This is a genomic window from Streptomyces sp. NPDC006207, assembly GCF_040613835.1.
GTDB lineage: Bacteria > Actinomycetota > Actinomycetes > Streptomycetales > Streptomycetaceae > Actinacidiphila.
In genome coordinates this window covers 57,419-112,004 of the sequence record NZ_JBEXSX010000023.1, presented here as the reverse complement: position 1 = coordinate 112,004, position 54,586 = coordinate 57,419, and the positions used below count along the sequence as shown (strand labels likewise).

Sequence of the window (54,586 nt, the reverse complement as noted above, 5' to 3'; positions counted from 1 at the left end):
TGAACGACGAGCGATCCCGCGGGCTCCTCGTACGGGGTCGCCATCGCCGTCGGGCATGTTCCCGGCGCCGACGCGGTGCCTGCCGGTCGCCGGGCACGCCGACACGCGCAGGAGGGCCTCCTCGCGTCACCCGGATGGGCTAATCGCACGGCGCCCGCGGACGTCTCGTGCTGGCCTGGAGGGGGTGTACGAGCGAGGCGACACCATGTGCGACCTGCGGCAACACTATGTCGGCCCCACCCCATCGCCGACCGGCGCAGCATCCGAAATCGCCGCGTGTCGCCCGCACAGACCACAACCACGGGAGTAACCCATGGCTGACCCCACGAAGAGCAGCGGCGGCGGCATGATGGACGAGCTGCAGGCACTGCTCGAGGGTGCGACGAAGCTCCTGAGCGACAGCGGCCTGAAGGGCGTCGTCGACTCATGGCTCGGCAACGGTCCCAACGAACCGGTCACGACGAGGCAGATCGAGGACGCGTTCGGCGCCGACAAGGTGGCCGAGGCCAGCAAGCAGGCCGGCGTGAAGCCCGACGCCCTCGCCGCCGAACTGCCCGAGGTCATCGACAAGGCATCTCCCGACGGCAAGATCGACATACGCAGTAGCAGCATCGAGCCGTCCTCCATCGACGCCCGCAGGGAATCGGTCATCGACGTGCTGGGCCACACGATCGAGCGCCGCGGGTGACCACCTGCGACGACCGTCCCAGGGCCGGCGCTCACCCGTAGCGCCGGCCCTGTCCGTTCCGGATCACGGTGCCGGAGCAGCCCTTTCCGCACCCGCGGCAACTCGTACGCGTTGAAGGCGGTAGAAGAGGTGGTCGTCGTGGAGTGAGGGGGCGGGAAGACGTGGACGTGTACGAAGCCGTGGACAGTCGCCGGGCGGTGCGGGCGTTCAGCGACGCGCCGGTGTCCAAGGAGACGCTGGAGAGAGTGCTGGCCGCGGCGACGCGGGCTCCGTCGAGCGGCAACCTCCAGCCCTGGCATGTGTACGTCGTGACCGGCGAGCCCTTGGCCGACCTGAAGCGGCGCGCGACGGGCAGGGCGCTGGCGGGAGACCCGGGTGACGATCGGGAGTACCCCATGTACCCGGCCGAACTGGCCTCTCCCTATCTGGACCGCTTCTCCGCCGCGGCCGCCCAGCGGTACCAAGCACTGGGGATCGAGCGCGACGACCCCGACAGGCCCAGGAAGATCGCGGCCTTGAACTCGGAGGCGTTCGGGGCGCCGGTCGTCCTGTTCTGCTACCTCGACCGGACGATGGGGCTCGGACAGTGGGCCGACGCGGGGATGTACCTGCAGACGGTCATGCTGTTGCTGAGGGCGGAAGGCCTGCACAGTTGCCCCCAGGTGATGTGGACCATGTACCGCAGGACCGTCAGCCAGGCCGTCGGGGCAAGCGACGGCCTCGTGCTGTTCTGCGGCGTCGCGGTGGGCTTCGAGAAGGAAGGCGTGCCTCGACTGCGCACGGGCCGCGCGGACATCACGGAGACGGTGAGCTTCGTCGGGACGTGACCGCCGGGCCCAGCGGAGCCTTCGCCCCGCTGCTTGTCAGTAGCGGTGGCCGGGCCAGTGCGGATCCGTCCAGCGGTCCTCGCCCGTGAGTCCGAGCAACCGTATGCGGTGCTGCAGCCCGGTCGACGCGCCCGACTCACGGAGCCGGGCGGCACCGTGACCGAGGAGCCAGGCGACCAGTTCGGCGCGCATCTCCTCTTCGTCGTGCTCGTACCACCCGATGTACCACGGCAGGCCGTCCCCCAGGAGTTGGTACTCCCAATCCGCCGCCGCGTCAGCGAGGCGCCGGTCGCTGAGGTGCCCGGTCTGTTGCTGCCATGCGGCAAGCCAGGGGCGGAGTGTTCCTGATGCCTCCGCGCACATCACCAGGACCTGGTGCGCCGGGACGGCCGCGTCCGGGTCGGTAAGGCTCTGCGCCCACCAGGCGTGCAGGAACTCGTGTACCGGAGCGGCGTGGTCGTCGGGCCACTGCTGCCAGTGGCCGCGGGCGAAGGACGTCCCGGCCTCTTCCAGCCGGAACATGGGGTCCGCGCCGTCGGCGACAAGGGCCCGGGAGAACTGCGGCAGGATACGGCGCGCCACAGCCGCGTGGTCGGTCCAGTCGACGGCCTGCCAGGTCCGGCGCAGGAGGTCCGGCTCGAGCATCACCTCCGGCGTCTTCAGGAGGGCGAGCTCCTCCGGACTTCCCCAGTGACATTCGCAGTTGTGCTCGTCCGGATGTGCGGTCATGCCCCGGACGGTGACGGCGAGGTCGTCCAGGGCTGCGTCGAGTCGGCGACGTGCGGGATGGTCGGCGAGATGCATGATGTGCCCGGCCTTCGAGGGACTCCGCGCGGCTTCCGCCGGGCGAAGATCACTACGTTGGTCGATCGGGCTCCTTGCGCACGAACGGGGCGGCGTACTCCGACGGCTGTCGGTGTACGCCGCCCTGGGGTGCGGCACGTTGCGGGAGACGGCCCGCGTCGCCATGGCGGTTGCTTCGCGTCCTGGTTGGAAGCGACTACAGGCTGCGGGCGGTGATGTCGCCGTAGGAGGTGGTCGCGTGGATGTCCAGGTCGGCGGCGTCACCGTCGGTGTTCTTGAGGGCGTTGTGGATCCGGCCGTAGGCGGTGCCGGCGTCCAGTGAGGCGGAGGCTCCGCGGGCGGCGCCCACCGAGATCCCGCCGTGCTCGGTCCGCAGTGTGACGGTGCCGCGTACGGCTTCGGTGATGAGGAGGTCGCCCTTCTGGGTGCTGATCTCGGCGGGGCCGCCCAGGCGTCCGACGGCGATGTCGCCGGCGAGGACGGAGATGCGGGCGCTCTCGGCCTCGTCGAGCTTGACCGTGGCCTGCTGGCCCTCGAAGACGACGTCGCCGAGCCGTCCCACGCCGCGGAGTTCGGCGGCGGCCGCCTTCGCCTCGATGCGGGAGCCGGTGGGCAGTTGGACCGTCACGTCGACGGACCCGGATGCGCCGAGGATCCGGCTCTTCGCCGCCGGGGGCTCGATCCGCAGCACGCCGTCACGGTAGGCGACCTCGGCCTGCTCCGCCGCCTTCACGTCGCGGCTCTTCGCGGCGTCCGCGGGCAGGACCTCGACGGTGGCGTCGGCCCGGTCGGCGGCGATGAACCGGATGCGCCCGGCGGGGACGTCGAGGACGGCCAGGATCGGGGCGGGGGTGTCGAACTTCTGCATCGTGCTCTCCTTCGTCTCCATCGGGCGCCGGTGCGTCCCGGTGTTTCTGACAACAGAAACGCTACGTTGCGTTCGCTGATACGGCAACAGACTTGTTGCACAACTAGCGCAGCATTGCAGGTCATTGCTGAGAATTCATGCAATGGTTGTGGACGCAATGCAACGCCTTACCCTCAGGGCATTGCAATGGATGAAAGGTGAACGCTACAGAGAAGACCCTGCGACAGCTGCTACGCGGAGCAGCCCGCGACACTTTCGGGCGGCACCTGAGAGCCAGGCCCACATCCCCGATGGACGGCGGGCCTCGATGGGCACACGGCCCACCCGTCGCTACGACCTCAGCCCGTCGCGGCCCGGCGCCAGGCGGAGGCGAGAGCGATGCGCTGGAGTTGCCGCGTGGTCAGGACGGGTTCGGCCCGGGACGCGGGCAGTTGGTAGGCGGGCGCGTTGACCGCGGTGATCACCACGCGCAGGCCGTCGGTGCGCAGCGCCGGGGGCAGCAGGTCGGCGATGGTGTCGGTGATCTGACGGCCGGTCATCCTGGGGACGAGCGACGTTCCGGGTAGAGCGGTCCGCGGGACGGGCGTGGCGGACAGGACGGGCTTCCAGGCGGGTGAACCGGCGATGGCCGCGAGGGCCTTCGCCGTCAGGGGAAGCGGGGACTCCCCGGTCGTCGGGCTCCCTGTGGCACCAGGGGCCTGTGAGACGAACACCTGGGTGCCGTCCTTGTGGGTGAGCAGCGTGGTCAGCACTGCCGCCCCCGACGGTCGCTTCTCGTCCGCCGGGGACCGGTCCTGCGTGAGCAGGGCTCCGTCGGACAGCCGGGCCCGCGTGCAGCGGCTGTACGGGTGATAGGCCGAGTCGGGACACGTCGAGAACTGCTCGGGTATTGGAAGCGAGTACCGGTTCACGGTGACCGTGAGCCGTGCATCACGATCGCCCGACGACGACCGGCTGCTGCTGAACGTCGCCGCTCCGCGGGGCTTTTGCCCGTGTCGTGGCGCCATGTACGCGACCCGCGACGGCCGTACGGGGGCCGGCGTTTGACCTTACGATTGCCCTTACGTGCGGGCGCTGATACGTCACCTCGCCAACGTGGCGATAGGGGCTGTCCCGGTGATCGCCATCGCGAACGGCGGGTGGACGGAAGAGGGATGTGATGACGTCACCCGGATTCCCAAGGCTGCAGGAACGCGTCAGGGAGTTGTCGGACGAGCAGCGGTACGCGGACGCGTACCGCCTCGTCACCGACGAGGGGCCGCAGTTCACAGAGAACGAATCGGACGTCTACTACCTGCGGTCGTGTGCGGCCGCACGGATGGGTGATGCCGACCTCGCCGTGGCACTCTTGCGAGAGGCCCTGGCGCGGGGCCACTGGTACGGCGAAGTGTTACTGCGTCAGTCGCCGTCCTGGGACTTCTTGCAAGGCACGGCCGACTTCGAGGAGGCGGCGCGTGAAAGCACGGCTCGCCAGCGAGCCGCCTCCGGCCCGTCGCGCTACCTCGCCATGGGCCACGAAGCCGGGGCGGAGCAGTACCGCGCTGTCGTCGCCCTGCATGGCAACGGCGGGAACGCCCACGAATCGATGAGCGGCTGGCGAGGGGTCGTGGGCGAAGGCCGACTGCTCGTGGCCTTCCAGTCCTCGCAGTGGATCGCACGCAATCGCGCTGTCTGGGACGACGAGGCCGTGGCCCTGCGGGACGTCCGCGCACAGTACGCGGCGCTGACGGCGGATCGCCGGTTGGACCCGGGTCACCTGGTCGTCGCGGGCTTCTCCATGGGCGCCGAGACCGCCTTGCGCACGGCGCTCGAAGGGAGTGTCCCGGCGCGTGGCTTCGTCCTGCTGGGGATGGCGGGGCCGCGTACTGCCCACCCTGCGTCCTGGATGCCGTTCATCGAGAGGCGGCGCCGGAGCGGCCTTCCGTTGCGCGGCTTCTTCTTGGTGGGCGCCGACGACGACGGCGGCGTGCGGTACGAGAAGCTGTCCGCACTCGCCGGTTTTCTCGCCTCGCAGGGAGTCCCCTGCGAGGTGGAGGTGCTGCCGGGACTCGGGCACGAGTATCCGGGCGACCTTCTCCCCCACATCAGGCGGGCACTCGCCTTCATCGACTCGGACGACCGGGGACACGCCGTCGCCGACGGTCCTTCGTCTGCTTCGTAGGGCGCAGCGGGACGCCCAGGGGTACCAGGCGTCACGGCCGGCCGGGCGCTGTTCCCCCACGCGGCGCGCCCGGCCTGCCCTTGCGGGCGTGCGCCCGCACTCAGCCTTCCGTGACCCGGATGATCGTCTTGCCGGGGGTGCGGCGCCCCTTGTGGGTGAAGGCTGCAGGTGCCTCGGACAGGGGCAGCACATCCCCGACGATCGGCTTGAGTCGGCCGTCCCGGACCCGCTGGACGAGGTCCGCGAGACGTGCCCGGTCGGCCTCGACGACGAAGAAGACGGCCCGCCCGTCGTCGGGCTGGACGGTTGGTGGCTCCGCGATGGTGACGAGCGTGCCGCCGGCGCGGACCAGCGCCGTCGAGCGTTCGAGGATGTCGCCGCCGAACACATCGAGTACCAGGTCGACCTTGCCGACGTCTTCGAGCCGGTCGTTCTGCAGGTCCACGAACGCGTCCGCGCCGAGATCGAGCGCGGTGCTCCTGCCCGCGGCCCGGCCGGTGCCGATCACCCTGGCGCCCGCCTCGCGTGCCAGCTGCACGGCGATCGACCCGACCCCTCCCGTGGCACCGTGGATCAAGACGGTCCGGCCCGTGGTGAGGTGCCCGTGGTCGAAGAGGCCCTGCCATGCGGTCAGCCCGGAGATCGGCAGCGCGGCGGCCACCGTGTGGTCGACGTCCACCGGGAGCGGAGCGAGATTGCGGGCCTCCACCGCGACGTACTCGGCCAGTGAGCCGTTCCGGGTCCAGTCGGCCAGTCCGAACACCCGCTGGCCCACGGTCAGGCCCGTGGTTCCGTAGCCCAGTTCGGCCACGACGCCCGACAGTTCGTGCCCGGGTACGCTCGGCGTCCGGTCACGGCCGGCCCGGTCGGACCAGGTTCCCGGCCACTCGAGCTCCCCCGGCGTGAAGCCCGCGGCGTGCACCCGTACGATGACGTCGTTCTCGGCGGCGTGCGGGTGGGGCATGTCGGTGAGCGAGAGCCCATCGGCTCCGGCGTTCCGGTCCCGAGCGGTGACGGCTTGCATGACAAGTCCTCTCTTAAGCAAATTTACCCATCAGAATTTCGCCGACGCGGAAAGACCATTCACTGTTCGGCGCGCACGAGAATCCATGACCACACCAAGATATCCGCACCATCGCAGAGAATCGTTCTGCGCTTTGTCATGAATTCCCTCTGCCATCAACAAGCGCTCGGTGAGCGATCCCTTCGCTATGAGGTCGGCTCCGACCCTCGGTCTGCGAGTCCGCGCGCATCCTGCCCCCGAGAGGCCCGAGAGCACGTGACCGGCCGGCGTGGAGGGCGGCACCCATGGAGAGCACCCCGACGAACCCGACGTACAGGTAGCCCGTGGTCTCCAGTCCCCACACGGGAGCCGCGAACCCCGCCGCGAGGGCGGGGAGGCTCAGCGCCGCGTAGCTGATCACGTAGACGGCGGAGAAGACCTCCGACCGCGACTTCGCGCTCGTGACCTCACTGATCACGCGGAGGCTGCCGTTGAAGGTCAGGCCGACCCCCAGCCCCGCGACGACCGCCCCGCCCGCAGAGACGAGCGGTGACGCGAGAGCCATGGCGACCGCCAGTCCGGCCGCGCCCAGGGCCAGGAGCACCGCTCCCAGCAGGGTGGCGAGCCGAGCCGTGTGCCGCACGGACCACAAGCCGCCCACGCTGTTGGCCAGGAACAGCACTGCGATGCCGAGTCCGCCCGCGGCGCCGGACCGCACGTGCAGGACGTCTCTCACCAGCGATGGGGTGAGCGCGAGGAACAGCCCCGTGACGGACCACCCTGCGACGAGGGCGGGGACGGACGCGAGAAACGCCGGCCGGGCATCCCGGGGGACCCGGACCCTGAGACGCAGCAACGCCAGTCCACCGGCGCGTGGGGCGCGCGTCTCGGGCATCGCGAGGACGACCGCGGCCAGAACCACGAACGTGCAGGTGAGGACGGGAAAGACGTACGCGTCGGGACGCGGGGTGAACCGGACCAGCAACCCCACCGTCCCGGCGCCGGCGGCCATGCCGAAACTCGTGCCCACCGCCGTCATCGTCGGCCCCAGATGCGGACGCCCCTGGGGCGAGAGCTCGACCAGACCGGCGGCGAGACCGCCCGTGGCCGCCCCGGTGGCGATGCCCTGCACCACCCGCGCGACCAGGAGGGACACGACTCCCTCGGCCGTCCAGAAGATCGCCGTGCTGGCCGCCGCCACCAGGAGGGCGGCGGCCAGCACCGGGCGGCGACCCACGTGGTCGCTCAGCGATCCGACCGTGAGCAGGGCACCGAGCAGACCCACGACGTACACCGCGAAGACCACCGTCAGCATCGTGACCGACAATCCCCAACGCGCCCGGTACAGGGGGTAGATCGGTGAGGGTGCGCTCGCCGTGGCCATCATCACCACGTTCGCGGAGACGAGCACGGTGAAGGCGGCGCCTCGTCCGAGACGGACGCCGGCGCGACGCCGGTTCACATGTTTCATCACGTCGTCCACTACGGCTGTCTGATCAGCTCGGCCAGGGCGCGCCCATGATGCGCTCGACCGTGGTCGTACGACGGAACCCGGGGATGAAGTGCTCCAGCACGTCCGCGTTCACGGTCCCGTTCGTGGTCTCCGGGCGGTGCTGGAGTCCGTCGACGAAGGCCTGCAGGAACTCGTTCTTGAAGTCGCCCCGCGGATGGAGGGCGATCACCTCTTCCACCTGGGCGCGATCCAGCTCGTCCAGGCCCAGGCCGAGCACGTCGGTCAGGACGCCGAGATTCGTGATGGCGATCTCCGGGCCCATCCGGTCGGGAATTCCCGGTGTCGTGTGCAGCGCGATGGCCGTCCAGACGACGTCGGCGGCCGTGGCCGGGAAACCGCGCTCCAGCATGAACTTGCGCGCGTGGTCGGCTCCGTCGACCTCGAACCGCTGCTCCACGTCGGAAAAGGGCGTCATGAGGCCGGTGTCGTGGAACATGGAGGCCAGGTAGAGCAGCTCCGGGTCGGGGTCGAGACCGAGCCTGCGGGCATGAATGGCGCCGAAGACGAAAACGCGCCGGGAGTGATGGTAGATGAGGGGGCTGGTCGTCTCCTGGACGAGTCGGGTGGCTTCGGCGACCGCGGCTGTTTCGGGAATCTCTACACCGGCGATGATCTCGGTCATGACCTCTGCGCTTTCTTATTTCGGTGTGTTATGAAGGAACGGTGCCTCCGACTTCCACACTGCCGACCACCGGGCGTTCGGCGCCACCGCAGTCCCGCCACGAGTCACCCGAATCCGGACGGGCGGAGAATGGCGGTGTGAACCCTGCTGCGCATCAGGTCGTGATCCTCGTCTATGACGGGGTCACGCTGCTGGACGTCGCCGGCCCCGCGGAGGTGTTCGCGGAAGCGAACCGGTTCGGGGCCGACTACCAGGTCGTGCTGGTCTCACCGACCGGGGACGACGTCGCCTCGTCCATCGGGGTCCGGATCGCCGTCTCCGGCGCCGCCACGGAGCTCGCCCCTCATACGTTCCTGGTGGCCGGCTCGGACCTCTACCCGCGCAACGCCGTAGCCCGTGACCTGCTCGAAGCGGCGCAGACGCTGGCCGTCAAGGCCGACCGGGTCGCGTCGATCTGCACCGGGGCATTCGTCCTCGGCGCCGCCGGTCTCCTGGACGGCAAGCGCGCGACCACGCACTGGAAGGTCACGGACCAACTCGCGGCACGGCACCGGGCCAGCCGCGTCGAGCCCGACGCGATCTACGTCCGTGACGGCACCACGTACACCTCGGCGGGCGTGACCGCCGGCATCGACCTCGCGCTGGCACTCGTCGAGGAGGACTACGGCCCTGATCTGACCCGCGACGTCGCCCGTTCCCTGGTGGTGTATCTGCAGCGTTCGGGCGGCCAGTCGCAGTTCTCCGCCCCGCTGCAGGGACCACCGCCCCGCTCCCCGGCCATCCGCAGGATCACCGACCTGGTGACGGCCGATCCCGCGGGCAACTACTCGGTCGGCGAGCTCGCCAAGCACCTCAATTTGAGCCCCCGGCACCTCACCCGGCTCTTCCGCGACGAACTTTCCACCACGCCGGCCCGGTACGTGGAGTCGGTCCGGTTCGACATGGCGAAAGCCCTGCTCGACCAAGGGCACACCGCGACCCAGGTGGCGTCCCTCGCCGGATTCCCGAGTTACGAGAGCATGCGGAGGGTTTTCGTGAGGCGAATGGCGATAAGCCCCGCCGCGTATCAACGCCGCTTCAGGACCGCGCACCGCGCCGGAACCGGGCAGCAGTGAGCACGCATCGCATTCGCTGAACTTGATATGTCGGATCCGCACAAGCGGCACAGCAGCGACCCACGGGGGCGACAGCCGTGCCCCTCAGCGGCACGGTCAGGTCGGCGGGGGCGACCATCATGCGTCACGGTGAACCTCGCCGGGACCGGGAAGCGGCTCCTCGGCGTCAATGAGCTCGATGACGTCGGGCCCGCCGTAGCGGCTGATGGACGTGGCCTTCATCAGGGACTCCTCATGTGCAGCCCGTTCGCCGGAACCGACGCTCGGACCATGTCCGTACCGCTGCCCGAAGCAGACAGCGGACGGCCTCGGTCACCGCCGACCGGCGGGACATGGGACCCATCCCCACAGGCTCAGGAAGCAGGCGTCTCCAGCCGCCGGCAACCCGCCGGCTCCGGACCATCCCCGCAAGGTGCGGGCACTGGGAGCAGGGGGCGATCGGCCGCCTCGCATTCGCCGGTCCCGTGCGGGTCATGCCCTCGATCAGTGGTGCTCCCACGAAACCGTGAAGCGGCCGGCATGGGGAAGTGTCGGTTCTGAAGGCAGGCGTTCGTCGTAGGGTGAGGGGCGGCCGAAGGAGGCCAACGGCCAAGGGAGGCACGTATGACGCGGTACCTGATCTCGTTCGATGACGGCGCGATGACCTTCCCCGAGGAGGAGTTGCCCGAGGTGGCCGAGGCCTCGCACGAGGTGGTGCGCAAAGCTCAGGACGCCGGTGTGTGGGTCTTCGGCGGTGGACTGGAAAGGCAGCAGGCGAGCGTCGTGGCCACCGACGGGTCCGTCACGGATGGCCCGTACCCGGAGACCAAGGCGGTGCTCGGCGGGTTCTCGATCATCGATGTGCCCTCACGTGAGGACGCGCTGGAGTGGGCTGCCAAGATCGCTGCCGCATGCCGCTGTGCGCAGGAGGTCCGGGAGATCATGCCCGACTCGACCGTCTGATCGAAGACGACCCGCGGCGGCTGGGGCCTGGTTCGGCAGTGCCTTGTGACCTATGGGCGCGATCGGCATGCCAGCCCTGCAGAACGCTCAGTGCAACGACCGGACAGTACCGGCGTTGCCGTGCCGTCGGTCAGGTAGTCGGCGGCACGATGTCAGAGGGGCTGCTTAAGGGTGACGTGCAAGACCAAGGGTAAGTGTGCCGGGGTGTTCGAGTCGTCGGTGGGGTTGTCGTGGCCTGGTGGAACGGGGAGCCGGAAGATCGGCCGCAATGGGTGCTCGATCCGCTGGCGGGGGTGGGCCCGTTGCGCTTCGGGATGGACTCCGATGAGGTCGAGGCGGCGCTGGGAGGAGTACCCCGCAGTGGCTCGCAGGTCGCCCGGAACGGTCTCCTTCGACGGCATCGACCTGATCGGCAAAATGAGCCTGGTCGTCAGGTGCTCGGGCGATCTCGGTCCGAACGGGCTCAACATGTACGTCCGGTCCGCCCGAGCGGGTGACGTCATGGTCAGCGAGGCGAGGTTGTGCGCCGCCGGCTGGGAAGACCATGGCTGACACCACCAGAGGGCTCGATCGCGCATGTCCGAGGCCTATCCGATCCGGCAGTTGAAGGAGCCCGCATGACACAGGCTGAGCAGAACAACCGTCGGCCACGGCGCATCGACGAACTTCAGGACGTCTACGACTTTCTGGACGAGGTACGCCTTCGCCCTAGCATGTTCGTCCGCGGGGGCTCCCTGCAGCACCTCAACTCGACGCTGTACGGGTATCGCCTGGCCATGGGCATCCACGGCATCGAGGAAGACTTCCCCTTCTGCACCCCGGGTGCGGAACCGCCCTTCAGCCGGTGGCTTTGCCAGCGCAACGGCGAGGAAAGCTCGCTGGGCTGGTCGACGCAGATCGAGCGCGAGGCCGAGGCCACCGGAACACCAGCGATCGAGCTGTTCTTCAGCCTGCTCGACCAGTTCCGAGCCGAGCACGATCAAGCGGGGCGATAGCCCTCTCCAGGCTAGCGTCGCTCCGCCGGCCGCCGGCGCCACGCGGGGTCAGTCGTCGGCTTCGGCCACTGCCTTCTGCCATGGCCACCGCCCGGTGATCTCGAGCTCGAGAGAAAAGCTGAGGAAGGTCCGGATGCCCACGATCACGGCCAGTACTCCGACGCTTGCGTACGTCGGTGCGACGGCGACCGTGCGGATGATGTCGCCGGCTACGAGGAACTCCAGCCCCAGCAGGATCGACCGCCCGACGCGACGGCGGTAGTCGCGGTACACGCCTGCCTGTCGGCGACCGAGCCGCACGGCCGCGAGGACGGTCGCCAAGAGCGTCCCCACGACGATGACGGCTACGCCCGCGGCGTCAACGGCTCGACCGGCCAGCTCCACGACGTGTTGGAGCTCCACAGAATCCCCTCTCGCACCGACCCGGGTCCGCTCGTCCATGGTCCGCAAGCTCTGTTACCACCGCACCCTCGCGCAGTGGACCGGCGACCGTCGACGGCGCCCGTTGAAAACGTAATCATCGGGCGGACGCGAGCGCCATTCCCCCGCTGCGAGTTCTTCAGCGCATTCCGTCGAGTACTTCGTCAGTCGACAGCAAGGCATGGGCGAAGAAGCGGTAGTTGATGATCGCCGCCTGATAGCCGTCGCCCCATTCCGGGTGCCGGGGTCCGGCTGTCGCATCCCTGACCACGGCTACCTCGAATCCCTCCTCGATGAGGTGACGCATGTGGGACTCGACGCACATGTTCGCCAGCATCCCGCCGAGAACAATCCTTTGCATTCCCCGCTTGCGCAGTTGCAGCACCAAGTCGTTGGATTCCGGACCGAACACCTTGTGCGGGCTGGCGACCACCGTTCTGCCGTCTTCGATATAAGGCTTGAAGCGGTCCAGCCAGTCCGCCCCGGAGTTTCGGAACCCGGTCAGATCGAGCTGTCCCGCCCGTGCGAACGTGTGGGTTTCCAGCTCGCTCGTCTCGAGCGGCCCGTTCATTCGCCATCCGTTGTCGGTCGGGTAGAAGTAATGGGGCGAGATGAAGACCTCATATCCGCCCGCCTTGGCCGCCTCGAAGATTCTCTCCATGTTCTCGACGGTTCTGTTCTCCGTGACGCTCGCCCCCACCGCGTCCCAGTTCGCTCCGCTCTCGCTCAGCACGTCGTTCTGTGGGTCAATGAAAACGACCGCCGTGTCGGTATTCCTGATTTCCACCTGGTGCTCCTCACGCGACAACGAACCACTGGCGGGACAATTACCGGTACAGCGGATGTCCTTCCGAAGCACATTCCGATCCGGAGACGCGAGGTACCTTCCCGCGGAGGCGCTGTCCCGGTCATTCGGCCCTCCGTTCCACTTTGCCCCATCGCGGGGCGTTCTGCATCGGTGTATTGCTGCACCTCGGTCCTCGTCCCTGCCCTCCCCGGCGAAGCGCGGGCGGCCGTGAATCCTGACATCACTTGATCAGCGGCTGGTCACATGTGACGGCCGCCGGTCACCTCGATGACCGTCCCCGTGAGGTACGACGCGAGGTCCGATGCGAGGAAGAGCGCCACCGAGGCCACCTCCGGCGCCTCGCCGGGGCGTCGCATCGGGATCTCGGCGAGTTTCGCGTCCCGGATGTGGGCCGGCATCGCCTCGGTCATCGGCGAGCGGATCAGACCCGGGGCGACGGCGTTCACCCGCACGCCGTGGTGGGCCGTCTCCTTGGCCGCGGCCTTGGTGAGCCCGATGATTCCGGCCTTCGCCGCCGAGTAGTTGGTCTGGCCGACGAAGCCGACCTTGCCGGAGATGGAGGAGAGGTTCACGATCGCGCCGGAGCGCTGTTCGCGCATGACGGCGGCGGCCAGTCGGGTGCCGTTCCAGCAGCCCTTGAGGTGTACGGCGACGACCTGCTCGAACTGCTCCTCGGTCATCGTCCGCATGGTCGCGTCACGGGTGATGCCTGCGTTGTTGACCATCACATCGAGCCTGCCGAACGTCGAGACGCACAGGTCCACGGCGCTCTGGACGTCCGCCGCGGCGGTGACGTCGCACGCCGCCGTCACGACCCGGTCGCCCGCCAGCAGATGGGCGAGGTGGTCGACGTCGAACCGCAGTGACGCGAGGTCGGGTTCGGTCAGTTCGTGGGCGCCGGAGCGGCGGTGGGCCGCTCGCGATCCGGCGCCGTACGACGGTTGCAGGGCCTGCCCCGGGCCGGCCGTGAGCAAGGTGGTGCCGCGGCACTCCGCGTCGGCGACGAACGCCCCGTCGCGGGTGCGGGCGTATGCGAGGGCACGCCCGAGGACGGCCGGTTCGAGGAAGGGAAGGTCCGCGGGGAGTGAGGCCACGGCGCATCGGGGGTGGATCGCCCGGGCCGTCTGCTCGCCCTGCCGGAGGGCCTCGTTGAGGCCGGGGCCGTCGGTCAGGACGGGGCGCACGTCGAGGTCGTCGACGGCGTCGAAGTCCTGGAGGCGGTCGAGTACGACGATGACCTCGCCGACCCCGGGTGCCGCCCGTGCGGCCGTCACGGTGTCGCGGAGCAGGGCGCGGGCGACGCTCCGACGGTCCCGCGGGACCAGTTCGAGGCGGCTCTTGGCCAGTCGCAGGTCCTTCTGCGGGATGACGATCACCCAGTCCGACCGTCTCATCGCAGGAACCCGACGCTCAACGGCAGGGCGCGGTGCACCTCGGTGTCGAACCCGAGCGCGGCCCGCGCGCGCTCGGCGGTGACGTCGTCGTAGGTGGTGGTGCGCTGTCGGGTGGTCCTGCCCGCCGCGGTCGCCAGGTCCTTGATACCGGCGATCGTCCACATCGACCCGTTGGTCGATCCGGCCATGCGGCTGATGGTCTCCTCCATCAGCGTGCCGCCGAGGTCGCTGGCTCCGCCGCGCAGCATGTCGACGCAACTCTCCGGACCGAGCTTCACCCAGGAGCAGGCGATGTTGTCGATGTGGCCGTGCATGAGGAGCCGTGCCAGTGCGTGGACGGCACGGTTGTCGCGGCGCGACGGGCCCGGACGGGCGATGCCGGCCAGGTAGATGGGCGAGCTCTGGTGCACGAAGGGCAGCGGCACGAACTCGGTGAATCCGCCGGTCTCCTGCTGCAGCCGGACCAACGTCCGCATGTGGTCGACCCAGTGGCGCGGCTCTTCGACATGGCCGTAACCCGACGGGTACGTCGGGACGTCGTTCCCGCCCGACGGCGAACCCCCGCCTTTCCGGCTGGGAAGGACGGGGGTTCGCCGTCGGGAGGTCACGTACGCGGGTCGCGCGTGCTCCACGTGCCGTGTCACGGGCCGGTGGTGCCGGGCGTTCTCACGCCCGGCCCGGGGCACTTCATGCGCCCGCGGCGTCCTCGGCCTCCCAACGCAGCAGGTCGCCCGGCTGGCACTCCAGCACCTCGCAGAGCGCGGCGAGCGTCGCGAAGCGCACCGCCTTGGCACGGCCGTTCTTGAGCACGGCGAGGTTGGCGGGCGTGATCCCCACGCGGTCCGCGAGCTCGCCCACGGACATCTTCCGCCTGGCCAGCATCACGTCGATGTCGACGGAGATCGGCATCAGATCACCTCGTCCAACTCGGCCCGCATCTGCGTCGCCTCGACGTCGCGCGCGACGGCCTGGGCGAGCAGCATCCGCAGCACGAGCACCATCAGCGCGACCCCCAGGATGGCCACGCCGACCCCGCCCATGATGACGGTGACGCCCGGGTCCTCCCGCTGGCCCGGAGCATTGATGGCCGTGACCGCGAACCACACGAGGGCGGCCGCCACGATCGCGCCGATCATGACGTCCACGTACCGGAAGGCGGCGTGGGAGAACACGGTTCCGCGTTGCACCATCCCCACAAGCCGCCAGACGCAGACCAGGGCAACCTGGGCCGACAGCATCCCCAGGATCGTGATCAGGCGCAGCGGGGTCAGCGGGAGCGACCCGTCCTCCGGGTCGTTGCCCGACACCAACGCCCACACCATCCCCGCCTGTACGAACACGGTGCCGGCAAACACCACCACCAGCACGGCGCGCAGCGCACGCACGGTCAGCTTTCCCATGACCTACCCTTCCATCGAGTTACGATGGAAACCTATCGAATCTCGATAGGTGAAGCAAGGGCGGGGACGGAGGGTGGGCGGCGCCACGCACCGTTGCGGAACGCTGTGGCGGTTCCCCGAACCCGGAAGAACCGGCCGAGTGCCTACGCACGCGTGTCACGCCGGTAGGTGTAGAGGATGAAGCCCTCGTGGAACCTGCCCACCTTGTCGTACAGCGCGCGAGCCGGGGCGTCTTCCAGGGTGTTCCAGTAGAGGCCAGGGGCGCCGTGTTCCTCCGCGTCGCGTGCGACCCATTCGATCAGCGCGGTCGCGACACCCTGCCGCCGGACCTCCGCGTCCACGAACAGGTCCGCCAGGTAGCACTTCCCTGCGTACCAGACGCTGGCGTGGAACAGGTAGTGCGCGATGCCGACCATCCTGCCGTCCAGCCGGGCGGCGATCCCGCGTATCCGCTCGTCGTCGAGCAGGCGTCGCCAGGTCCGTTCGTAGCTGTCGTCGTGGCGTTCGACGTCGAAGTACGTGTCCTTGCCGCGGGCCAGCACTTCCCAGCAGGCGCGGTCGGACTCGGTCAGGAAGCTGATCTCCACCATGGTGCCCATCCTGCCGCGCCGCCGGACCGGCGGTGGACGTCCGGCGGCAAGCCGGCGTCCGGCCGTCACGGGGGCGGGACGTGCCCCGGGGTGCGACGCCGGAAGTGGCGTCGGAAGTGGCGTCGGCTGATCGCTTGCCGCTGTCCGGGGACGGTGAGATCATCTGGCGCACACGTCGAAAGCGGGGTGCTGTGATGGGGGACGACGTCAGCGACCTGCACGGCGACGGTCCGGGTCCGGACCGCCGGGTATCTGCTCCTGTGCGCCGCCCTGCTCACCGCAGGCGATACCGGATCCTCCGGAGACGGTGAGCGCGAAACAGGCGGTCCCGCCCGCCGAGATACCCGTTCCAACCGGCCGCATCGTATCGCGCCGGCTGGGACTTCTCACCCTGCCCGAGAGACTCGGATCCTCCTCGGCGGACCGTCGAGGCCGGTCGGGCCGCGGTGCGCAGGCTGGACCGCACCGGCGTGTGCGGGTGGATCGTCGACCTGCACGGAAACAACGGCGGCAGCATGGACCCCATGATCCGCGGACGCCCGCACGCCCGGTCCTTCGGCTCCCCCACCTACGGAACACCCTCGGGCTCGCGCTGAGCGACGACGCCCAACTGGTGATCGCCAGCGTCGCCGAGGCCGACCGCACCGGTCACCGCCACAACCCCGACTCCCCGCTGGCACCTGACCAACCGACCCGGCCCGGCCAGGCCGAAGCCGCGGCAAGAACATGGCTTCAACAGCAACCCGGGTGTGTACCGGTGGGCTGAGCCAGGGCCGCCGGAGGCCTTGAGCCCCCGTCGCATCCACCCCCGCCGGCGTCGCGAAAACAACGCGACAGCCTCCGGCCGGAGTCCGTACCGTCGCCCCCATGAACGCAGAATCCACCACCCTGACGTGGCGACCGCTCACCACAGGCGACGCGAAGACGTCGGCCGACCTCCTCAACGCCATGGAGGCCGAGGACAAGATCGGCGAGAACTACGAGGAGGCGGACACCCTCCAGGAACTGGTGGATCCCTACGCGGACTTGGAGCGCGCGAGCCTCGCCGCCTTCGACGGCGACGTGATGGTCGGCTACATGAAGGCCACCTACAAGCCGACCGCCGAGGACGTGCACCGGATCATGGTCGACGGCGGCGTGCACCCGCACTACCGTCGCCAGGGTGTAGGCACCGTGCTGCTGAAGGCCGGGATAGCGGGCGCGAAGGCGTTGCACGCACTGCACCAGCCGACCCTGAAGCTCGAGGTCCAGGTCCAGAACTGCGAGCGCATCGCCGGTGCGGCCGAGCTCTTCCGCTCCCAGGGTTTCGCACCCGCCCGCTACTACCACTTCATGGAGCATCCGCTCGGTGACGCGATCCCGGACGCGGTGATCCCCGACGGGCTGCGGATCGAGCCGTGGTCGGAGCAGAACGACGAGGAGTTCCGGATGATCCGGAACGAGGCGTTCAAGGACCATTGGGGTACCGTGCCGGTGCCCGTGGACGCCTGGAGGAACAAGATCACCAATCACACCTTCCGGCCCGAGGTGAGCTTCCTGCTCCGGGACGCCGCGAACGGGGCCCCGGCGGGCATGCTGGTGACCATGTCGTGGGAGGCCGACACGGTGGCCACCGGCGTGCGCGAGGCACACTTCATGCTCATCGGGACGCTCCGCGACTACCGCAAGCGCGGCGTCGCCGGCGGCCTGATCCGGCACGCGCTGCGCAGCGCCGCCGACCAGGGCTACGGGAAGGCCAGCCTGAGCGTGGACTCGACCAATCCCAGTGGGGCGTTCGGGATCTACGAGAAGGCCGGGTTCGCGCCCAAGGAGCGGTACGTCCGCTGGGCGCTCGACGTCTGACGGCTTCGGTCCCCGGGGGCTCGGTCGGGTGAGTGCCTTGAGCCGGTAGGGCGTCGACCACTCCGAAAACCGATGGACACGCTCCAGGGCGCTCCGCGATCATCCAGCGCTGTGACAGATGAACCCGCCCGCCCGTCCCCGGCCCCGAGCGGCCTGAGGTCAGTGAGATTCGTCGATCTCACGAGCACGGCCATGACCGCCTTGCTGGACGACGACCTCGCCCGGGCCAGTGCCGAAGCAGGGGTCGAGTTCACGGACTACTTCCTCACCGACCAGGCGAAGTGGGTTTGGCGGTACCGGGTCAACCAGCTGGCCTCGGACGCGGGCAGCGCGGGGTGGCTCACCCGAGCCGTGGTGGCCGAGCCCGAAGGCGTCGTCGTGGGGTACGCCGGGTTCCACGGACCGCCCGATGGGGCGGGCATGGTGGAGATCGGCTATTCGGTGGCCCCCGGCCACCGTCGCCAGGGGTACGCCAGGACGATGTTGACCGAGTTGCTGCGTCGCGCCGCCGCCGAATCCGGAGTCAAGACCGCGCGGGTGACGATCAGTCCCGAGAACACCGCATCCCTGGCCACGATTTCCGGCTTCGGCTTCGTGGAGGTCGGAGAGCAGTGGGACGAGGTGGACGGCCTCGAGCTCGTCTTCGAAGTCCCGGTCTGAACAGGCTGGTGCCAGAAGGCGGCTCTCCGTCCCGAAGAGCCCTACGCGCCAACCCGGTCATGCCGATGACTGCTTGCGTTCCAGCAGGGTGACCGTGACGCCGGGCGCGACATGGCGCTCACCGACAGGTGTGAATCCGCGCCGACGGTAGAGCGCGAGCGCAGGCAGGTTGGCGGTCGCCGTGGAGACGACGGTCAGCTCCGCGGGCTCGACCGAATCCAGTGCGCCGAGTAGTGCCGTTGCGACGCCGAGGCGATGCGCGTCGGGATGGACCACGAGGCGGCAGATGTCCAGAGCACCGTTCGGCAAGCGGGTCCAGGCGACCGCTCCGACGAGCCTCGACCCGTCGCGGACCCCGAGGAAGGACTCGTCGCACGTGCGCAGTTGGTCAAGGGACTCGTGCAGGGGCGGGATGCCGTCGAACCCGATGAGACGGGCTTCCACGGCGTAGGAGATCCGCTGAAGGTCCCACAGCTGACGCAGGGTGCCGGGATCGGCGAGGTCGAGCCGGACCGGTGCCGCGAATGGCCGGTGGAATGCGGTGGCGGGGTGGGGGTTGCCGGTCATGCTCCGATCCTTTCAGAATGCCCGGCCGGGGACGCCGCTCTCGCACCGCGTGGAGGCCCCAATGAGGCACCGCCGAATTGGTCCGCCGACACATCCGCGAAATGGATCCGGCTCCGGTACCACTCACCGCCTAGCGTTGCAGGTACGACCAGGGACCGTCCGCCCCGATGGGACGGTTCCGTCTGATCACAGGAGAGTGGACCATGCATGTCTTCGTTGCCGGTGCCACCGGCGCTGTCGGCCGTCAGCTCGTTCCGCTGCTGCTGGCCGAGGGCCACCACGTCACGGGAATCTCGCGTGGCTCGGCGGGTGTCGAGCGCATTCGGCAGCAGGGGGCGACAGCCGTCCAGGCGGACGTGTTCGACCGGGAGGCGCTGCACCGGGTCCTGGCGAGCGCCGCGCCGGACGCGGTGATCCATCAGCTCACCGACCTGTCGGACGCGGACGGGGAGGCGACCAACCGGCTGCGGCGCGAGGGGACGGGCAACCTGGTGGACGCGGCGGTGTCCGCCGGCGTGACCAGGATCGTCGCCCAGTCCATCTCATGGGCGTACGCGCCCGGGGAGGGGCCGGCCGACGAGAGCACACCGCTGGACGTCGGGGCGGCACCGCCGCGCGGGGGGATGGTGGAGGGCGTCCGGGCGCTGGAGGAGAAGGCCGCCGAAGTGGAGACGGCGGTGCAGCTGCGGTACGGCATCCTGTACGGCCCGGGCACCTGGTACGCACCCGGAGGGCCCGTCGCCGCGGCGCTGGCCGGGGATCCGTCCGCCCGGTTCCTCGGGAGCACCGAGGCGGACCTTTCGGTGATGTCGTTCCTCCACGTCGCCGACGCCGCCCGGGCCGCCGTCGCCGCGCTCGCCTGGCCCTCGGGTCCCGTCAACATCGTCGACGACGAACCCGCGCAGGCCCGCGAGTGGCTGCCGGCGCTGGCCCGCGCCTTGGGCGTTCCGGCCCCCGGGCCCGTACCCGGTCGCCTGGACTGGGCGCGGGGTGCGTCCAACGGGCTGGCCCGGTCGCGCGGGTGGCGACCCGGGTATCCCTCGTGGCGCTCCGGCTTCGCGGCGCAGATGGCCTGACGCGGGCCGGCGGGCCGCCACAGGTCGCGGCCCGCCACGGGTCGCGGGCGACGGAATTGGTCCCGTGTTCCGCGCGGGGAATGGTCCGCGTGTGAGGGTGCAGGCCCACGTACGTTCGGGCCATGACCGCTGCAGCGCCCGCGCCCATGAAGATCTGTGTCTTCCTCTCCGCCGCCGACCTCGATGAGCGCTACACGCGGCCGGCCCGCGCATTCGGGGAACTCGTCGGCGCAGGGGGCCACACCCTGGTGTGGGGCGGGTCGGACACCGGGCTGATGAAGGTCGTCGCCGACGCCGTACGGGAGTCGGGCGGGCGGCTCGCCGGGGTATCGGTCGGCTTCCTACGGGAGTGGGCCAGGCAGGACGCCGACGCGATGGTCTTCGCCGAGGACCTCGCCTCGCGGAAGGCCCAGCTGCTCGCCACGTCCGACGCGGTCGTGGTGATGGCCGGCGGCTTGGGAACCCTGGACGAGGCGACCGAGGTCCTGGAACTGAGGAAGCACGGTCTGCACGCCAAGCCCGTCGTGCTGCTGAACACGGCGGGCTTCTACGACGGGTTGGTCCTCCAGCTCCGGCGGATGGACGAGGAGGGGTTCCTGCCGGTGCCCCTGGCGGAACTGCTCCTCGTCGCCGACACCGGTGCCGCCGCGTTCGCGGAGCTGGAGGCCTCCCTTGGGGCCGCCCGGCAGGTCCCCCTCGTGGGGCGCCCCCTCAACTGAGGACCTGGGGCAGCACGCCGCACAGGGTGTCGAGTGCGCCCTTCCACGCGCTGTCCGAGGGGGCCGCGTAGTTGACCACCAAGGCGTCGCGCTCGGGCAGCTGCCAGCCGGAGTCCTGCGCTTCGTGGCCGAATTCCCGGAGCCCGCTCACCACGAGACCCTCCCGGGCCGCCGCCTGGACGACCGAGTTCTCCGTCCCCGCGGGGAGTTCGAGGACGACCTGAAGCCCCGCCTCCATGCCGGCCGCCCGGACGCCGGGCGCCCGCTCCGCCAGGGCTGCGACCAGTTGGTCACGGCGGCGCCGGTAGCGCTGTCGCATCGACCGCACATGCCGGTCGTAGGCGCCCGAGGTGATGAACTCGGCCAGCGTGAGCTGCTCCAGGGTGCTGGACATGTAGTCGCCGTACCCCTTGGCCTCCACGACCTCGGGGACCAGCTCGTCCGGGAGCACCATCCAGCCGAGCCGTACCCCCGGGGCGAGTGACTTGCTCGCCGAGCCGAAGTACACCACGCGCTGGGGGTCGAGGCCCTGCAGGGCGCCCACGGGCTGGCGGTCGTACCGGAACTCCCCGTCGTAGTCGTCCTCCAGGATCAGGCCGCCCGTGTCCCGCGCCCAGGCGACGGCCGCGGTGCGCCGCTCCGGGCACAGGGCGACTCCCGTCGGGTACTGGTGCGCCGGGGTCATCAGTACCGCTCCCACTCCCCGCAGGCGGGCCAGGTCGTCGGTGCGTGCGCCGTGCTCGTCGACGTACAGGGGCGGGGTCCGCAGGCCGGCGTTGGTCAGCAGGTCGCGGTAGAGGTCCAGGCCGTACGCCTCGACGGCGACCGCTCGCGCCTTGCGGACCCTGAGGACCTGGGCCATCAGTGCCAGTCCGTGGTGGAAGCCGGAGCAGACGACGATCCGCTCCGGCTCGGCGTACACCCCGCGGGCCCGTGCCAGGTAGTCCGCGAGCGCGGCGCGCAGCTCCGGACGGCCGCGGGGGTCGCCGTAGCCCAGGGCGTCGTTCGGCGCGGCGGTCAGGGCGCGGCGTGCGGCGGCGAGCCACTGGGTGCGGGGGAACCTCGCGAGGTCCGGCGAACCCGGCTGCATGGCGTACCTGGGGCGGGTCCGGACGGGCCTGGCGCGGGGAGCGCCGGTCGGAGGGCTGTGCGGCTCGGCCCTGGGTGCCACCCGGGTGCCGGAGCCCTGCTGGGCGGTGAGCCAGCCCTCGGCGACCAGCTCCGCGTACGCCTCGACGACGGTGTTGCGGGAGACGCCCAGGTCCGCGGCGAGCGAGCGGGACGGCGGCAGCCGGGTACCGGGCGCGAGGCGCCCCGTGCGTACGGCTTCCCGCAGCGCGTCGGTGAGCCCGGTGCGCAGCTTGGTCCCGCGCAGTTCCAGATGCAGGTCGGCGCCGATCGCGGACGCAGGCGGTTCGGCGGCGGAATTGGTCCGGGAATCCCTCATGTAATTGGACCATACTCCAGTACCACCCGATCCGTAGCGTTGCCGGCATGACGATGAACGAAGCACATGAGCACACCACCCGACTTCCGGAGCACACGGCACGCATGGACTGGGCGAAGCTCGCCCCTGAGGCCTTCAAGGCGCTGGTCCGACTGGACTCGGCCGCGGGCCGCGGTGTCGACGCCGCCCTGCTGCACCTGGTGAAGGTCCGCGCGTCGCAGATCAACCACTGCGCCTTCTGCCTGGACATGCACAGCAAGGACGCCATGGCCGCCGGCGAGTCCGCGGAGCGCGTGATCCAGCTCGGCGCCTGGACGGAGGCGAGGCACTTCTACACGGCACGGGAGATCGCGGCCATCGAGCTCACCGAGGCGATCACCGTCGTGACGGACGGATTCGTCCCGGACGAGGTGTACGCCAGGACCGCCGCGCAGTTCGACGCGACCGAACTCGCCCACCTCATCGCCGCGATCGTGGCGATCAACGCCTTCAACCGCATCGGCGTCTCGACCCGCATGGTCCCCGGCCACTACACGCCGAACGCCTGACACGCCCGTCCGGCCGGGTCCCTGCCCGGCCGGGCCGGCCCGGCGGCCGACGCGTCCCCCGGCCGCTTCCCCCGCTCGTGGCTCCTCCCCCGGCAGCAGACGTCAGGGGTGCCCCGCCGGCGACCACCCCGACCAGGAGATCCACGTGGGTACCGCTTCCCCTCCGCCACGCCGACCGGCCCTGGCCCGTGCCGCCGACGAGTTCGTCCTCACGACCTTCCTGCTGTTCCTCGCGGTGACGGTCGTGCGATGGCTGCGTGACCCGCAATCGTCCCTCTACATCGCCGACCTGCGCATCGCCCTCGTCGTGATCGGCGCCGTCAGCGGGGCCATCCTCACCGGCCTGATCCTCAGCCCTCCCGGACGGCGCAGCGGCGGCCACACCAACCCCGCCGTCACCGTGGGCCTGTGGCTGATGGGCGCCTTCCCCGGACGGCACGTCCTGCCGTACGTGCTGGCCCAGCTCGCCGGTTCCGCCGCCGGTACGGGCCTGGCTCGCCTCGCCTGGGGTCCGGCGGTGGCGCTCCCGTCGGTCTCGCACGCCGCGATCCGGCCCGCCCCGACCTGGCAGCCCGTGCCGGTCCTCCTCGGAGAGGTCGGGGGAATGCTGGCACTGACCCTCGTCGTCGCGTTCTTCGTCGCCCGCCCCCGGTTCATCCGCGGTCTGGCGCCCGTCATCGGGCTGTCCGTGGGGGTGGTGATCGCCACCCTCGGCCCGCTCAGCGGGGGCTCGGTCAACCCGGCCCGCCAGTTCGGTCCTGCGGTCTTCTCCGGGCAGACCACCGACCTCGCGATCTACCTGGTCGGGCCCATCATCGGGGCGGCACTCGGGGCCGGGCTCTACCGGTTGCGGGTCCGGGCGCGCCGCACCCGCGTCACCGCGGCGGCCACCGCCGCACCCGCCGCGCCCGCCACGCCCGGCCCGCGGCGTGTCCAACTGCTCGTCGGCGGCGCTTTGTTCGTATCGGCGTTCAGCCTCAGGCCCGCGATCACCAGCCTCGGCCCCCTGCTGGAGGAGGTCCGTACCTCCCTCGGCATGAGCGGCACGGTGGCGGGCCTGCTCATCTCCCTGCCGGCCCTGTCGTTCGCCGTGTTCGGCGCCGCGGCGCCCCGGTTGTCGCGCCGGTACGGTCCGGCGGCCGTGATCTGCACGGGCATGGCACTGGTCGCCACCGGCCTTTTCCTGCGCCCCTTCACCGGGCACACCGTGCCGTTCCTCGCCGCCGGCGCGCTCGCCCTGAGCGGCATAGCCGTCGGCAACGTCCTGATGCCCGTCGTCGTCAAACGCTGGTTCCCGCGCCGCGTCGGCACCATGACCGGCCTGTACGCGATGGCCCTCTCCTGCGGTACGGCCCTGGCCGCCGCGCTCAGCGTCCCGGTGACCGGCGCCCTGGGCGGCGACTGGAGGCTCGGTCTGGCCGCCTGGGGCGCGGTCGGCGCCGTCGCCGTGCTGCCCTGGCTGCCCCTGGTACGGGACCGGTCCCGGCACGCCTCGGCCGCCGCCGGTGCGTTCGCCGGGACTCCGGCCACGCCGACGGGCCGCATCACGGGCAGTCCGACGGCCTGGGCGCTCACCGTCTACTTCGGCCTCCAGTCGGCCGCCGCCTTCGTCGCCATGGGCTGGCTGCCGCAGATCCTCCGCGACGCGGGTGTGCCGGCCTCCGCCGCCGGCCTGATGCTCGGGGTGTCGATGGCGGTGGGCGTACCCATGTCCTTCGTCCTGCCCGCGATCGGCGGACGGCTGCCCGGTCAGGGACCTCTCGTCGTCGTCCTGGGCCTGTTCGGGGTCGTCGGCTACACGGGGCTGTGGGCGGCGCCCGGTGCCGCGCCGTGGGTGTGGACCGTGCTCATCGGGGTCTCCAACTGCGCCTTCTCACTGGCCCTCACCATGATCGGGATGCGCGCGCGCACCGGCCCCGGCGTCGTACGGCTCTCCGCCTTCGTGCAGTGCACCGGTTACCTGCTCTCCGTCCCCGCGCCGATCCTCATCGGAGCCCTCTACCAGCACACCGGCGGGTGGGACCTGCCCGTCGCCGCGATGCTCCTGCTGCTCGTGCCGCAGATCGCCGCGGGCGTGCTGGCCGGCCGGGACCGGACGGTGGAGGACGAACTCCGGCACGGCGCGAAGGCCCCCGCCCCTGCGCAACCGGTGCGCGGTCCCCAAGGCGCCCGGCTCAGGGCCCGCGACGAGTAGCCGCGCCCCAGAGCGACGAACCGCGGGGGCTGACCATGCGCCGTCTGCCCGTCGAGGTCTCGCTCGGCCCGGGACCCGGCAGGGGCCGGACCGTCGTCGACCGCCGCCTGCGCGTCGGCGAGTCCGAGATCCACGAGGGGGCCAGCGAGCGTCCGCTGGTGGACGTGGCGCTCGGGGTCGACGGCGCCCTGTTCGTGGAGCTGTACCTGGAGGCCGTGGAGCGTGAGGGGCGGGGCCCGTCCGGTCATGCGCCGCACGGACCGGTGAGGGAAATAGTGGGACAGTTTCCCATACCATGAAAAATCGACCGATTCCCCTGAACTTCTTCGGCATGCCCTTCGGTCTCGTCGGCCTGGCGGACGCCTGGCTGACCGCCGCCGGGGCCGGTCGCGTGCCACGGGGCGTCGGGGATGCGCTGCTGGTCCTGGCGGCCGCCGTGTGGTTGCTGGTGACGGCCGTCTATCTCCATCACGCGGTGCGGGCACGGTCCCTGGCGCGGGACCTGACCGACGCCGCGGCCGGACCCTTCGCGTCGCTGTGCGTGATCGTCCCCATGGTGATCGCCGCGAACGGCCTCTACGGCCGGGCGCCCACGGCCGGGCGGCTGCTGGTGGACGTGTTCCTCGTCCTCACCGTGCTGCTCGGCGCCTGGTTCACCGGTCAGTGGATCTACGGGCGGATCGACGTCGACACCTTCCATCCCGGCTACTTCCTGCCCACGGTCGCCGGTGGTCTGCTGGCCGCGGCGTCGGCCCGGGCAGTTGGGCAGCAGCGGCTGGGTCAGGTGATGTTCGGTCTCGGCGTGGTCTGCTGGATGATCCTCGGCTCGGTGATCATGGGACGGTTGTTCTTCCGCCCCCTGCCGCCCCCGCCGCTGCTGCCGACCCTGGCGATCGAGGTCGCCCCCGCGGCCGTGGCCAGCACCGCCTACTTCGCGCTGTTCACCGAGTCCATCGACGGGGTAGCGGCCTTCCTCGGCGGTTACGGACTGCTGATGGTGCTGGCCCAGCTGCGGTTGCTCCCCGCCTACCTGAAGCTCCCCTTCATGCCCAGCACATGGGCGTTCACCTTCAGCTGGGCCGCGGTCGCCGCCGTCGCGATCCACTGGGTGGAGCGCCAGCGTCCGCCCGGGGCCGGGACGTACACCTACGTGTTCCTCGCCGCCATCACCGTGTTCATCGGCGGCATCGCCCTGCGGACCCTGGTCGCCCTGGCGCGCCGCGAACTGCTGCCCTCCGCACCGGCTCCGCAGCCGGCCGAGCGGCAGAGCGGCGGCGCCTGAGGTGCCGTGCGCACCGTCACGGTTGCCGCGAGGACCGCCGTTCGCGGCGGAACCTACTTCTGCAGGAAGGACTGCAGCAGGTTCGTCACTTCCTGGGGCTTCTCCTCGGTCACCCAGTGACCCGACCCCTTGATGACCCGGCCCTCGACGTTCACGGCGTAGTCACGCCACTGGTCGGCGATCTTGCCGCTGAACGACGCCTGGCCGCCGATCGCCAGGACCGGCATCCGCAGCTTGCCTTCCGCCAGGAACTTCTTGTTCTGGTCCACGTCCCCGCGGAGCTCGCGGTACATCTTCATCCAGGCCACCGTGCGGCCCGGCTCCTTCAGGTAATGGGCGTAGAAGTCGTAGTCGTCCTTCGAGAACGCCGATTGGTCGGCCAGGAGCTCCTCGATGAAGCCCTGGACGAAGACGCGCTCGTGACCGGAGATGAGCTGCTCGGCGAGCGGCAGCTGGAACAGGCCGAAGTGCCACATCGAGGGGGTCTTCGGGTTGGCCTCCAGCGCCGGGAAGCGGTACAGGCTGTCGTCCGGGATGGGAGCCTCCATCACGGCCAGGCGGCGCACCTCCTTCGGCCACTGGGCCGCGTAGGCGTAGCTGACCCACAGACCGACGTCGTGCCCGACCACCTGGACACCGTTGTTCAGCTTCAACTGCTTCAGCAGCTCATGCACGTCCTTGGCCATCTGTGCCTTCGTGTAACCGCCCCTGGTGACCTCGGAGTTGCCGGCGCCGCGAAGGTCGACCGCGATCACGGTGTGGTTCTTGGACAGCGGGCCCATCTGGTCCCGCCACTCGGCCCACGACTGGGGGAAGCCGTGGATCAGCACGACCGGTGGACCCTTGCCGCCTCGCAGGTAGTGCATGCGGAAGCCGTTCACTTCCGCGTACTTGGACGTGAAACCGGGGGGAGGTTTCGCCTGCGGGAAGGACGACGGGGAGGGAGACTCTCCCACCGCCGTGTCCTGCCCGCGGCTGTCGCCCCACGCTCCGGCGCTCGCGCTCGGGCAGACCAGCAGGACGGCAGCGAGCACTGCGATGAGCGCGATGAACCTGCCGGTTTTCCTGGTTGGTGTATCCACGATTCACCCACCTGAAGTGATTCGTACGAGGGAAGTCGAGGTGTTGCCGCAGGCCACCGGTGCGCGTGACCAGGGCGAGACGAAAGCAGTGGACGCTGTCGCACCGGCGACGCCGCGCACGACCCAGGGGCCGTGGGTTCTCCCGCAGCGGTGAGGCGTGTGGGCAAAGGGCAGATGGCCTGCCCTCCAGGCTGTACACGCCGGCGGGGGCAGAGCTGAAGGTCGGGCCCTACGCGACCATCATGAGCACAGCACGCGGGGATACGCCATTGGGGGGACGGCCGCCCACCACTGACAGCCCGGTCGCCGACGTCACGCGGGGCGCCGCCCTCCGGCGGAGGTCAGCGCACCCGGATGCCGGCGCGGAAGACGGCCCGCACGTCGAGGAGCGCTGCGGGGTCCTTGACGGGATCGCCGTCGACGGCCAGCAGGTCGGCGTCGGCACCGGCGGTGATCCGTCCCTTGCGGCCCTCCACACGGCACAGCCGGGCGGCCAGGCTGGTCACGGAGATCAGGGCGTCGGCGGGGGCCACGCCCAGGCGGACGAGGGCGCCGACGCCGTGCGGGAGGACGTCGTGGGGCTTGTCGGGCCCGATGCCCGCGTCCGAGCCGATGACCACGGCGGCGCCCGCGGCGTGCAGGTTGCCGAAGGTGTTCAGGATGGTCCGGACGTGCGCGGCCAGGGCCGGGGGCGGGTTGAACGCCGCGCCGGGGACCATGCCCAGGGTGAGGCTGGCGAACGTGCCGCTGTCCACGATGGCCGCGGCGAGGTCGGGGTCGTACGTGGCGCCGTCGGCGCCGAGGAAGGTGACGTGCTCCAGGCTGTCGACGCCCGCGTCGAGGGCGTCCCTGATGGCCTGGACGCCGTGTGCGTGGGCGGCCGCCGGCAGGCCGAGACGGTGTGCCTCGTGCACGACCGCGCGCAGGTCCTCCGGGCCGTACTGGGAGACGTGCGGGGGCACGGAACCGGGCGTCATGTTGCCGCCACTGGCCATGATCTTGATGACGGCGCAGCCGCGGGCGTGGCGCTCGCGCACCGCGGCGCGCAGTGCCTCGGTGCCCTCGGTCTCGCCGCCGAAGAAGTGGCAGTGCCCGCCGGGCGTGGTGAGCGGGGGGCCTGCGGCGAGGATCTCCGGCCCGTGCTCCGGGGCCCGGGCGAACTCCTCGACGAGGGTCAGCGAGAGGTAGTCGCGGTCACCGAGGTCGCGGACGGTGGTGATGCCGGCCCGGAGCGCCGCCTGGGCCGCGGCCCGCATCTGCGCCAGCAGGTCCGGGTCGCCGGTCGCGGTCAGGGAGGTCACCGGGTCGGGGCTCGCGTCGAACGCGAGGTGGGTGTGGGTGTCGATGAGGCCGGGCAGCAGGCATGTCCGCGGGCCGAGGTCGACGACCGGGGTGCCGTCGGTCGGCAGCGCGCCGGTGCGGTCCACGCGGAGGATGCGGTCACCTCTGACATGGACCGTGGCAGGTCCTGAGCGGGTGAACCCGTCGAACATCGAACCGGCGTGTATGGCAGTGGTGTTGAGCAAGGTGGTTCCCCTTGAAGAGCAGTGCCGGCCCGCGGGACGGCATGCGTCGTCACGGAGACGGCGAGGATCGGGCGGCGGCCCGGGGCCGGCCGGGATCAGGCCAGCGTGCCCATCCGGCGGACGGCTTCGGTGAGGATCTCCGGCGACGTGGCGAAGTTGAGGCGTACGTGCCCCGCGCCGCCCGTGCCGAACTCCAGGCCCGGGGAGAGGGCGACCCGGCCGCGTTCCAGGAAGGCGGCCGCGGGATCGTCGCCGAGGCCGAGGGCGCGGCAGTCCAGCCACGCCAGGTACGTCCCCTCGGGCCGGCGGTACCGGACGCCGGGAAGGTGCCGCTCGAGCAGTTCGCCGAGGAGGCGGCGGTTGTCGTCGAGGCCGGCGAGCAGCGCGTCCAGCCAGCCGCCGCCGAGCCGCAGGGCGGCGGTCTGGGCGATGACGCCGATGCCGCTCAGCTCATGGGCGACGCTCAGGGGGATGCGTCGCAGGACGTCGTCCGCCTCCTGCGCCCAGGCGAGCATTCCGGCGCGGAAGCCCGACAGGTGCCACCCCTTGGAGGCGGAGTAGACGGCGACGGCGTCCTCGGTGCCGGGGACCGAGAGGTACGGCACATGGTGCGCGCCGGCCGGGACGAGCGGCGCGTGGATCTCGTTGGAGACGACCCGCACCCCGGACTGCCGCGCCAGTCCCGCCACCGCGGCCAGTTCCTGCGCCGTATGGACCGTCCCGGTCGGGTTGTGGGGGCTGCACAGCAGGAAGACCGTGGGGCGGCCGCCGTCGGCCGTCCGGCCGAACGCGGCCCGCAGCGCCTCGAGGTCGATGCGGTGGTCGGGTCCCAGCGGGGCCTCCACGACGCGGCGGCCCAGTCCCTCCGCGATGTGCCGGTGGAGCCCGTACCCCGGGGAGTTGACGACGACCACGTCCCCGGGCTCCGTCGTCACCTTGAGCGTCTCGGCGATGCCCGTCAGGGCGGAGGGGACGACCATCGTCCGCTCCGTCGCCATGCGCCATCCCCAGCGTTTGGCGGCGAATTGGTCCCAGGCCTCCGCCATCGTCGCGTCGAAGGGCGGGTAGCCGGTGTCCCCGCGTTCGAAGGCCAGGGACACCGCGTCCACGACCGCGGGGGCCGGGGTCGCGTCCATGTCGGCGATCCACAGCGGCAGGACGTCCGCCGGATGGTGACGCCACTTGATGCCCTTGCGGCGCCGCAGTTCGTCGATCGTGAGCCGCCGCAGCGGATTGCCCGCCCGCCGTGCCGTGTCGTCGGCCGTCTCGAATCCTGCGGGTGCCATGACCTTCCTCCGGTGGACGTGCGACACGGTCACGCGCCGGGTCCGCCGGGACGGACCATCGCCGGAGAGCGTGAGCGCGCCTTCCGGACTGCCGTCCTCACCCTAACAGAGTGCTTGACGCGTCAAGCACGCGGGGTCGCACCATGCCTGGCCGTACGGCACCCCGGAACGCCGCTCCCCGGCTCGGTGCGGAAAAAATGCGATGATCGGCCTTCTCACCCCCCCAACGGCGCTCGCCGGGGACCGTGGCGGCGTTCGACTTCTCCACCGGTGACGCGCCGGAGAACATCACCGTCGACCGGACGGGTCGCTGACCCTCTCGATGCGGGGAAGCTTCGCCGGCAAGCCCCCCCGGAACTGGTGCGCCTCGGCGCCTCCGGCAGGCACCGGACGGTGCTGGTGACCGGCGTCCTGGGCGACACCTTCACCGGCAACACCCGCGGCGCCGACGGGACGGTCCACTACACCCTCTGGTCGAGCGACCCCGCGCGCGCCGGCGTCCGGAAGCTCGCCCCGGACAGCCGCACCGCCCGCCGCATCCGCACTGCCGGCCGACGGCCTGCCCAACGGACTGGCCGTCGAACCCGGCGGGCGCACCCTCTACGTCGCGGACAGCCGCAAGGGCACCATCCGGGCCGTACCCACGGCAGGCGGGAAGGCGCTCCCCTGGCTCACCGACCAGGCCCTCGGGCCGCTCCCGGCACCCTCCACCAGGTGGCCGGGGGCGCGGCCGGCATGGACGATGGACGATTTCAGCTTCCTCGGCGACCGGTCCGACCGGTCCGACCGGTCCGACGTGGTGCTGGCCGCGGTCAACGCCGCGAACCGCGTCGACGTGATCTACCCGGACGGCACCCGGGCGACGGTGCTCACGGCGGCGCACGGGCTCGCCTCGCCCACGGCCACCGCGGTGCGCGGCACCATCCTCCACGTCACCGAGGCCGGCGTGCAGGAACCCCATCACGCGCAGGTGCAGCGTGCGAGGATCCACCCCCGCGCCCCGCGTCCCACCACGGGCTGAGGCGACGCACGGGGGTGTTCACGTCCGGGCTTCCCTGCGGGCGCCCCGCGGGGCGACGTGGCCGGCGGCGTGGTGCAGCGAGCGCCAGGCCACCACCGCCCAGGCCGCGACGAGCAGGACGTAGAGCACGACGGCGGTCCACACGAAGGGCTCTGATCCGGTGCGGGTGGCGAGGGCACCCGTGCCGGTGACGCAGGCGCCGAGCGGGAAGATGAAGGACCACCAGCTGGGCGCGAAGGGGAGTCCCGCGCGCAGCTGCCGTACGGTCAGCGCCGCGGCGAGCACCAGCCACAGCATCGCGAAGCCCCACAGCCCGATTCCGCCCAGCAGCGCGAACGCCGCCGCGGCCCGGGCGTACGGAGCGGGCAGCGCGCTGGGCGCCGCCGTGGCCAGCGAGCCCATCGCCGTGACCGCCTGGTCGACGGCGCCCAGGCCGATCCACACCGTGGGCACCACCGCTCCCGTGGGTGCGTCGTGGTGGACCAGCCGGCTGAAGACCATCGCCAGTACCAGCAGGACCGCCACCAGGCCGAGCCCGAGCATCGCGTAGCAGCCGAGCAGCAGGGCCAGCCGCGGCTGCCCTGCCGGTGTGTGCGGGACCAGCAGGGCGCCCGTCGCCGCGGAGACCAGCGGCGGCACCACCGGCAGCAGCCAGCCGCCGAACGCCGCGTCCGGAGCGAAGCGGTGCCGGGTGACCATCACGTACGGCACCGCGCAGGCCGCCGCCAGGCCGAGTACGGTGCCCAGTGACCACAGCGCCCAGTCCACGTTCAGGGCCGTATGCGCTCCGAGCACCTGCCGGCCGAGCAGCTGCGCGCCCGCCCCCACCGTGAGCAGTGCCATCGGAGGGGCCCCGAGGAACGGCGCCAGCATCGGATCGCCGGCGTGCACCCGCAGCGTCCGCTGCCTGAGGTAGCCGGCCGCAAGGACGACCAGGAGCAGTGCGGCACCCGCCCAGACCACCGTGGCCGCGTCGCGCAGCCAGGCGGAGCTCCGCGGCAGGGTGACCGCCGCGTTGGCGACGATGCCGGTGCCCATGACCGCCGCGAACCAGCTGGGGCCCAGGTGCGGACGTCGCGTCCCGGTCAAGGCCGGCAGCCGAGGGCGTGCATGGGTGGCGTGCCGGGGCCCCGCGTCGCTCCGGGGCGGGAGGGACCGGGTATCGCTGGGGTCGGATGTCACGGCGGAGAACGCTTCTTTCCTCGCATCGGGAATCGCCGTCGGCAATCGGCACACCGCCCCCAGGCCCAACAGCTCACGGGCCGCGGCCGCAGCCGTCGGCTCGTTGGCCCTACGACGTTACGGTAACGTTCGGCTCCCTCCGCATCACTGCGCGTGCCATGACACCCTCACATCAGGACGTCCGGCCGGCGGAACCCAGCGGGCGCCGTACGCACCGGCGCTGCACGGCGCGGGGGAACGTCCTGATGTGACGCCTCCCCGGCACCTTCGGCCCTCGGCGTCGGCCCGGCACCGTCCTAAGGTCGGTGGTGCCACACGGTCAGCGATGCGCGCACCCCGCCGGCACGGGACGGGGCCGCTCCCCCACCGGGAGCCCTGCGCGGATGACGGGGCCCTTGCGACTGCGCCCGCCATCGGCTGTCCCGAATGAGGAAAGAAGGCGATCCACCCAGTGGCGTCGACATCCAGCGCCGAAGAACCGGCACTCCAAGGACCGGAATTCGGCCTCAACGAATGGCTCGTGGACGAACTGTACGAGCGCTACCTGCGCGATCCCGGATCGGTCGACGAGCAGTGGAGGGACTTCTTCGTCTCCCCCGCCGCCACCGCCGGACGTCAGGAGCGTGCCGGCACGCCGTCCCCGCACGAGGACGCGCGAGAAGCGGCTGCCAAGGCCGTGCGCGTCGCCGCGCTCATCCACGCCTACCGCGTACGCGGACACCTGGTGGCCGACACCAACCCCCTGGCGGCGGGTCGGGTGGCCACGCACCCGGAGCTCGACATCGCGGCCTTCGGGCTGCGCGACGAGGACCTGGAGGCGGAGTTCGTCGTCGACGGCTTCGCCGGGCGCGACACCATGACGTTGCGCGGTGTGCTGGACGTCCTGCGCAGGTCCTACTGCGGGACGGTGGGCGCCGAGTACATGCACATCCAGGCCTTCGAGGAGCGCCGCTGGGTGCAGGAGCGGATCGAGGCGCCTTCGCCCCGGCCGGACCGTGCCGACCAGTTGCAGGTCCTCTACCGGCTCGGTGCCGCGGAGGCCTTCGAGACCTTCCTGCAGACCAAGTACGTCGGCCAGAAGCGGTACTCGCTCGAAGGCGGCGAGTCGGCAATCGTGCTGCTCGACGCCCTGCTGCTCCGCAGCATCCGGCACGGGATGCGGGAGGCGGTCATCGGGATGGCCCACCGGGGCCGGCTCAACGTCCTGGCCAACATCATCGGCAAGTCGTACGGGAACATCTTCCACGAGTTCGAGGACGCGGTGGACATCCTGTCGGTCCAGGGGACCGGCGACGTGAAGTACCACCTCGGCGCGGAAGGGACCTACCACGCCCTGGACGGGGGCGCGATCGCCGTCTCCGTCGTGGCGAACCCCTCCCACCTGGAGATCGTCGGGCCGGTGGCCGAGGGGGTCGTGCGCGCCAAGCAGGACCTGGCCGACGGCGACGGCGGGGCGTTCCCCGTCCTGCCGGTCGTCGTCCACGGCGATGCCGCGTTCGCCGGGCAGGGCGTGGTCTCCGAGACGCTGAACATGTCGCAGCTGCCCGGCTACCGCACCGGCGGGACGGTGCACGTCGTCATCAACAACCAGCTCGGTTTCACGACCTCGCCCGCCAGCGGCCGCTCCAGCACCTACGCCACCGCCGTCGCGCGCACGGTCGAGGCCCCGATCTTCCACGTCAACGCGGACGACCCCGAGGCCGTCGTACGGATCGCACGCCTGGCCTTCGACTACCGCCAGGCGTTCCACAAGGACGTCGTGATCGACCTGATCTGCTACCGGCGCCACGGGCACAGCGAGGTCGACGACCCGTCCATCACCCAGCCGGCCATGTACGACCGCATCGACGCCACGCCTTCGGTGCGCAAGCTGTACGCCCAGGCCCTGGTCGACCGGGGGGCCATCGACGAGCGGCAGGCCGAAGGCGCCCTGCGGGACTACCGGGAGCGCCTGGAGCAGGCCTTCGCCGAGACGCGGGCCCTGACGGCGGCCGGTTCCCCGAAGCCGGCCACCCCCGCGGACCACCGGGACGACACCGCGGTGCCGGTGCCGACCGCGATCACGGAGGCGGCCGCCCGGCACGTGATCGCCTCCCAGACCGGGCAGCCCGCCGACTTCACCGTGCACCCGCGCGTCCTGCCGCAGCTCCACCGGCGCGCCACGATGCTGGACGCCGGCACGATCGACTGGGCCACCGCCGAGACCCTGGCGATCGGCTCCCTGCTCATGGAGGGGGTGCCGGTGCGGCTGTCCGGACAGGACTCCCGCCGCGGCACGTTCGGCCAGCGTCACGCGGTGCTCACCGACCGGCGCACCGGGGCGGAGCACACCCCGCTGAACGGCCTCGGCGCGGGCAGCGCGGGCTTCTCCCCCTACGACTCGATGCTGTCCGAGATGGCGGCCCTGGCCTTCGAATACGGCTACTCGCTGGAGCGGCCCGACGCGCTGGTGCTGTGGGAAGCCCAGTTCGGCGACTTCGCCAACGGCGCGCAGAGCGTCGTCGACGAGTACATCGCGTCGTCGGAACAGAAGTGGGGCGAACGCTCCGGGGTGACGCTGCTGCTGCCCCACGGACTGGAGGGTCAGGGTCCTGACCACTCCTCCGGCAGGATCGAGCGGTTCCTCCAGCTGTGCGCGCAGGGGAACATGACCGTCGCCGTCCCGACGCTGCCCGCGAACTACTTCCACCTGCTCAGGCAGCAGGCGCTCGGTGAGCGCAGGAGGCCCCTGGTGGTGTTCACCCCCAAGTCGATGCTGCGGCTGAAGGAGGCCACCTCGGGGCTGGCGGACTTCACCACGGGCTCCTTCCGACCGGTCGTACCGGACCGGGACGTCGACGGCGCACAGGCCCGGCGCGTGCTGCTGTGCTCGGGGAAGGTCTTCTACGACCTGGACGCGTACCGGCGGAACGCCGGCCTGCGGGACACCGCGATCATCCGGCTGGAGCGTCCCTACCCCTTCCCGGACGAGGAACTCGGCGCGGAGCTCGCCCGCTTGCCCCGTGACGCCGAGGTGCGGTGGGTGCAGGAGGAGCCGGAGAACCAAGGGGCCTGGTCCTTCGTCAGGCCGCACGTGGAACGGCTGGCGGGCCGCCCCCTCGGATGCGTCAGCCGGCCGTCCGCCTCGGCCCCCGCGGTGGGTTCCGCCCGGCGGCATGCCGCGCAGCAGAAGGAGCTCGTGGAGTCGGCCTTCCGCTGACCACTCCCGCAACGGCGCACGACACCCCTGGGACCGTCCTCCCGGGGGTGTCCGTCGTAGGGGGACCGCTGCGACGGCGTGCCGGCCGCGGGCCGTACGATCCGGCGCATGATCCGGATCTCCTGGGCTCTGATGGCCCAGCACGTGGACGAGTGGTCGGGAACCGACCTGGACGAGGGCGCCGCGGTCCTCGAGGACAGGGTGCGCGCGGCGGTCGCCACGATCGGCCTGAAGCCCGAGGCCGTACAGCATTGGTGGGCGGACTTCCTCACGCCCGTGGTCGATTCACTCCGTACGGAGGGCGCTGCCGCTCTCGCCCGGGGCGAGTCGTGGAGGAGCAAGGCGGCCGGACCGTTCCTCGCCTGCGCCTCGCGGGTCGGCTGACCGGACGGAGCCGCGGCGCGAAGGTCTCCAAGCGGCGAACAGGTCCGCCCAGTGCGTGAATCCGGGGTAGTCGGAACGGACGCCGTGCCGGGCCGACAGGGCCCTGACGATGCCGAGGCCCCGGCCGTGCTCGTCCGGGTCGGTGGCGCCCGCCGCCGCGCGGAGCCCTTCCGACGGACCCGAGTCGGTGACCTCGACGCGCACCGCGCTGCGCCCGTCGACCTCGGTCCACGACAGACGCAGACCCGCAGGGCCGTCGGTGTGCACGATGGCGTTGGTGGCCAGCTCCGATATGACCAGCAGCACGTCCTCGGCGACCGGCGGGGCCATCTCCCACTCGGCCAGGATCTTCCGCACCCTTCGCCGCATGAGGGACAGGGCGCTGTGGAAGTGCGGCAGCGTGCAGGCGTGTTCATCGTCGTTCAGGGGTGTCGGCTCCGGATGCGCCGCCTCGGTGTCCTCCACCGCGCTCCGTGCCCGCGGCGCCTCTGCTTCGGGGCAGGCCGACGCACGTCGCCCGCGGCGACCGGGTTCGGGAGTCGGACCGATGGAGGTCATGGTGATCGCCTTCTGCTCGCTTCGGGCCGCCGACGTCCACCTGCGACTCCTACCCGAGAAGGCGGCTTCACAACGGCCGAGGGCCGCTGTTTCCCAAGCGTTCAACTCCCGGAAGCCTGTTGCCCGTGGCCTCGCTCACGGCCGGCCATGACGCACATCGCCGTGTGCTACGCGCCCGCCGTCGGGCTCAGGTCCCCGGCGCCCAGGCCGGTCGTCCGGAAACTGGCCCGGAACGCCGCCGGCGTCACCCCCAGGTGTCGTACGAACGCCCGGCGCAGGGACTCGGGCGAGCCGAATCCCGTGCGCCGCGCCACGACGGCCATGGGGTCGTCACCGGTCTCCAGCATCGCCTGGGCGGCCTCCAGCCTGACCTGCTCCACGTACCGTCCCGGACTGGTGCCCACCTCGTCGTAGAACAGCCGCGTGACGTGCCGGACGCTGACGCCGGCCCTGCGGGCCATGGCCGTCAGGGAGTGGTTGCCCCCGGGGTTCTCCGCTACCGAGTCCAGGACCTCGCGGAGCATCTCCTGGCGCGGGTGCGGCAGCCGGGAGCGCGCGCTGAACTGGGACTGGCCGCCCGGTCGCTGCATGAAGACGACCATGTCCTTGGCGACCGCCCGGGCGACCTCCGCCCCGTAGTGCTCCTCGACGAGAGCCAAGGACAGGTCGATGCCGGCGCTGACGCCGGCCGAGGTCATCATCTTCCCGTCGCGGACGAAGATGGCGTCCGGCTCGACCTTCACGGACGGGTAGCGCAGCCCCAGTTCCCGGGTCTGCCTCCAGTGCGTCGCCGCCCGCCGGCCGTCCAGCAGCCCGGCCGCGGCCAGCAGGAAGGCCCCGGTGCACACCGATGCCGTGCAGCGGGCCTTCCCGCTCAGTCCCCGTACGGCGTCCAGCAGGGCGTCGTCCTTGATCACGGTTTCCCATTCCGGGCCGCCCGGGACCACCAGGACGTCGCACGTCTCGTGCACGTCGGCGACGGACAGGTCGGCACTGAGACGCGTCCCGGCGGCGGTGACCACCTCCGCCCCGTCCTCGGACACAACCTGCACCCGGTACGGTCCGCCCCATTCGTTCGCCGAGGCGAAGACTTCGATGGGGCCCGTCACGTCGAGCAGCCGCACCCCCGGGAAGACGAACACCAGCACCGTGAGCGGACCCGCTCCAGGCTGCTTGTGAAACATGGGACACCTCCCGGTCATGCGCCGCGCGGACCGCGGTCGCCGCGGTTCCCCGAGGACCCCAGGACGACGACGGCGGAACCGCCGTTCCCCGGCTTTCCACCCGCCATCGTGCGCGCGCGACCCGCGCCGACGCCACGACCTGTTTGCTCCCTCCTGAGAGGCACAACCTCCCAGGCCGCACACCGGCACCACGCCGTCTCATGCGGCGGGCGCCTGAGGGCTGCGGGCACCCAGCAGCGCAAGGCAGTTGACCCACAGCGGGCCGAGCTGCGCCGTGCTGTTGTAGAGCTTGGCGAACAGGACCCGGCCCTCGAGCTGTGCCACCACGGAACGGGCGGCCGCCCGCGTGTCCGGGACGGTCACCTCGCCCCGCCGCAGAGCCTCGACGACGACCGACTCCACCATGCCGACCTGCGCTTCGAAGATCTCCCGCAGGCGTTCGCGGACGACTTCCGTCAGTTCGCCCGACTCGACCGCGAAGTTGGCGAACATGCAGCCCGCGACGATGCCGCAGTCCCGCTGTCCCGCACCTTGCTGGGCGCTGGTGGCCTCGAAGAGCGTCCGCAACCGCGACAGGGGTTCCGCGTCGGGATCGAGGAGGCGGAGCCAGACGCGTCGTTGCGCGTTCCAGTGCTCGTCGATGACGCTGAGCGCGAGTGCCTCCTTGGAGGCGAAGAAGTAGTGGAAACTGCCCCTGGGCACTCCGGCCGCTCTGCAGATCTCCGCCAGCCCCAGCGCCGCGTAGCCACGTTGGTCGAACAGCGTGTGAGCGGCGCTCAGAATCTTCTCCCTGGCACCACTGGTGCTTCCCATACGAGAACTATACGACCGGTCACCTACTGGACCCGCCCCGCTCCGCGGTACGTCCGGATGTGAGGCCCCGATGGCATGTCCTTCCGCCACGGCCCTCTCCCCCCGCCGTGTTGCACCTCATGGCACGGGACGAGGACGGACCGCGCGAGAGCTCGCGTCCGTCGCGTCCGAGCGCAGACGGACCCGGAAGGAACCTGCATGACTCCGAGGCAGTACACCGACGGCTTCCGACCGGAGCTGGTCGTCATCCCTTGCGGCTCCCGCAAGTTGGACCACCGGGCCAGGGCGGCCGACATGTACATCGGCAGCTACCACCGCGCGTGCCGGAAGGCCGCCGAGGCGCTCCAACCGGACCGGCTCGTGATCCTCTCCGCCCGGTACGGCCTGCTGGACCTCGACGACGAGATCGACCCGTACGACACCCCGCACGGGCACGCCGACGCGGTCACCGACGCAGTTCTCCGCGCCCAGGCGGAAGACCTCCGGATCGCCGCCGTCGACCCCGTCGTCATCCTCGGCGGCGCCCGTCACGTCGCGCTCGCCAGGGCCGTGTGGCCGCACGGCCTCACCCCGCTGAGCGGAACCAGGGGCATGGGTGAGCAATTCGCACGCCTCGCGGCGATGGCACGCGCAGAAGCCACGCGACCCCCCGCCACGGCGAAGACACGCGATGCCCGGCGGACCGTGGCACTGCGCCGCCTCAACAGCTGATCGGGCGACCACGCCGGCGGGCCGGCCCGGGCCCCCGGCGCTCCGGCCCCCGCGGGCCGTCAGCCGTCAGCCGTCAACCGTCAACCGTCAACCGGAGACCGTGCGACGGCCCACGCTCATGTACGTGAAGCCCAGCCCTGCCATGCCGGCCGGGTCCAGCACGTTCCTGCCGTCGAACACCAGCGGCCGGCGCATGACGTCCCTGGCCTGCTCCCAGGGCACTTCGGCCAGTTGGGGCCACTCGGTGACGATCAGCGCCGCGTCGGCCCCGGTCATCGCCTCCAGAGGGGTGGCGTGGCGGGTCGTCGACGACCACGGTTCGACGTCGCCGGGCTGCGCGAGGGGGTCCCAGGTCCGGACCGTGGCGCCCTCGGTCAGCAGCCGGGACGCGATGACCGTACTGGGCGCCTCGCGTATGTCGTCCGTACCGGCCTTGAAGGCCATGCCGAGCAGGGCGACCGTCGTGCCGCCCAGGCCGCCCAGCTCCGCCTTCAGCCGCTGGATCGCCCGCCGCGGCTGCAGGTCGTTGACCTCGATGACGGCGGTCAGCAGCTGGAAGGCGTAGCCGGCGTTGCTGGCCATCGCCCGCAGCGCCCGGGAGTCCTTGGGGAAGCAACTGCCGCCGTAGCCGAGGCCCGCCTGCATGAAGTACGGGCCCAGCCGGTGGTCCAGGCCGATCGCGCGGGTCACGTGCTCGATGTCGGCTCCGGTCGCCTCGCACATCGTCGCGATCTCGTTCGTGAACGTGATCTTCGTGGCGAGCAGGGCGTTCGCGGCGAGCTTGACCATCTCGGCGGACGCGGTGTCCATCACCTCCACGGGGCCGTCGATGCCGTGGTGCAGGCTCCTGACCAGGTCGGCGGTGGCGGGGTCGTCCACGCCGATGACGATCCGGTCCGGGTGCAGGAAGTCGCCGACCGCCTTGCCCTCGGCGGTGAACTCCGGGTTCGAGGCGTAGCCGACGTGCGTCAGGCCGGCAGCGTCCAGGGCGGCGCGCACCCGCACCGCGGTGCCCACCGGCACCGTGCTCTTGACCACGACCGCCGCCAGGTGCGACGCGGTCTTCAGCGCGTCGATCACCGACCACACCCGGGACAGGTCCGCGTCCCCCGACGCCGTGGGCGGGGTGTCCACGCAGACGTAGGCGACCTCGGCGTCCCTGACGGCGGCCTCTGCGTCCAGGGTGAACGTCAGCCGTTCCTTGTTGCGGGCGATCAGGTCTCCGAGGCCGGGCTCGTAGATCGGCACGTCACCCGCCTCGAGGAGACGGATCCTCTCCGGCTGGACGTCACGGAGCACGACGTCGTGACCCAGTTCGGCGAAGCAGGCCCCGGTCACCAGGCCGATGTAGCCGGCGCCGAAGATGGCGATACGACGTTGGGACGGCTGAGGCATGCGCGGTGTTCCGTTCGTTCTCGAGGCGAGCCCCGCACCCGGGTGGGGCACTCGCTCCCGCTGGGACCATGGCCGGGGCCGGGGCCGGCGCCCTGGATCCCGTCCGGCTCTCTGGCTGGTGCGGGGCAGCATAGCCCCTTTCGGACGCCTGCCTGACGGGCCGTGAGACCGGGCATGAGCGTGGGGCGACCCGCTCGGGCCGCCCCACGGACATGAGCTCGGTGCCGGTCGTCAGTGCCGGCCGATGTCCTTGATCTTCTCCTTGGCCTGGCGCGCGTCGCCCTTGGCCTGCTCCATGCGGCCCTCGGCGGTCAGCCGCTCGTTGCCCACGGCCTCTCCAGCGGCCTCCTTGGCCTTGCCGACGGCCTGCTCGGTCTTCGCCTTGGCCTTCTCATTGGCGGCCATGCTGCTCACCTTCCCAGGTATCGAGGTCATGTTCTGTGGTTCGCCTGACCGCTGGGCGGCGTCGCAAACACCACTCACTCGTGCGCGGGAACCCGTGGACTGCCGGGCTTGGGCGGGGGTAGGCGGGTGACGCACCGAGGGTGCAGGCTGGAACATACCGACGAGGAGGGTTGCCGAGATGCAGATCGCAGTGGCCGGTGGCAGTGTCGCGGCGACGCAGGAGCACGGCGCTGCGGACGCGCTTCCCGAGGTGCCGGGCAATATGACGCCGCCCGAGATCCGGCAGGTCTCCAAGGTGATGTTCGCCCGGCTGCAGGCCTTGGAGGAGGGCACAGCCGAGTACCAGTACGTGCGCAACACGCTCATCGAGATGAACACCTCGCTGGTGCACTTCGCGGCCCGCCGGTTCTCCCAGCGCGCCGATCAGATGGAGGACATCGTGCAGGTGGGCACGATCGGCCTCATCAAGGCGGTCGACCGGTTCGATCCCGCCTACGGCGTGGAGTTCGTGACCTTCGCGGTGCCGACCATCGTGGGCGAGATGAAGCGGTTCTTCCGCGACACCAGCTGGTCGGTCCACGTGCCCCGGCGCCTGCAGGAACTCCGCATCGAGGTGGCCAAGGCCACCGACGCCCTGGAAGCCGAACTGGACCGGGCCCCGACGACGGCCGAACTGGCGTCCCGCCTGGAGATCACCGAGGAGCAGGTGCTGGAGGCCCTGACCGCCGCCAACGCCTACTCGGCCGCCTCGCTCGACGCGCCGGCGACCGAGGACGACGACGGCAGCGCTGCCTGGGCGGAGCGCCTGGGCTACGACGACGCCGCCTACGGCAAGGTCGACGACATCGAGGCGGTCAAGCCCCTCATCCGGCAGCTGTCCGAGCGGGATCGGCTGATCCTCTCCCTCCGCTTCGGGCACGACATGACCCAGGCCGAGATCGGCGCCCACCTGGGCGTCTCGCAGATGCAGGTCTCCCGGCTCCTGTCGCGGATCCTCACCCGCCTGCGCGCCCAGGCGCTGACTCGTTGAGCCGACGGAACCCGGCTTCCCCCGGCCGCCCCGGACCCCGTGGTGTCAGAGGGGCTGGAGCCGGCGGCGCAGGAGGCAGAATTCGTTGCCTTCCGGGTCGGCCAGCACGTGCCAGTTCTCGGTGCCGGTCTGGCCGACGTCGGCGGGCCTCGCGCCCAGCGCGAGCAAGCGCTCCAGCTCGGCGTCCTGGTCGCGGTCGACCGGGTTGACGTCGATGTGCAGCGGGAGCCTCCCGGTCCGTGGATTGCTGCTCGGGCTGAGGATGAGGGTGGGCTGCGGGCCGCCGAAGCCGACGCCGGGCGGCCCGATCTCGATGCTTCCGTCGTCCTCCCGGCCGAGTTCGACGTAGCCGAGGACCTCGCTCCAGAACGCGGCGAGCCTCTCGGCGTCGGCGGCATGGATGACCAGCTCACTGATGCGGCATGACATGCCCGGGAGTGTAGGCAGCCACGGCGCACCGCGCGATCGCCTTCTGCTCGGCGGCCGCCGCGGATGCGAGCCGCGTCACGGCGAAAAAGCGTTCGCTTACTTCTCGAAGCAAGTAATCTTGAGGCATGTCTGACGTCATGCCGCAGCAGGAAGCGGCCCCGGAGGGAATCACGCCCCTCAGCCCGGATGAAGAGGCGGTCATCCGGTCGCTGCACCGCGTCATCTACGCCCTGCCCCGCGCCATGGACGCCGATCTGGTCCGCGAGCAGCGACTTCCACTGACCGAGTACATGGCCCTGATGCACCTGTCCGAGGCACCGGAGCGGCAGATGCGGATGACCGATCTCGCCGTCGCCTGCGAGCGGTCGCTCAGCGGGATGACGCGGGCCGTGTACCGGCTGCAGAGCGACGGGCTCGTCCAGCGCGTCAAGGACACCCAGGACGCCCGCGGCTGGAACGCGGTCCTCACCGACGCCGGCCTCGCCCGGCTGCGGGAGGCGTGGCCGACCAATCTGGCCTCCGTACGGCGTCGCTTCCTCGACCACCTCGACGGCCTGGACCTCAAGGCGCTCGCCGCGGCCCTGGCGAGGATCGCCTCCTGACGCGACCGCCCCGGCTGTCAGGCCCGCCCGGACCGGCCGGTGACGGGCCCGTGGTCCGAGGGCGGAAGCAGGCCGTGCAGGACAAGCGCGGAGAGCGCGTCGGCCATGGTGTTCCTGTCGCGCTCCGCCGTCGGGAGTTCGTCGGGGTTGAGCCGGTCGGCGATCGGGTCTTGCGCCAGAGCCAGCGCGGGGCCCGTGACGGCGAAGTACAGGACGTGCGGGGGGACGCGCGGCATGCGGCCCGCCGTCATGAGGCCGTCGACCGTCGGCTCGATGCTGTCCCAGAACGGCTTGATGAACCGCTGGTGGAGATAGTCCAGGCGACCGGAGTCCCGGGTCGACTCGTCGGTGAGCAACCGGTTCATGGCGGAGTCGTTCGCGGCGAGGCGGTACAGGTGGACGACGACGGCCCGTAGGCGTTCGCCGTCGTCGTGGCACTCGGCCAGGAGCCGGTCGAGCGCGGGCTGGGCGTCCCGCAGCGCGAAGTCCACCACCGCGCGCCAGAAGTCGCCCTTCGACCCGTACCGTTCGTGGACGAAGTTGTGGCTGACGCCGAGCCGCCGGGCCAACTCCCGCATGGTGGTGGCGGCGTAGCCGAGCTCGGCGAAGGTGTCCAGGCCCCGCCGGAGGATCTCGCTCTCGCGCAGCCGGACGGGGGCGTACTTCCCGCGCGCCGTCGCCGCCGGCGCCTGATCCGGTGTTCCGTCGGTCACTCTGGCATCGCTCCGTTCGGCGTCGGCCGGCTGACGTCGATCGCACTCCCCCTCGGTCACCGCGCCGGTCATGCCCCCGGTACTGGCGCATCGCGCCTGGTGGGCGGCGCGCGCGTCCGAAATCCCCGGCGGGATGGCGAGGCGATCGCCGGTGATCCAAGTCTTCCATGCCGGTCATCGGCCGGGTGGCCGCGGGATGGCCCCCACCGGAAACCGCTTGACGCTTGTCAAGCCCGGGAGGATGCTTGACGTGTCAATCACTTCGGTGCTCTCGGGCACCGATGATCAGCTGAGGAGTGCCCCGTGATCTTCCACAAGACCCGTGAGGCCGCATCCACCCCCGTCACTCCCACGTCCATGGGACGCAAGAAGATGCCGGCCGCCATGACCGGCCTCGCCGTCGCCGCCGCCCTGACCGCCGTGGCCGTCCCGGCCGCGGCCCAGAGCCCGGCACCGAACGCCGCCTCGTCCGGCCACGCGGCCCACCACCACTACCTCTCGCCGCTGCAGGTCACCTCGGCGTACTACGCCAGCTACAACGGCGACCTGGCCGCCGGATTCGACCGCTACATCTCCAAGGACCTGGTGCTCCACGGCTTCAACGGCCCCGAGAACCGGGACGACTGGATCACGGGCGACCTCGACATCAAGGCCGGGCTCACCGGCTTCAAGATGACCGTCCTGGACCAGATCGTGGAGGGCGACAAGGTCGTCACCCGCTGGAGCTTCGCGGGGCGTCACACCGGCACGGTCTTCGGCATCCCCGCCTCCGGCCGCGACGTCCAGCTCAGCGGCATCTCCATCGACCGCGTCATCCACGGCCAGTCCGTCGAGCACTGGTCGGAGGGCAACTTCGGGGTGTTCCTGGACGAGCTCCGCGGTGGGACGCCTCCCGGCACCGTTCCCCCCACCACGAAGTAGCGCATCGCACGGCCCGCCTCACCAGGCCGTGGCACGCACCCCGGGCGCCCGCCCGCAGCGAGCGCCCGGGGGGCCACGGCATCGCACACACGCACGCACACACCCGCACACCCGCACACCCGCACACCCGCACACCCGCACAGACCAGGAGCACTCCCATGACACCTCTTCTTGACGGCAAGATCGTGCTGATCACCGGCACCGGCGGAGGCATGGGCCGCGTCGCGGCCCAGGTGTTCGCCGGAGAAGGCGCCAAGGTCGTCGGAGCCGACATCAACCCCGACGCCAACGAGGAGACGACCGAACTCGTCCGCCGCGCGGGCGGCGAGATGACCGGCATCGCTCCGGTCGACCTCACCGACCCCGAGCAAGTGCGGCGCCTCGTCGAAGGTGCCGCGGCCGCCTACGGCGGGCTCGACGTCGTCTACAACAACGCCGCCTCGTTGCGTTTCGGCCCGCTGCCCGACTTCTCCGTCGAGGACTGGCACGCCACCATCACCGGCGAACTCGACATCCCCTTCTTCGTCTCGGAATTCGCCTGGCCCCACCTGGTGCGCCGCGGGGGCGGCGTCATCATCAACGTCGCCTCCATGGCCGGCATGATCGCCGGGGAGAACCCCCCGATGGTCGGGCACACCGCTGCCAACGCCGGCGTCATCGGCATGACCCGGCAACTCGCGCTCGAAGGCGCCCCGCACGGGATCCGCGCGGTGGCCATCAGCCCCGGCCCCGTCCTGACCCCTGCCAGCGACCGCGACCTCGGCGACAACCAGACCGCCCGCGACGCGATCACCGGCAAGACCCTCCTCAAGCGCTTCGCCCGACCTGAAGAGATCGTCGACCTCGCCGCCTTCCTCGCCTCCGACCGAGCCTCCTACATCACCGGGGCGAACTACGCCGTCGACGGCGGCGCCAGCGCCTGGTGACGCGGCACGCCCGGCCCCACCCCTGAAGCTCCGGGGTGGGGCGGAACACGCACACGCCCGGCCCGCGGCCCCCAGTGGGCGGTCCGCGGACGGCCCGTACGGACTCAGGCGGTGTGCCAGCGGACCCCGGTCAGCTGCTGCGAGCGCTCCCACAGCCGGCGTCCGAGCTCCGGGTCCTGGGCCACCGCCGACAGTTGCACGGGGATGGGATGCCCGGATCGTCCGCCCTTGCCGTCAGGTCCGATGTAGGAGCCCGCGGCGAGATCGGGCTCGGTCGCCGCGTAGAGCTGGGGCAGGGCTCCCCTCTCCGGACTCTGCGCGAAGAGCCTGCCGGACACGCGCATGGCGATCCCCACGGGCCCGGTGCCCTTGCTCTGCATCGGCGTGTTGCTGTAGCCGGGGTGCGCGAGAACGCTGGTGATCGGCGACGAAGACGACCGCTCGCGCCGGGCGAGCTCCACGCCGAAGACCGCGTTGGCCAGCTTCGATGCCGAGTAGGCGGCGAGGGGCGTGTACTTCCGCGACCACGCGGCGTCGTCCAGGTCGAGTTCGCCCTTCTCGTGCATGTACGACGTCACGGTGACCACCCGCGGTGCCGGCGACCGGCGCAGCACCGGTTCCAGCAGCGCCGTGAGGGCGAAGTGGCCGAGGTGGTTCGCGGCGAGGTGGCGCTCGGCGCCCTGCGCGGTCACGGAGTGCTCGACCATGGAGATGCCCGCGTTGTTGACCAGTACGTCGACGGACTCCTCCTCGCCGATCTCCTCCGCCGCCCGGCGGATCGAGTCCACGTCCAGCAGATCGACCCGGCGCACCGCGACCTCGGCGCCGGGATACGCCCCGCGCAGCGAGGACGCCACCGCTTCCCCCCGTGCGGTGTCACGGACGGCGAGCAGTACCCGGCCGCCGTGCGCGGCGAGCTCGCGCGCCGTCACCAGACCGAGACCGCTGGTCGCGCCCGTCACGACGAAGGTACGGCCCTCCTGTGGGGCGATGCGGTCAGCGGTCCATCCCTTGCTGGATCCTGTCGGCATCTTCGATCTCGCATTCTTCTCGGCACGGTCCCGGTCACCCCGCGCCGGCAGCTCCGGGGCCGTGCAAGAAGCTAAACCTTTCCATTAGTGTGAAGGTCAAGCGGCGACGCCGGTCGCCCGCAGTGCGGCGGCGAGGCGCACCGGATGCCCAGCCAAGGAGGGCGATGTGAAAATCGGGGACCTGGCCGAGAAGACGGGTGTCGCGCCGCGGCTGCTCCGCTACTACGAGGAGGTCGGCATCCTCCACCCCTTCCGGAGCGCCAACGGGTACCGCAGCTACGGCGAGCCCGCCGTCGACCGCGTCCTGCAGATCCGCGAACTCCTCGAAGCCGGCCTGACGACGGAGATGATCCGCGAGGTCCTGCCCTGCCTCGATGCCGCGAAGGAGGGGACGGAGGTCCGGTCCTGCCCGGCGGCGAAGGACCTGGACGGACTGCGACGTCAGCTCAGCAGCATCGAGCGACGCATCGAGGTGCTGCAGCGCAACCGGCACGCGATCAAGGCGTACCTGCGCGCCTGGGAGGACGCCGGAGCCGCGACGCCCGCGGCCTCCGACGAGGTTCCGGGCGCGGTCGCGGGGTGACCGGCGGCGACATGCCGCGAACCGCCGCCGACGATGTCTCCAGGGCCTCCGTGTCAGTGCGCACACCTAGGGTGCCGGACATGATCACCGGCCGAGCGCCGGGCTGTTCGGATCCTCGTGGGGGTTGGGATGTTCTGGCGGAACAAGAAGCCTGAAGAGCGTGCGCAGTGGGAGCTTGATCCGCTGGTGGGTGTGGGTCCGCTGCGGTTCGGGATGAGTCCCGACCAGGTCAAGGCAGCGCTGGACGGGGCGGACGTCCACGTGTCACAAAGCAGGGAATGCACCTTGTCCTGGCAGCGGTACGGGGGCCTCGGAGTGACCGCGATCTACGGGCCGGGGACGCGGCTGGCCGCCGTCGCGATCCAGGCGTACGAGGGTCCGCAGGTACGGCTGCGGGACGTGGAACTGATCGCCCGAGCCCCGTCCGAGGTGCGCGCGGGCATCCACGCTCTCGCCCGTGGCGAGGGGGTGGATGCCCGGGTGAACTGGAGCGGTGATCCCGAGGTCGCCGCGTGGGGCGTGTCCCTGGGTACCGCACTGGAGTGGGGGCAGGATCCGCAGGGGTACGCGGTGCGGAGGGACGCGGTGATCACCGACGCCCTGCTCGTCGGCCCGGAGCTGGCCGAGGACCCGTACGGGACCGATCCGGTCATCCAATGGTGTGACGTCCGCGCACGGGAGACGAACCCGGGGGCATGGCCGGTGAGGGCCGGGCAGGACAGACCGCACTGGGGCTTCACTCCGCTGGAGAGCGTCGGTCCGCTCCGGTTCGGGATGCTCCCGCAGCAGGTCGTGGCCGCCTTGGGCGGCGAGGTACCGGCCGAACGGCAGGGCCACTATCCGTGGCCGGTCCACAGGAAGGCCGGGCATTGGTACCTGGATGAGGACCGGTTTCACGACGCCGGGGTGACCGCCCACTACTGGCACCTAGAGGGGTTCCCCACCTTGGCGGCCGTGACCGTGCACGGACGGACCGGTCCCCAGGTCACCTTCGCCGGAATGGAGTTGATCGGCAGGACGCTGTCCGCAGTCGACACGGACCTGACCCGGTACATCGAGAAGCAGCGGATCGACCTGCTCATCGGCTGCGGCGGCGACCTGGGACCGGACGGGGCCCATATGTACGTGCGGGCCGCCAGAGCCGAGGACACCGTGGTCAGCGAAGCCCGGTTCTTCGTGGAGGACTGGGACGACCACTGATGCCCCACGACCCGCCCTCGGCCGTGGGACGCCATGACGCGACGAGTCGGATGTGACGGCGGTGCTGTTGCGGCATCAAGAGGTCGAAGACGATTCCGTCCTGCGCGGCGGCGAAGGAGCCGGACGGGGATCCGCACCGCTTGCCGGGGAGGCACTTCGTCGCTGCGTCGGCGGTTCGAACCGCGGACGCCGTGACGGAATGCCGACCCGGCGCATGCACCGCCGGCGTCAGTCGCCGCGCCCGACGCCGCGATCGGGTGCGCTCATGTCCCCCGTGCCGGGCGTGCCGTCGGCGAGCCCGTAGCGCAGGTACACGGTGCCCGTCGGGCTGGCGGCGGGCGGTTCGAGGAGCGTGACGTTCGTGGGGACCGCGCCGCCGTCGAACACCTTCTTCCCGACGCCGAGCACGATCGGGTGCATCCAGAGGTCGAGACGGTCGAAGAGCTTCTCACGCAGGAGGGTCTGGACCAGGTTCAGGCTCCCGACGACCTTCACGTGCTCGTGCCGGTCGCGGATCTCGCGCACCGCGCCGGCCAGGTCCGGGCCGAGCTGAGTGGACCCCGCCCACGAGAGGTCGGGCCTGCCGCGGGAGGCCACGTACTTCGGGACGCTGTTGAAGAGCGTGGCGATCTCGCCGTCCTCGCCGCCCTTCTGGTGCGGCCAGTAGGCGGCGAAGATGTCGTACGTCCGCCGGCCGAGAAGCAGGGCGTCCGTGCCCTCGTACGCGGCACCGACCTGCGCCCCGGAGACCTCGTCCAGCAGGGGCGCCTGCCAGCCGCCGAACGGGAACCCCTCCGGGTCCTCGTCGGGGCCGCCGGGCGCCTGCCCGACGAGGTCGAGGGTCGCGAACATTTCGATGTGGATCAGGCCCATGTCTGACTTCCGATGCGTTGGTCGTCTCGGTCGGGAGGTAGACCGGTGGGCGCCTGGGAACTCATCGCTGCGACGGCATCCGGCTTCGTACGCCTGCGGGCGGCAGCCAGGCGTAGTCCGGCCAGGCACCGGCACGGGCACGACGAGGCCCCCGGTCGGGCTGCGCCCGACCGGGGGCTCGGGAAGCCGGAGTGCTCGTACAGGCACACCGCTCCCCAGGAGCAGCGGCGGTCGACCGCGTTCGCCGGAGCGGCCGGGACCCCTCGGACCGCGTTGGAACGGGATGCACGACCTGCTGCCGGTCAGGTGCGTGGCCGGTCGCCCCGAGCTCGCCTCTTCCGCCCGCGTCACGCCGTTTCGGCATACCGCTCCCCCGCGTACGCGCACAGCACCGGGACGACCGCCTCCGCGCCTCCGGTCAGGCGGTCCAGCGGTCCAGGACGTAGGCCCGGTGGCCGTCGGAGAGGTGGCTGGGGTGGTCGCCCGCGTGCGTGCCCGGCAGCGGCCACACGGTGAGGCACTGCCGGAGGTCGGGGCCGTACGGCCGCCGCCCGATCGTGACGGTGGCCATCTGCGGCCACCGGAAGTACCCCTCCTCGCCGGACACTTCGCGCATGCCGATGCCGTCGGCCCCGATCCGCAGCCGCAGCGGCCTGCGCCAGCGGACGTAGGAGAAACGCGCCTGGATCCAGAGGACCAGCGCCGCGAGCGCCGACAGTGTGACGGGGATGCCGGTTCCGGCTTCCCGCCCTGTCGCGCCGCGGTGGGCACGTCCACCGGGTCCCCTCGCGCCGGTCGGCGCGGACGGATGCGACACGCGACGGCCGCCGTCGTTCACGCCTCCTCGGCGCCCTCGCCGATGAGGTCCGCCGGCGAGTCGGCGATCTCGTGCCAGAAGCCGATCATCATGCGCTCGAACCGCAACCCCACCTCCACCGTCGCCCGCTGGGGCGAGCCCGCGCGCAGCAGTCCGGAGGTGACGAGCTGCCGGTACTCCGCGAGTTGGCCCTCGTGGGCCTGGATCTGCTCCGCGGCGAGCCGGCTGATCGCGTCCACCGTGTCCGCGTCGCCGGGACCGCCCGCGTCACAGGCCTGCGGCTGGAAGTACAGCCGCAGCAGCCCCTCGTCGTGGATCTCGGTGATCGCCCGCGTCGGGGCGGCGAGCCACCGGCACAGCTCGCGTCGCCCCTCGTCGGTGAGTGACAGGGTGCGGCGATGGCGGCCGCCCTCTTCCTGGTGCTCGACGACCAGTCCGCGCCGCACCAGCCGTCCGGCCTCCGCGTACAGCTGAGAGCGGGGGAAGACCCAGAAGTACCCGATGCTCAGGCGGATCCTCTGGTCGAGTTGGTAGGGGGTCGCGCCGTCCTGCCTGCTCAGCAGGCCGAGCACGACGTAGGCACTGATCGGCAGCACGGTCGGCATCGCTGTCTCCCGATTCGGACCATCTCGATCCCGACATTCCGGACATAACCATCCATACCGTACCGTGGAATGTGACGGTTGAGAGGACCGACACGACCGGCGCAAGCCAGCAAGCCGCACCGCTGGACGCCTCACCGGGCGCGATGACGTCCGGTGTTCGCCCGGTACCCACTCCCCCATCCAGCAGGAGGCAGTTTCGTGAGCACCACCTTGTTCGAGCCCATGACCCTGCGGTCACTGACCGTTCCGAACCGGATCTGGATGGCCGCCACGTGCCAGTCCACCGCCCCACCGGACGGCGAGCAGGCGGGCGTGCCGAACGACGGGCACTTCGCCCACCTGGCGGCGCGCGCCACCGGCGGCACCGGGCTCATCCTCACCGAACCCACCGCGGTCAGCCCCGAGGGCCGGACCGGCCCGTACGACCTCGGCATCTGGAACGACACCCAGGTCGAGGCCTTCCACCGGATCGCCACATTCCTCAAGTCCCAGGGCACCGTGCCCGGCATCCAGCTCGCCGCCGGGCACCGGGACGCCACCGAGGGGACCTGGGTCGACCGCAGGTTCCCCGGCTCCCCTGGCAGGCAGTACGGCTGGGCGCCCGCGGGTCCCACCGCCGTCCCGTTCGGCACCGGCTCCACCACGCCGGAACAGCTCAGCACCGAGCAGATCGGCCGGATCGTGGCGGACTTCGCCGACGCCGCCCGGCGCGCCCAGGACGCCGGCTTCCAGGTCGCCGAGATCCACGGCGTCCACGGCTACCTCATCAACCAGTTCCTCTCCCCGCACACCAACCGCCGCACCGACGGCTACGGCGGAGAGTTCGCGGGCCGCACCCGCTTCGCGCTGGAGGTCGTCGACGCCGTCCGCGCCGTGTGGCCGCAGGACCTGCCGGTCTTCTTCCGCACGTCCGACCCCGACTGGCCGGAGGAGATCACCGACGACACCCTGCGCCTCGCCAAGGAGTTGCAGGCCCGGGGCGTGGACCTGATGGACGTCCCCACCGGCGGCGACCTCATCCGCAACCAGACCGGCATGCCCGTCGCCGCCGTCGGCCCCCTCACCGGGCCGGCCCAGGCGCAGGCCATCGTCCGTTCCGGCCAGGCCGACGCCGTCCTCCTCGGCCAGGAGTTGCGCCGCGACCCGTACTGGGCACTCCGCGCGGCCACGTCGCTGGGCGGGAAGGTCAGAACCCGCCGGTACCAGGCGGCGTAAGTCACGGCTCGGCGGCCGGGACGCAGATCCGACGCCCGCGTCGGCGACCGCCACGTACCCGGCGTCACACCTCCAGGCCCACAGCCGCCTGGCCTGCACCTTCACCGCTCTTCAGCCCCATCCCCATTTCCCGGAGAGGAAACCATGCACGACAGCCCCCTGTTCGCCCCCGTCCGGCTCGGCGCCCTGTCCCTGTCCAACCGCTTCGTCATGCCGCCGATGACGCGAAGCCGCTCCCTGCCGGACGGCAGCCCCGGCCCCTCCGCGCCGCTCTACTACACCCAGCGCGCCTCGGCCGGACTGATCATCACGGAGGGCACCGTCGTCTCCGCCGAAGGTGTCGGCGGCCCCGGCATCCCGGGCCTGTGGAGCGACGCCCAGGTCCAGGGGTGGAAGCGCGTCACCGACGCGGTGCACGCCGCGGGGAGCACCATCGTCACGCAGCTGTGGCACACCGGCCGCGCCTCGCACCCCGTCTTCCAGCCCGACGGCAAGACCCCGGTCGGCCCCTCCCCCATCGCGATCGACGGCCTGGTCTTCACCGACGAGGGCCGCGTGCCCTTCGTGACGCCGCGACCGCTGGAGATCGACGAGATCCAGGCCGTCGTCGCCCAGTTCGCCCAGGCCGGCACGAACGCGCTGGCGGCCGGCTTCGACGGCGTGGAGGTCCACGCGGCCAACGGCTACCTGATCGACCAGTTCCTCCAGGACAGCGCCAACCGGCGCACGGACCGCTACGGCGGGAGCGTCGAGAACCGCGCGCGCCTGCTGCTGGAGGTGGTCGACGCCCTGATCGAGACGGTGGGGGCGGACCGCATCGGCGTCCGTATATCCCCGAGCAGCGTCTTCCAGGACATGGCCGACTCCGACCCGGAGGCCCTGTTCGGCTACGTCGTGGACGCGCTCGCCGCTCGCGACCTGGCGTACCTGCACCTGGTGGAGCCGGGCATCGTCGGCAACGACGACTCCACGGCCGAGCGCCGGCCGGCCGACTCCATCGACAGTGCCTGGGCCCGCGAGCGCTACCCGGGCCGTCTGATCGCGACCGGCGGCTACGCACGCGAGGAGGCCCTGCGCGCCGTGGAGAACGGCACCGTCGACGCCGTCGGCTTCGGGCGCGACTTCATCGCCAACCCCGACCTGCCCGAGCGCCTGGCCCGCAACGCGGAGCTGCGCGAGGCGCTGCGGGGCACCTTCTTCGGTGGTGACGACCGCGGCTACCTCGACTACCCCTCCCTCGAAGCCGAGCGCCTCCTCGCCGAACTGCGCGGGGGACGTCTCGAGCCGGTGCCCGGCCTGGAGCTGAACTCCGGGACGCCGCTGGACACATGGCACCTGGCCTGGGCCCAACAGCAGCTCAGCGCCGCCCGAAACTGACCCGGACGGATACCGCACCCGGGTGCCGCCACCGGGTCCCTCAGCCCGACGACGCCTGGCTCAGCTTCTTGAGCTGGGCGTCGATGACGTGCCGGGGGACCTCGGTGGGTTTGCCGTTCACGCCGAAGAGGTTCGAGGCGAACGTCGTGACGGTCGTTCCGCTCCGGACCACCACGTAGGTGAAGACGACGGAGTGCGCGGGGCCCATGTCGTCCGCGGGCATGTCGAGCGTCATGCGGTACGCGAGCGCGTCGTCCCCCAGCGAAGGATCCGGCAGCTTGCGGATCTGCGAGTACGTCCAGCCGGTGACCGAGGACCCGGGTGGCGCGAACTTCGTGCAGGTGTCCACCGCACCGCGCAGTTCCGTCATCACCTTGACCGATTCCTGCTGCCGGTAGGAGTTGAGCGCCACCGTCGTGGAGGACGTGTCGCCCTCATCGGACGTGCGACTGACGATCTTCGCGACCTGCCACACGGGCTGGTACCTGCCGACGAACGCGGTCATGTCGTTGAGCGGCTTGCACCGCGCGGGGACGGGGGCAACCGGGCCCACCACCGGCTGACCGGCCCCCACGTCGCCCACCACGGGGCCGACGCTGAATCCGTCGACGTCCCCCGACCCGAGAGCGGTCCGCTCCAGTTCCCGGTGACCCAGGACTTTCGCGGGTGCCGCGGCCTGCCTCCCGGGGTGCGAGGCCCCCGCACCGTCCAGGCCCCCGTCCCCGCCCCCGCGCCCGCATCCGACAACGGCCACGGTCAGCACGCACACCGCCGCGGCTGCCCGCGCCACCCCTCTGCCCACGTTCCCCACCTGGTTCCGACGACGCACCGGCACGGAGCGGCAGTCCCGCGGTACCGGCGATGAACAGCGCATGCTCCCACGCGAGTGGCGCCACAGCAACGAGATCCACCCCCGGAAGTAGAAAGACCGTTCTATGCTGTAGCCATGTCGAACGTTACGCACGCATCCGCGCCGGTCCGCCGCTCCGAGGCCCGTGAACGGTTGCTGGGCACGGCGAGCCGGCTCTTCTAC

57 protein-coding genes and 3 pseudogenes (1 of these 60 only partly in view) are annotated in these 54,586 nt (G+C 71.2%); 29 read left to right on the top strand and 31 right to left on the bottom strand.

The window, feature by feature from the left end; genetic code table 11:
* The first annotated feature begins 313 nt into the window (after positions 1 to 313).
* Positions 314 to 688, top strand: coding sequence for a YidB family protein (locus ABZ312_RS20375; RefSeq protein ID WP_500438404.1), 375 nt, complete (start codon positions 314 to 316; stop codon positions 686 to 688).
* Between the two features lie 161 nt (positions 689 to 849).
* On the top strand, positions 850 to 1,515 hold the full coding sequence (locus tag ABZ312_RS20370) for a nitroreductase (protein ID WP_500325964.1): 666 nt from the start codon (positions 850 to 852) through the stop codon (positions 1,513 to 1,515).
* Positions 1,516 to 1,551: 36 nt separating this feature from the next.
* On the opposite strand, the gene ABZ312_RS20365 is transcribed toward ABZ312_RS20370, so the two are convergent.
* The 3 genes from ABZ312_RS20365 to ABZ312_RS20355 all read right to left on the bottom strand — a co-directional run bounded on the left by ABZ312_RS20365 (position 1,552) and on the right by ABZ312_RS20355 (position 4,098).
* On the bottom strand, positions 1,552 to 2,319 hold the full coding sequence (locus ABZ312_RS20365) for a hypothetical protein (protein ID WP_500438402.1): 768 nt from the start codon (positions 2,317 to 2,319) through the stop codon (positions 1,552 to 1,554).
* A 196-nt stretch (positions 2,320 to 2,515) separates the two neighbouring features.
* Entirely contained in the window at positions 2,516 to 3,187 is a 672-nt protein-coding gene (locus ABZ312_RS20360) for a DUF4097 family beta strand repeat-containing protein (protein ID WP_500438400.1), read from the bottom strand.
* 338 nt (positions 3,188 to 3,525) lie between these two features.
* Positions 3,526 to 4,098, bottom strand: a complete 573-nt coding sequence (locus ABZ312_RS20355; RefSeq protein WP_500325969.1) for a hypothetical protein — start codon at positions 4,096 to 4,098, stop codon at positions 3,526 to 3,528.
* A 293-nt stretch (positions 4,099 to 4,391) separates the two neighbouring features.
* Between ABZ312_RS20355 and ABZ312_RS20350 the strand changes: the two genes are divergently transcribed.
* Positions 4,392 to 5,348, top strand: coding sequence for an alpha/beta hydrolase (locus tag ABZ312_RS20350; RefSeq protein WP_500438398.1), 957 nt, complete (start codon positions 4,392 to 4,394; stop codon positions 5,346 to 5,348).
* Between the two features lie 100 nt (positions 5,349 to 5,448).
* On the opposite strand, the gene ABZ312_RS20345 is transcribed toward ABZ312_RS20350, so the two are convergent.
* The 3 genes from ABZ312_RS20345 to ABZ312_RS20335 all read right to left on the bottom strand — a co-directional run bounded on the left by ABZ312_RS20345 (position 5,449) and on the right by ABZ312_RS20335 (position 8,486).
* On the bottom strand, positions 5,449 to 6,372 hold the full coding sequence (locus ABZ312_RS20345) for an NADP-dependent oxidoreductase (RefSeq protein WP_500438396.1): 924 nt from the start codon (positions 6,370 to 6,372) through the stop codon (positions 5,449 to 5,451).
* Positions 6,373 to 6,508: 136 nt separating this feature from the next.
* Complete coding sequence (locus tag ABZ312_RS20340) at positions 6,509 to 7,822, bottom strand: MFS transporter (RefSeq protein ID WP_500438394.1); 1,314 nt, start codon at positions 7,820 to 7,822, stop codon at positions 6,509 to 6,511.
* Between the two features lie 25 nt (positions 7,823 to 7,847).
* The gene (locus ABZ312_RS20335; protein WP_500325975.1) at positions 7,848 to 8,486 is read right to left on the bottom strand and encodes an HD domain-containing protein; all 639 of its coding nucleotides are present in this window, start codon (positions 8,484 to 8,486) and stop codon (positions 7,848 to 7,850) included.
* Positions 8,487 to 8,623: 137 nt separating this feature from the next.
* Between ABZ312_RS20335 and ABZ312_RS20330 the strand changes: the two genes are divergently transcribed.
* The 4 genes from ABZ312_RS20330 to ABZ312_RS20315 all read left to right on the top strand — a co-directional run bounded on the left by ABZ312_RS20330 (position 8,624) and on the right by ABZ312_RS20315 (position 11,538).
* Positions 8,624 to 9,601 carry a GlxA family transcriptional regulator gene (locus ABZ312_RS20330; RefSeq protein WP_500325977.1) on the top strand — a complete coding sequence of 326 codons (978 nt, stop codon included), beginning with the start codon at positions 8,624 to 8,626 and terminating at the stop codon, positions 9,599 to 9,601.
* A gap of 603 nt (positions 9,602 to 10,204) precedes the next feature.
* Positions 10,205 to 10,543, top strand: coding sequence for a YciI family protein (locus ABZ312_RS20325; protein ID WP_500325979.1), 339 nt, complete (start codon positions 10,205 to 10,207; stop codon positions 10,541 to 10,543).
* Between the two features lie 360 nt (positions 10,544 to 10,903).
* Complete coding sequence (locus ABZ312_RS20320; protein WP_500325981.1) at positions 10,904 to 11,095, top strand: hypothetical protein; 192 nt, start codon at positions 10,904 to 10,906, stop codon at positions 11,093 to 11,095.
* Between the two features lie 65 nt (positions 11,096 to 11,160).
* A complete protein-coding gene (locus tag ABZ312_RS20315) occupies positions 11,161 to 11,538 on the top strand; it encodes a hypothetical protein (RefSeq protein WP_500325983.1) in 378 nt (125 codons plus the stop codon).
* Between the two features lie 48 nt (positions 11,539 to 11,586).
* Here the strand turns inward: ABZ312_RS20315 and ABZ312_RS20310 are convergent, their stop codons facing one another.
* From ABZ312_RS20310 to ABZ312_RS20280, 7 genes and pseudogenes are all read right to left on the bottom strand, one after another.
* A complete protein-coding gene (locus tag ABZ312_RS20310) occupies positions 11,587 to 11,979 on the bottom strand; it encodes a DUF1622 domain-containing protein (RefSeq protein ID WP_500325984.1) in 393 nt (130 codons plus the stop codon).
* 118 nt (positions 11,980 to 12,097) lie between these two features.
* Positions 12,098 to 12,745, bottom strand: a complete 648-nt coding sequence (locus ABZ312_RS20305) for a cysteine hydrolase family protein (protein ID WP_500325985.1) — start codon at positions 12,743 to 12,745, stop codon at positions 12,098 to 12,100.
* A gap of 260 nt (positions 12,746 to 13,005) precedes the next feature.
* Positions 13,006 to 14,160 carry a 3-oxoacyl-ACP reductase FabG gene (gene fabG / locus ABZ312_RS20300; protein ID WP_500358079.1) on the bottom strand — a complete coding sequence of 385 codons (1,155 nt, stop codon included), beginning with the start codon at positions 14,158 to 14,160 and terminating at the stop codon, positions 13,006 to 13,008.
* A pseudogene (fbiC, locus tag ABZ312_RS20295) lies at positions 14,157 to 14,675 on the bottom strand (7,8-didemethyl-8-hydroxy-5-deazariboflavin synthase); the annotation flags it as partial. The gene fabG and the pseudogene fbiC, both read right to left, overlap by 4 nt.
* A 172-nt stretch (positions 14,676 to 14,847) precedes the next feature.
* Positions 14,848 to 15,069, bottom strand: coding sequence for a helix-turn-helix domain-containing protein (locus ABZ312_RS20290; RefSeq protein ID WP_499509914.1), 222 nt, complete (start codon positions 15,067 to 15,069; stop codon positions 14,848 to 14,850).
* Positions 15,069 to 15,560, bottom strand: a complete 492-nt coding sequence (locus tag ABZ312_RS20285) for a DUF2975 domain-containing protein (RefSeq protein ID WP_500325991.1) — start codon at positions 15,558 to 15,560, stop codon at positions 15,069 to 15,071. The genes ABZ312_RS20290 and ABZ312_RS20285 overlap by 1 nt, the downstream gene beginning before the upstream one ends.
* Positions 15,561 to 15,703: 143 nt before the next feature.
* Entirely contained in the window at positions 15,704 to 16,150 is a 447-nt protein-coding gene (locus tag ABZ312_RS20280; RefSeq protein ID WP_500358077.1) for a GNAT family N-acetyltransferase, read from the bottom strand.
* 446 nt (positions 16,151 to 16,596) lie between these two features.
* Between ABZ312_RS20280 and ABZ312_RS20275 the strand changes: the two genes are divergently transcribed.
* The 3 genes from ABZ312_RS20275 (at position 16,597) to ABZ312_RS20265 (ending at position 18,652) form a co-directional block, all read left to right on the top strand.
* Positions 16,597 to 16,746, top strand: coding sequence for a hypothetical protein (locus ABZ312_RS20275; protein ID WP_500438392.1), 150 nt, complete (start codon positions 16,597 to 16,599; stop codon positions 16,744 to 16,746).
* Between the two features lie 271 nt (positions 16,747 to 17,017).
* A complete protein-coding gene (locus ABZ312_RS20270) occupies positions 17,018 to 17,992 on the top strand; it encodes a GNAT family N-acetyltransferase (protein WP_500325995.1) in 975 nt (324 codons plus the stop codon).
* Between the two features lie 192 nt (positions 17,993 to 18,184).
* Positions 18,185 to 18,652 (top strand): GNAT family N-acetyltransferase, encoded by a 468-nt coding sequence (locus ABZ312_RS20265; protein WP_500325997.1) that lies wholly within the window; start codon positions 18,185 to 18,187, stop codon positions 18,650 to 18,652.
* Between the two features lie 57 nt (positions 18,653 to 18,709).
* Here ABZ312_RS20265 and ABZ312_RS20260 read toward each other — a convergent pair whose 3' ends face one another.
* Entirely contained in the window at positions 18,710 to 19,219 is a 510-nt protein-coding gene (locus tag ABZ312_RS20260; protein WP_500325999.1) for a GNAT family N-acetyltransferase, read from the bottom strand.
* Positions 19,220 to 19,422: 203 nt separating this feature from the next.
* Here ABZ312_RS20260 and ABZ312_RS20255 point away from each other — a divergent pair, with 203 nt between their 5' ends.
* Both ABZ312_RS20255 and ABZ312_RS20250 read left to right on the top strand, forming a co-directional pair.
* Positions 19,423 to 20,295 carry an NAD-dependent epimerase/dehydratase family protein gene (locus ABZ312_RS20255; RefSeq protein WP_500326001.1) on the top strand — a complete coding sequence of 291 codons (873 nt, stop codon included), beginning with the start codon at positions 19,423 to 19,425 and terminating at the stop codon, positions 20,293 to 20,295.
* Positions 20,296 to 20,441: 146 nt separating this feature from the next.
* Positions 20,442 to 21,014, top strand: coding sequence for an LOG family protein (locus tag ABZ312_RS20250; protein WP_500326216.1), 573 nt, complete (start codon positions 20,442 to 20,444; stop codon positions 21,012 to 21,014).
* Here ABZ312_RS20250 and pdxR read toward each other — a convergent pair.
* Complete coding sequence (gene pdxR / locus ABZ312_RS20245) at positions 21,007 to 22,461, bottom strand: MocR-like pyridoxine biosynthesis transcription factor PdxR (protein ID WP_500326003.1); 1,455 nt, start codon at positions 22,459 to 22,461, stop codon at positions 21,007 to 21,009. The genes ABZ312_RS20250 and pdxR overlap by 8 nt on opposite strands.
* Positions 22,462 to 22,508: 47 nt before the next feature.
* On the opposite strand from pdxR, the gene ABZ312_RS20240 reads away from it, so the two are divergent.
* From ABZ312_RS20240 to ABZ312_RS20220, 5 genes and pseudogenes are all read left to right on the top strand, one after another.
* Complete coding sequence (locus tag ABZ312_RS20240; protein WP_500326005.1) at positions 22,509 to 23,009, top strand: carboxymuconolactone decarboxylase family protein; 501 nt, start codon at positions 22,509 to 22,511, stop codon at positions 23,007 to 23,009.
* Between the two features lie 145 nt (positions 23,010 to 23,154).
* Positions 23,155 to 23,793: pseudogene (locus ABZ312_RS20235) on the top strand (MIP/aquaporin family protein); the annotation flags it as partial.
* A gap of 63 nt (positions 23,794 to 23,856) precedes the next feature.
* Positions 23,857 to 25,203, top strand: coding sequence for a CynX/NimT family MFS transporter (locus ABZ312_RS20230; protein WP_500357348.1), 1,347 nt, complete (start codon positions 23,857 to 23,859; stop codon positions 25,201 to 25,203).
* Between the two features lie 35 nt (positions 25,204 to 25,238).
* Positions 25,239 to 25,502 carry a hypothetical protein gene (locus ABZ312_RS20225; RefSeq protein WP_500438390.1) on the top strand — a complete coding sequence of 88 codons (264 nt, stop codon included), beginning with the start codon at positions 25,239 to 25,241 and terminating at the stop codon, positions 25,500 to 25,502.
* Positions 25,499 to 26,485, top strand: a complete 987-nt coding sequence (locus ABZ312_RS20220; RefSeq protein WP_500438388.1) for an SLAC1 family transporter — start codon at positions 25,499 to 25,501, stop codon at positions 26,483 to 26,485. Before ABZ312_RS20225 ends, ABZ312_RS20220 begins: the two co-directional genes overlap by 4 nt.
* Before the next feature lie 53 nt (positions 26,486 to 26,538).
* Here ABZ312_RS20220 and ABZ312_RS20215 read toward each other — a convergent pair whose 3' ends face one another.
* From ABZ312_RS20215 to ABZ312_RS20205, 3 genes are all read right to left on the bottom strand, one after another.
* On the bottom strand, positions 26,539 to 27,567 hold the full coding sequence (locus tag ABZ312_RS20215) for an alpha/beta fold hydrolase (protein ID WP_500438386.1): 1,029 nt from the start codon (positions 27,565 to 27,567) through the stop codon (positions 26,539 to 26,541).
* Between the two features lie 341 nt (positions 27,568 to 27,908).
* Positions 27,909 to 28,994, bottom strand: a complete 1,086-nt coding sequence (locus ABZ312_RS20210; protein WP_500438384.1) for an amidohydrolase family protein — start codon at positions 28,992 to 28,994, stop codon at positions 27,909 to 27,911.
* Between the two features lie 194 nt (positions 28,995 to 29,188).
* Complete coding sequence (locus ABZ312_RS20205; RefSeq protein ID WP_500326011.1) at positions 29,189 to 30,379, bottom strand: MalY/PatB family protein; 1,191 nt, start codon at positions 30,377 to 30,379, stop codon at positions 29,189 to 29,191.
* A gap of 742 nt (positions 30,380 to 31,121) precedes the next feature.
* On the opposite strand from ABZ312_RS20205, the gene ABZ312_RS20200 reads away from it, so the two are divergent.
* Positions 31,122 to 31,400 (top strand): hypothetical protein, encoded by a 279-nt coding sequence (locus ABZ312_RS20200; protein WP_500326013.1) that lies wholly within the window; start codon positions 31,122 to 31,124, stop codon positions 31,398 to 31,400.
* Between the two features lie 18 nt (positions 31,401 to 31,418).
* Here the strand turns inward: ABZ312_RS20200 and ABZ312_RS20195 are convergent, their stop codons facing one another.
* The gene (locus tag ABZ312_RS20195) at positions 31,419 to 32,489 is read right to left on the bottom strand and encodes a TDT family transporter (RefSeq protein ID WP_500326015.1); all 1,071 of its coding nucleotides are present in this window, start codon (positions 32,487 to 32,489) and stop codon (positions 31,419 to 31,421) included.
* Between the two features lie 553 nt (positions 32,490 to 33,042).
* On the opposite strand from ABZ312_RS20195, the pseudogene ABZ312_RS20190 reads away from it, so the two are divergent.
* Positions 33,043 to 35,781, top strand: a pseudogene (locus tag ABZ312_RS20190) (multifunctional oxoglutarate decarboxylase/oxoglutarate dehydrogenase thiamine pyrophosphate-binding subunit/dihydrolipoyllysine-residue succinyltransferase subunit); the annotation flags it as partial.
* Between the two features lie 285 nt (positions 35,782 to 36,066).
* On the opposite strand, the gene ABZ312_RS20185 reads toward ABZ312_RS20190, so the two are convergent.
* From ABZ312_RS20185 to ABZ312_RS20175, 3 genes are all read right to left on the bottom strand, one after another.
* Positions 36,067 to 36,630, bottom strand: coding sequence for an ATP-binding protein (locus ABZ312_RS20185; protein ID WP_500438382.1), 564 nt, complete (start codon positions 36,628 to 36,630; stop codon positions 36,067 to 36,069).
* A 260-nt stretch (positions 36,631 to 36,890) separates the two neighbouring features.
* Complete coding sequence (locus ABZ312_RS20180) at positions 36,891 to 37,907, bottom strand: GlxA family transcriptional regulator (protein ID WP_500326021.1); 1,017 nt, start codon at positions 37,905 to 37,907, stop codon at positions 36,891 to 36,893.
* A 198-nt stretch (positions 37,908 to 38,105) separates the two neighbouring features.
* Positions 38,106 to 38,720 carry a TetR/AcrR family transcriptional regulator gene (locus tag ABZ312_RS20175; RefSeq protein WP_500326023.1) on the bottom strand — a complete coding sequence of 205 codons (615 nt, stop codon included), beginning with the start codon at positions 38,718 to 38,720 and terminating at the stop codon, positions 38,106 to 38,108.
* Positions 38,721 to 38,918: 198 nt separating this feature from the next.
* Between ABZ312_RS20175 and ABZ312_RS20170 the strand changes: the two genes are divergently transcribed.
* Positions 38,919 to 39,431: a DUF6884 domain-containing protein gene (locus ABZ312_RS20170; RefSeq protein ID WP_500326025.1), complete on the top strand. Its 513-nt coding sequence runs from the start codon at positions 38,919 to 38,921 to the stop codon at positions 39,429 to 39,431.
* A gap of 87 nt (positions 39,432 to 39,518) precedes the next feature.
* On the opposite strand, the gene ABZ312_RS20165 is transcribed toward ABZ312_RS20170, so the two are convergent.
* The gene (locus tag ABZ312_RS20165) at positions 39,519 to 40,826 is read right to left on the bottom strand and encodes a UDP-glucose dehydrogenase family protein (protein WP_500438380.1); all 1,308 of its coding nucleotides are present in this window, start codon (positions 40,824 to 40,826) and stop codon (positions 39,519 to 39,521) included.
* Between the two features lie 231 nt (positions 40,827 to 41,057).
* A complete protein-coding gene (locus ABZ312_RS20160; RefSeq protein ID WP_499509936.1) occupies positions 41,058 to 41,231 on the bottom strand; it encodes a CsbD family protein in 174 nt (57 codons plus the stop codon).
* A 178-nt stretch (positions 41,232 to 41,409) separates the two neighbouring features.
* On the opposite strand from ABZ312_RS20160, the gene ABZ312_RS20155 reads away from it, so the two are divergent.
* A complete protein-coding gene (locus ABZ312_RS20155; protein ID WP_500326029.1) occupies positions 41,410 to 42,261 on the top strand; it encodes an RNA polymerase sigma factor SigF in 852 nt (283 codons plus the stop codon).
* 45 nt (positions 42,262 to 42,306) lie between these two features.
* Here the strand turns inward: ABZ312_RS20155 and ABZ312_RS20150 are convergent, their stop codons facing one another.
* Positions 42,307 to 42,690, bottom strand: a complete 384-nt coding sequence (locus tag ABZ312_RS20150; protein WP_500326031.1) for a VOC family protein — start codon at positions 42,688 to 42,690, stop codon at positions 42,307 to 42,309.
* A 125-nt stretch (positions 42,691 to 42,815) separates the two neighbouring features.
* Here ABZ312_RS20150 and ABZ312_RS20145 point away from each other — a divergent pair, with 125 nt between their 5' ends.
* On the top strand, positions 42,816 to 43,292 hold the full coding sequence (locus ABZ312_RS20145; RefSeq protein WP_500326033.1) for a MarR family winged helix-turn-helix transcriptional regulator: 477 nt from the start codon (positions 42,816 to 42,818) through the stop codon (positions 43,290 to 43,292).
* Positions 43,293 to 43,309: 17 nt separating this feature from the next.
* Here the strand turns inward: ABZ312_RS20145 and ABZ312_RS20140 are convergent, their stop codons facing one another.
* Entirely contained in the window at positions 43,310 to 44,005 is a 696-nt protein-coding gene (locus tag ABZ312_RS20140; RefSeq protein WP_500326035.1) for a TetR/AcrR family transcriptional regulator, read from the bottom strand.
* Positions 44,006 to 44,308: 303 nt separating this feature from the next.
* Between ABZ312_RS20140 and ABZ312_RS20135 the strand changes: the two genes are divergently transcribed.
* Positions 44,309 to 44,926: an ester cyclase gene (locus ABZ312_RS20135; RefSeq protein WP_500438378.1), complete on the top strand. Its 618-nt coding sequence runs from the start codon at positions 44,309 to 44,311 to the stop codon at positions 44,924 to 44,926.
* A gap of 158 nt (positions 44,927 to 45,084) precedes the next feature.
* The gene (locus ABZ312_RS20130) at positions 45,085 to 45,852 is read left to right on the top strand and encodes an SDR family NAD(P)-dependent oxidoreductase (protein ID WP_500326039.1); all 768 of its coding nucleotides are present in this window, start codon (positions 45,085 to 45,087) and stop codon (positions 45,850 to 45,852) included.
* Positions 45,853 to 45,956: 104 nt separating this feature from the next.
* Here the strand turns inward: ABZ312_RS20130 and ABZ312_RS20125 are convergent, their stop codons facing one another.
* On the bottom strand, positions 45,957 to 46,883 hold the full coding sequence (locus ABZ312_RS20125; protein ID WP_500357333.1) for an oxidoreductase: 927 nt from the start codon (positions 46,881 to 46,883) through the stop codon (positions 45,957 to 45,959).
* A 166-nt stretch (positions 46,884 to 47,049) separates the two neighbouring features.
* On the opposite strand from ABZ312_RS20125, the gene ABZ312_RS20120 reads away from it, so the two are divergent.
* Positions 47,050 to 47,466: a MerR family transcriptional regulator gene (locus tag ABZ312_RS20120; protein WP_500326043.1), complete on the top strand. Its 417-nt coding sequence runs from the start codon at positions 47,050 to 47,052 to the stop codon at positions 47,464 to 47,466.
* Between the two features lie 213 nt (positions 47,467 to 47,679).
* Complete coding sequence (locus ABZ312_RS20115; RefSeq protein WP_500438376.1) at positions 47,680 to 48,666, top strand: hypothetical protein; 987 nt, start codon at positions 47,680 to 47,682, stop codon at positions 48,664 to 48,666.
* A 228-nt stretch (positions 48,667 to 48,894) separates the two neighbouring features.
* On the opposite strand, the gene ABZ312_RS20110 is transcribed toward ABZ312_RS20115, so the two are convergent.
* From ABZ312_RS20110 to ABZ312_RS20100, 3 genes are all read right to left on the bottom strand, one after another.
* Positions 48,895 to 49,539, bottom strand: coding sequence for a dihydrofolate reductase family protein (locus ABZ312_RS20110; RefSeq protein WP_500326047.1), 645 nt, complete (start codon positions 49,537 to 49,539; stop codon positions 48,895 to 48,897).
* A gap of 418 nt (positions 49,540 to 49,957) precedes the next feature.
* Positions 49,958 to 50,377: a hypothetical protein gene (locus ABZ312_RS20105; protein WP_500438374.1), complete on the bottom strand. Its 420-nt coding sequence runs from the start codon at positions 50,375 to 50,377 to the stop codon at positions 49,958 to 49,960.
* Positions 50,374 to 50,961: a helix-turn-helix transcriptional regulator gene (locus ABZ312_RS20100; RefSeq protein WP_500438372.1), complete on the bottom strand. Its 588-nt coding sequence runs from the start codon at positions 50,959 to 50,961 to the stop codon at positions 50,374 to 50,376. Before ABZ312_RS20100 ends, ABZ312_RS20105 begins: the two co-directional genes overlap by 4 nt.
* Before the next feature lie 222 nt (positions 50,962 to 51,183).
* Here ABZ312_RS20100 and ABZ312_RS20095 point away from each other — a divergent pair, with 222 nt between their 5' ends.
* Together ABZ312_RS20095 and ABZ312_RS20090 are read left to right on the top strand one after the other, a co-directional pair.
* Complete coding sequence (locus ABZ312_RS20095) at positions 51,184 to 52,176, top strand: oxidoreductase (protein ID WP_500438410.1); 993 nt, start codon at positions 51,184 to 51,186, stop codon at positions 52,174 to 52,176.
* A 144-nt stretch (positions 52,177 to 52,320) separates the two neighbouring features.
* Complete coding sequence (locus ABZ312_RS20090) at positions 52,321 to 53,553, top strand: alkene reductase (RefSeq protein ID WP_500326052.1); 1,233 nt, start codon at positions 52,321 to 52,323, stop codon at positions 53,551 to 53,553.
* A 40-nt stretch (positions 53,554 to 53,593) separates the two neighbouring features.
* Here ABZ312_RS20090 and ABZ312_RS20085 read toward each other — a convergent pair whose 3' ends face one another.
* A complete protein-coding gene (locus ABZ312_RS20085; protein ID WP_500438370.1) occupies positions 53,594 to 54,355 on the bottom strand; it encodes a hypothetical protein in 762 nt (253 codons plus the stop codon).
* Positions 54,356 to 54,499: 144 nt separating this feature from the next.
* On the opposite strand from ABZ312_RS20085, the gene ABZ312_RS20080 reads away from it, so the two are divergent.
* Positions 54,500 to 54,586, top strand: the 5' portion of a protein-coding gene (locus tag ABZ312_RS20080; protein ID WP_500357339.1) for a TetR/AcrR family transcriptional regulator. 501 nt of this gene lie beyond the right edge of the window; 87 of the gene's 588 nt are visible here — the first part of the coding sequence; the start codon lies at positions 54,500 to 54,502; the stop codon falls past the right edge of the window.

Excerpts from the sequence above, each read along its gene's own strand:
- ABZ312_RS20375 (WP_500438404.1), top strand. The coding sequence starts at position 314 with ATGGCTGACCCCACGAAGAGCAGCGGCGGCGGCATGATGGACGAGCTG.
- ABZ312_RS20365 (WP_500438402.1), bottom strand. The coding sequence starts at position 2,319 with ATGCATCTCGCCGACCATCCCGCACGTCGCCGACTCGACGCAGCCCTG.
- ABZ312_RS20360 (WP_500438400.1), bottom strand. The coding sequence starts at position 3,187 with ATGCAGAAGTTCGACACCCCCGCCCCGATCCTGGCCGTCCTCGACGTC.
- ABZ312_RS20345 (WP_500438396.1), bottom strand. The coding sequence starts at position 6,372 with ATGCAAGCCGTCACCGCTCGGGACCGGAACGCCGGAGCCGATGGGCTC.
- ABZ312_RS20340 (WP_500438394.1), bottom strand. The coding sequence starts at position 7,822 with ATGAAACATGTGAACCGGCGTCGCGCCGGCGTCCGTCTCGGACGAGGC.
- ABZ312_RS20335 (WP_500325975.1), bottom strand. The coding sequence starts at position 8,486 with ATGACCGAGATCATCGCCGGTGTAGAGATTCCCGAAACAGCCGCGGTC.
- ABZ312_RS20325 (WP_500325979.1), top strand. The coding sequence starts at position 10,205 with ATGACGCGGTACCTGATCTCGTTCGATGACGGCGCGATGACCTTCCCC.
- ABZ312_RS20315 (WP_500325983.1), top strand. The coding sequence starts at position 11,161 with ATGACACAGGCTGAGCAGAACAACCGTCGGCCACGGCGCATCGACGAA.
- ABZ312_RS20310 (WP_500325984.1), bottom strand. The coding sequence starts at position 11,979 with ATGGACGAGCGGACCCGGGTCGGTGCGAGAGGGGATTCTGTGGAGCTC.
- fabG (WP_500358079.1), bottom strand. The coding sequence starts at position 14,160 with ATGAGACGGTCGGACTGGGTGATCGTCATCCCGCAGAAGGACCTGCGA.
- ABZ312_RS20290 (WP_499509914.1), bottom strand. The coding sequence starts at position 15,069 with ATGCCGATCTCCGTCGACATCGACGTGATGCTGGCCAGGCGGAAGATG.
- ABZ312_RS20285 (WP_500325991.1), bottom strand. The coding sequence starts at position 15,560 with ATGGGAAAGCTGACCGTGCGTGCGCTGCGCGCCGTGCTGGTGGTGGTG.
- ABZ312_RS20280 (WP_500358077.1), bottom strand. The coding sequence starts at position 16,150 with ATGGTGGAGATCAGCTTCCTGACCGAGTCCGACCGCGCCTGCTGGGAA.
- ABZ312_RS20270 (WP_500325995.1), top strand. The coding sequence starts at position 17,018 with ATGAACGCAGAATCCACCACCCTGACGTGGCGACCGCTCACCACAGGC.
- ABZ312_RS20265 (WP_500325997.1), top strand. The coding sequence starts at position 18,185 with ATGACCGCCTTGCTGGACGACGACCTCGCCCGGGCCAGTGCCGAAGCA.
- ABZ312_RS20260 (WP_500325999.1), bottom strand. The coding sequence starts at position 19,219 with ATGACCGGCAACCCCCACCCCGCCACCGCATTCCACCGGCCATTCGCG.
- ABZ312_RS20255 (WP_500326001.1), top strand. The coding sequence starts at position 19,423 with ATGCATGTCTTCGTTGCCGGTGCCACCGGCGCTGTCGGCCGTCAGCTC.
- ABZ312_RS20250 (WP_500326216.1), top strand. The coding sequence starts at position 20,442 with ATGAAGATCTGTGTCTTCCTCTCCGCCGCCGACCTCGATGAGCGCTAC.
- pdxR (WP_500326003.1), bottom strand. The coding sequence starts at position 22,461 with ATGAGGGATTCCCGGACCAATTCCGCCGCCGAACCGCCTGCGTCCGCG.
- ABZ312_RS20240 (WP_500326005.1), top strand. The coding sequence starts at position 22,509 with ATGACGATGAACGAAGCACATGAGCACACCACCCGACTTCCGGAGCAC.
- ABZ312_RS20225 (WP_500438390.1), top strand. The coding sequence starts at position 25,239 with ATGCGCCGTCTGCCCGTCGAGGTCTCGCTCGGCCCGGGACCCGGCAGG.
- ABZ312_RS20220 (WP_500438388.1), top strand. The coding sequence starts at position 25,499 with ATGAAAAATCGACCGATTCCCCTGAACTTCTTCGGCATGCCCTTCGGT.
- ABZ312_RS20205 (WP_500326011.1), bottom strand. The coding sequence starts at position 30,379 with ATGGCACCCGCAGGATTCGAGACGGCCGACGACACGGCACGGCGGGCG.
- ABZ312_RS20200 (WP_500326013.1), top strand. The coding sequence starts at position 31,122 with ATGGACGATTTCAGCTTCCTCGGCGACCGGTCCGACCGGTCCGACCGG.
- ABZ312_RS20180 (WP_500326021.1), bottom strand. The coding sequence starts at position 37,907 with ATGTTTCACAAGCAGCCTGGAGCGGGTCCGCTCACGGTGCTGGTGTTC.
- ABZ312_RS20175 (WP_500326023.1), bottom strand. The coding sequence starts at position 38,720 with ATGGGAAGCACCAGTGGTGCCAGGGAGAAGATTCTGAGCGCCGCTCAC.
- ABZ312_RS20170 (WP_500326025.1), top strand. The coding sequence starts at position 38,919 with ATGACTCCGAGGCAGTACACCGACGGCTTCCGACCGGAGCTGGTCGTC.
- ABZ312_RS20165 (WP_500438380.1), bottom strand. The coding sequence starts at position 40,826 with ATGCCTCAGCCGTCCCAACGTCGTATCGCCATCTTCGGCGCCGGCTAC.
- ABZ312_RS20160 (WP_499509936.1), bottom strand. The coding sequence starts at position 41,231 with ATGGCCGCCAATGAGAAGGCCAAGGCGAAGACCGAGCAGGCCGTCGGC.
- ABZ312_RS20155 (WP_500326029.1), top strand. The coding sequence starts at position 41,410 with ATGCAGATCGCAGTGGCCGGTGGCAGTGTCGCGGCGACGCAGGAGCAC.
- ABZ312_RS20150 (WP_500326031.1), bottom strand. The coding sequence starts at position 42,690 with ATGTCATGCCGCATCAGTGAGCTGGTCATCCATGCCGCCGACGCCGAG.
- ABZ312_RS20145 (WP_500326033.1), top strand. The coding sequence starts at position 42,816 with ATGTCTGACGTCATGCCGCAGCAGGAAGCGGCCCCGGAGGGAATCACG.
- ABZ312_RS20130 (WP_500326039.1), top strand. The coding sequence starts at position 45,085 with ATGACACCTCTTCTTGACGGCAAGATCGTGCTGATCACCGGCACCGGC.
- ABZ312_RS20125 (WP_500357333.1), bottom strand. The coding sequence starts at position 46,883 with ATGCCGACAGGATCCAGCAAGGGATGGACCGCTGACCGCATCGCCCCA.
- ABZ312_RS20115 (WP_500438376.1), top strand. The coding sequence starts at position 47,680 with ATGAGTCCCGACCAGGTCAAGGCAGCGCTGGACGGGGCGGACGTCCAC.
- ABZ312_RS20110 (WP_500326047.1), bottom strand. The coding sequence starts at position 49,539 with ATGGGCCTGATCCACATCGAAATGTTCGCGACCCTCGACCTCGTCGGG.
- ABZ312_RS20100 (WP_500438372.1), bottom strand. The coding sequence starts at position 50,961 with ATGCCGACCGTGCTGCCGATCAGTGCCTACGTCGTGCTCGGCCTGCTG.
- ABZ312_RS20095 (WP_500438410.1), top strand. The coding sequence starts at position 51,184 with ATGACCCTGCGGTCACTGACCGTTCCGAACCGGATCTGGATGGCCGCC.
- ABZ312_RS20090 (WP_500326052.1), top strand. The coding sequence starts at position 52,321 with ATGCACGACAGCCCCCTGTTCGCCCCCGTCCGGCTCGGCGCCCTGTCC.